The sequence below is a fragment of the Microvirga mediterraneensis genome, assembly GCF_013520865.1.
Lineage (GTDB): Bacteria > Pseudomonadota > Alphaproteobacteria > Rhizobiales > Beijerinckiaceae > Microvirga > Microvirga mediterraneensis.
In genome coordinates this window covers 1-57,191 of the sequence record NZ_JACDXJ010000002.1, presented here as the reverse complement: position 1 = coordinate 57,191, position 57,191 = coordinate 1, and the positions used below count along the sequence as shown (strand labels likewise).

At 61.0% G+C, this 57,191-nt stretch carries 53 protein-coding genes and 1 pseudogene; 36 read left to right on the top strand and 18 right to left on the bottom strand.

The features are described from left to right. Positions 1-1,377 precede the first annotated feature (1,377 nt). Positions 1,378-2,784 (bottom strand): fused MFS/spermidine synthase, encoded by a 1,407-nt coding sequence (locus H0S73_RS22565; protein WP_181054486.1) that lies wholly within the window; start codon positions 2,782-2,784, stop codon positions 1,378-1,380. 1,437 nt (positions 2,785-4,221) lie between these two features. On the opposite strand from H0S73_RS22565, the gene lepB reads away from it, so the two are divergent. From lepB to H0S73_RS22525, 8 genes are all read left to right on the top strand, one after another. Then, positions 4,222-4,998: a signal peptidase I gene (gene lepB / locus H0S73_RS22560; protein ID WP_181054485.1), complete on the top strand. Its 777-nt coding sequence runs from the start codon at positions 4,222-4,224 to the stop codon at positions 4,996-4,998. 952 nt (positions 4,999-5,950) lie between these two features. Further along, positions 5,951-6,970, top strand: a complete 1,020-nt coding sequence (locus H0S73_RS22555) for a Na/Pi cotransporter family protein (protein WP_181054483.1) — start codon at positions 5,951-5,953, stop codon at positions 6,968-6,970. 26 nt (positions 6,971-6,996) lie between these two features. Then, positions 6,997-7,584, top strand: a complete 588-nt coding sequence (locus H0S73_RS22550) for a PhoU domain-containing protein (RefSeq protein WP_181054482.1) — start codon at positions 6,997-6,999, stop codon at positions 7,582-7,584. A 137-nt stretch (positions 7,585-7,721) separates the two neighbouring features. After that, complete coding sequence (locus H0S73_RS22545) at positions 7,722-8,777, top strand: acetyltransferase domain-containing protein (protein WP_181054481.1); 1,056 nt, start codon at positions 7,722-7,724, stop codon at positions 8,775-8,777. 1,192 nt (positions 8,778-9,969) lie between these two features. After that, on the top strand, positions 9,970-10,593 hold the full coding sequence (locus tag H0S73_RS22540; protein ID WP_181054480.1) for a DsbA family protein: 624 nt from the start codon (positions 9,970-9,972) through the stop codon (positions 10,591-10,593). A 359-nt stretch (positions 10,594-10,952) separates the two neighbouring features. Next, the gene (locus H0S73_RS22535; RefSeq protein ID WP_181054479.1) at positions 10,953-12,278 is read left to right on the top strand and encodes an HlyD family type I secretion periplasmic adaptor subunit; all 1,326 of its coding nucleotides are present in this window, start codon (positions 10,953-10,955) and stop codon (positions 12,276-12,278) included. 803 nt (positions 12,279-13,081) lie between these two features. Beyond that, positions 13,082-14,101 (top strand): L,D-transpeptidase family protein, encoded by a 1,020-nt coding sequence (locus tag H0S73_RS22530; RefSeq protein WP_246389359.1) that lies wholly within the window; start codon positions 13,082-13,084, stop codon positions 14,099-14,101. A 75-nt stretch (positions 14,102-14,176) separates the two neighbouring features. Continuing rightward, on the top strand, positions 14,177-14,788 hold the full coding sequence (locus tag H0S73_RS22525; RefSeq protein WP_181054477.1) for a DsbE family thiol:disulfide interchange protein: 612 nt from the start codon (positions 14,177-14,179) through the stop codon (positions 14,786-14,788). A gap of 207 nt (positions 14,789-14,995) precedes the next feature. Here the strand turns inward: H0S73_RS22525 and H0S73_RS22520 are convergent, their stop codons facing one another. The 5 genes and pseudogenes from H0S73_RS22520 to H0S73_RS22500 all read right to left on the bottom strand — a co-directional run bounded on the left by H0S73_RS22520 (position 14,996) and on the right by H0S73_RS22500 (position 19,280). Further along, positions 14,996-15,460 carry a DUF305 domain-containing protein gene (locus H0S73_RS22520; protein WP_181054476.1) on the bottom strand — a complete coding sequence of 155 codons (465 nt, stop codon included), beginning with the start codon at positions 15,458-15,460 and terminating at the stop codon, positions 14,996-14,998. A gap of 431 nt (positions 15,461-15,891) precedes the next feature. Beyond that, a pseudogene (locus H0S73_RS22515) lies at positions 15,892-16,746 on the bottom strand (cytochrome c oxidase subunit 3). Between the two features lie 237 nt (positions 16,747-16,983). Then, positions 16,984-17,760: a L,D-transpeptidase gene (locus tag H0S73_RS22510; protein WP_181054475.1), complete on the bottom strand. Its 777-nt coding sequence runs from the start codon at positions 17,758-17,760 to the stop codon at positions 16,984-16,986. A gap of 10 nt (positions 17,761-17,770) precedes the next feature. After that, a complete protein-coding gene (locus tag H0S73_RS22505; protein ID WP_181054474.1) occupies positions 17,771-18,397 on the bottom strand; it encodes a methyltransferase family protein in 627 nt (208 codons plus the stop codon). Positions 18,398-18,644: 247 nt separating this feature from the next. Beyond that, on the bottom strand, positions 18,645-19,280 hold the full coding sequence (locus tag H0S73_RS22500; RefSeq protein ID WP_343058468.1) for a DsbA family protein: 636 nt from the start codon (positions 19,278-19,280) through the stop codon (positions 18,645-18,647). Positions 19,281-19,612: 332 nt separating this feature from the next. On the opposite strand from H0S73_RS22500, the gene H0S73_RS22495 reads away from it, so the two are divergent. From H0S73_RS22495 to H0S73_RS22465, 7 genes are all read left to right on the top strand, one after another. Continuing rightward, entirely contained in the window at positions 19,613-22,234 is a 2,622-nt protein-coding gene (locus H0S73_RS22495) for a heavy metal translocating P-type ATPase (RefSeq protein ID WP_181054473.1), read from the top strand. Positions 22,235-22,246: 12 nt separating this feature from the next. After that, positions 22,247-23,152: a cation diffusion facilitator family transporter gene (locus H0S73_RS22490; RefSeq protein WP_181054472.1), complete on the top strand. Its 906-nt coding sequence runs from the start codon at positions 22,247-22,249 to the stop codon at positions 23,150-23,152. A 13-nt stretch (positions 23,153-23,165) separates the two neighbouring features. After that, a complete protein-coding gene (gene lspA / locus H0S73_RS22485) occupies positions 23,166-23,702 on the top strand; it encodes a signal peptidase II (protein ID WP_246389357.1) in 537 nt (178 codons plus the stop codon). Positions 23,703-23,937: 235 nt separating this feature from the next. Next, positions 23,938-24,711 (top strand): DsbA family protein, encoded by a 774-nt coding sequence (locus H0S73_RS22480; RefSeq protein WP_181054471.1) that lies wholly within the window; start codon positions 23,938-23,940, stop codon positions 24,709-24,711. Positions 24,712-25,700: 989 nt separating this feature from the next. Beyond that, complete coding sequence (locus tag H0S73_RS22475) at positions 25,701-27,650, top strand: M23 family metallopeptidase (protein WP_181054470.1); 1,950 nt, start codon at positions 25,701-25,703, stop codon at positions 27,648-27,650. A 519-nt stretch (positions 27,651-28,169) separates the two neighbouring features. After that, a complete protein-coding gene (locus tag H0S73_RS22470; RefSeq protein ID WP_181054469.1) occupies positions 28,170-28,682 on the top strand; it encodes a YHS domain-containing (seleno)protein in 513 nt (170 codons plus the stop codon). Positions 28,683-29,353: 671 nt separating this feature from the next. Further along, positions 29,354-30,013, top strand: a complete 660-nt coding sequence (locus H0S73_RS22465; RefSeq protein ID WP_181054468.1) for a transglutaminase-like cysteine peptidase — start codon at positions 29,354-29,356, stop codon at positions 30,011-30,013. Positions 30,014-30,047: 34 nt separating this feature from the next. Here H0S73_RS22465 and H0S73_RS22460 read toward each other — a convergent pair whose 3' ends face one another. Next, a complete protein-coding gene (locus tag H0S73_RS22460) occupies positions 30,048-30,602 on the bottom strand; it encodes a TlpA family protein disulfide reductase (RefSeq protein WP_246389355.1) in 555 nt (184 codons plus the stop codon). 704 nt (positions 30,603-31,306) lie between these two features. On the opposite strand from H0S73_RS22460, the gene H0S73_RS22455 reads away from it, so the two are divergent. Both H0S73_RS22455 and H0S73_RS22450 read left to right on the top strand, forming a co-directional pair. Beyond that, complete coding sequence (locus H0S73_RS22455; RefSeq protein ID WP_181054467.1) at positions 31,307-31,726, top strand: MerR family transcriptional regulator; 420 nt, start codon at positions 31,307-31,309, stop codon at positions 31,724-31,726. Between the two features lie 336 nt (positions 31,727-32,062). Beyond that, positions 32,063-32,749: a L,D-transpeptidase gene (locus H0S73_RS22450; protein ID WP_181054466.1), complete on the top strand. Its 687-nt coding sequence runs from the start codon at positions 32,063-32,065 to the stop codon at positions 32,747-32,749. 150 nt (positions 32,750-32,899) lie between these two features. Here H0S73_RS22450 and H0S73_RS22445 read toward each other — a convergent pair whose 3' ends face one another. Then, positions 32,900-33,634 carry a DUF1223 domain-containing protein gene (locus H0S73_RS22445; RefSeq protein WP_181054465.1) on the bottom strand — a complete coding sequence of 245 codons (735 nt, stop codon included), beginning with the start codon at positions 33,632-33,634 and terminating at the stop codon, positions 32,900-32,902. 387 nt (positions 33,635-34,021) lie between these two features. Here H0S73_RS22445 and H0S73_RS22440 point away from each other — a divergent pair, with 387 nt between their 5' ends. Then, positions 34,022-35,143, top strand: a complete 1,122-nt coding sequence (locus tag H0S73_RS22440) for a L,D-transpeptidase family protein (protein WP_181054464.1) — start codon at positions 34,022-34,024, stop codon at positions 35,141-35,143. Between the two features lie 462 nt (positions 35,144-35,605). Here the strand turns inward: H0S73_RS22440 and H0S73_RS22435 are convergent, their stop codons facing one another. Continuing rightward, positions 35,606-36,577 carry a cytochrome c oxidase assembly protein gene (locus H0S73_RS22435; RefSeq protein WP_181054463.1) on the bottom strand — a complete coding sequence of 324 codons (972 nt, stop codon included), beginning with the start codon at positions 36,575-36,577 and terminating at the stop codon, positions 35,606-35,608. A 201-nt stretch (positions 36,578-36,778) separates the two neighbouring features. Here H0S73_RS22435 and H0S73_RS22430 point away from each other — a divergent pair, with 201 nt between their 5' ends. Both H0S73_RS22430 and H0S73_RS22425 read left to right on the top strand, forming a co-directional pair. Beyond that, positions 36,779-37,714 (top strand): cation diffusion facilitator family transporter, encoded by a 936-nt coding sequence (locus H0S73_RS22430; protein ID WP_181054462.1) that lies wholly within the window; start codon positions 36,779-36,781, stop codon positions 37,712-37,714. Positions 37,715-37,720: 6 nt separating this feature from the next. Further along, entirely contained in the window at positions 37,721-38,443 is a 723-nt protein-coding gene (locus H0S73_RS22425) for a ZIP family metal transporter (RefSeq protein ID WP_181054461.1), read from the top strand. Between the two features lie 49 nt (positions 38,444-38,492). Here the strand turns inward: H0S73_RS22425 and H0S73_RS22420 are convergent, their stop codons facing one another. Together H0S73_RS22420 and H0S73_RS22415 are read right to left on the bottom strand one after the other, a co-directional pair. Beyond that, positions 38,493-39,161 carry a transglutaminase-like cysteine peptidase gene (locus H0S73_RS22420; RefSeq protein WP_181054460.1) on the bottom strand — a complete coding sequence of 223 codons (669 nt, stop codon included), beginning with the start codon at positions 39,159-39,161 and terminating at the stop codon, positions 38,493-38,495. A gap of 121 nt (positions 39,162-39,282) precedes the next feature. Beyond that, entirely contained in the window at positions 39,283-39,798 is a 516-nt protein-coding gene (locus H0S73_RS22415; RefSeq protein ID WP_181054459.1) for a hypothetical protein, read from the bottom strand. A gap of 205 nt (positions 39,799-40,003) precedes the next feature. Here H0S73_RS22415 and H0S73_RS22410 point away from each other — a divergent pair, with 205 nt between their 5' ends. The 6 genes from H0S73_RS22410 to H0S73_RS22385 all read left to right on the top strand — a co-directional run bounded on the left by H0S73_RS22410 (position 40,004) and on the right by H0S73_RS22385 (position 43,710). Beyond that, on the top strand, positions 40,004-40,387 hold the full coding sequence (locus tag H0S73_RS22410) for a hypothetical protein (RefSeq protein WP_181054458.1): 384 nt from the start codon (positions 40,004-40,006) through the stop codon (positions 40,385-40,387). 215 nt (positions 40,388-40,602) lie between these two features. Beyond that, positions 40,603-41,106, top strand: coding sequence for a copper chaperone PCu(A)C (locus tag H0S73_RS22405; RefSeq protein WP_181054457.1), 504 nt, complete (start codon positions 40,603-40,605; stop codon positions 41,104-41,106). Between the two features lie 9 nt (positions 41,107-41,115). Beyond that, on the top strand, positions 41,116-41,751 hold the full coding sequence (locus H0S73_RS22400; RefSeq protein ID WP_181054456.1) for an SCO family protein: 636 nt from the start codon (positions 41,116-41,118) through the stop codon (positions 41,749-41,751). Continuing rightward, complete coding sequence (locus H0S73_RS22395) at positions 41,748-42,248, top strand: disulfide bond formation protein B (protein WP_246389353.1); 501 nt, start codon at positions 41,748-41,750, stop codon at positions 42,246-42,248. Before H0S73_RS22400 ends, H0S73_RS22395 begins: the two co-directional genes overlap by 4 nt. Further along, complete coding sequence (locus tag H0S73_RS22390; RefSeq protein ID WP_181054455.1) at positions 42,241-42,897, top strand: DsbA family protein; 657 nt, start codon at positions 42,241-42,243, stop codon at positions 42,895-42,897. Before H0S73_RS22395 ends, H0S73_RS22390 begins: the two co-directional genes overlap by 8 nt. A gap of 87 nt (positions 42,898-42,984) precedes the next feature. Beyond that, on the top strand, positions 42,985-43,710 hold the full coding sequence (locus H0S73_RS22385) for a cytochrome c biogenesis CcdA family protein (RefSeq protein ID WP_181054454.1): 726 nt from the start codon (positions 42,985-42,987) through the stop codon (positions 43,708-43,710). An 82-nt stretch (positions 43,711-43,792) separates the two neighbouring features. Here H0S73_RS22385 and H0S73_RS22380 read toward each other — a convergent pair whose 3' ends face one another. The 3 genes from H0S73_RS22380 to H0S73_RS22370 form a co-directional block, all read right to left on the bottom strand. Then, positions 43,793-44,215: a Fur family transcriptional regulator gene (locus tag H0S73_RS22380; RefSeq protein ID WP_181054453.1), complete on the bottom strand. Its 423-nt coding sequence runs from the start codon at positions 44,213-44,215 to the stop codon at positions 43,793-43,795. Between the two features lie 26 nt (positions 44,216-44,241). After that, positions 44,242-45,591 (bottom strand): Nramp family divalent metal transporter, encoded by a 1,350-nt coding sequence (locus tag H0S73_RS22375; protein ID WP_181054452.1) that lies wholly within the window; start codon positions 45,589-45,591, stop codon positions 44,242-44,244. A 226-nt stretch (positions 45,592-45,817) separates the two neighbouring features. Then, entirely contained in the window at positions 45,818-46,252 is a 435-nt protein-coding gene (locus H0S73_RS22370) for a copper chaperone PCu(A)C domain-containing protein (RefSeq protein ID WP_181054451.1), read from the bottom strand. A gap of 298 nt (positions 46,253-46,550) precedes the next feature. Between H0S73_RS22370 and H0S73_RS26395 the strand changes: the two genes are divergently transcribed. From H0S73_RS26395 to H0S73_RS22355, 3 genes are all read left to right on the top strand, one after another. Continuing rightward, positions 46,551-46,733, top strand: coding sequence for a thioredoxin domain-containing protein (locus tag H0S73_RS26395; protein WP_181054450.1), 183 nt, complete (start codon positions 46,551-46,553; stop codon positions 46,731-46,733). Next, positions 46,714-47,568 carry a GGDEF domain-containing protein gene (locus H0S73_RS22360; protein ID WP_246389352.1) on the top strand — a complete coding sequence of 285 codons (855 nt, stop codon included), beginning with the start codon at positions 46,714-46,716 and terminating at the stop codon, positions 47,566-47,568. The genes H0S73_RS26395 and H0S73_RS22360 overlap by 20 nt, the downstream gene beginning before the upstream one ends. A 372-nt stretch (positions 47,569-47,940) precedes the next feature. Then, complete coding sequence (locus tag H0S73_RS22355; RefSeq protein ID WP_425488239.1) at positions 47,941-48,483, top strand: L,D-transpeptidase; 543 nt, start codon at positions 47,941-47,943, stop codon at positions 48,481-48,483. A 75-nt stretch (positions 48,484-48,558) separates the two neighbouring features. Here H0S73_RS22355 and H0S73_RS22350 read toward each other — a convergent pair whose 3' ends face one another. The 3 genes from H0S73_RS22350 to H0S73_RS22340 are packed head-to-tail and all read right to left on the bottom strand — an operon-like array spanning position 48,559 to position 49,838. Further along, positions 48,559-49,110: a Spy/CpxP family protein refolding chaperone gene (locus H0S73_RS22350; RefSeq protein ID WP_181054448.1), complete on the bottom strand. Its 552-nt coding sequence runs from the start codon at positions 49,108-49,110 to the stop codon at positions 48,559-48,561. A 27-nt stretch (positions 49,111-49,137) separates the two neighbouring features. After that, on the bottom strand, positions 49,138-49,611 hold the full coding sequence (locus H0S73_RS22345; RefSeq protein ID WP_181054447.1) for a DUF411 domain-containing protein: 474 nt from the start codon (positions 49,609-49,611) through the stop codon (positions 49,138-49,140). Between the two features lie 11 nt (positions 49,612-49,622). Beyond that, positions 49,623-49,838: a heavy-metal-associated domain-containing protein gene (locus H0S73_RS22340; protein WP_343058466.1), complete on the bottom strand. Its 216-nt coding sequence runs from the start codon at positions 49,836-49,838 to the stop codon at positions 49,623-49,625. A 191-nt stretch (positions 49,839-50,029) separates the two neighbouring features. Here H0S73_RS22340 and H0S73_RS22335 point away from each other — a divergent pair, with 191 nt between their 5' ends. From H0S73_RS22335 to H0S73_RS26390, 6 genes are all read left to right on the top strand, one after another. Next, positions 50,030-50,392: a hypothetical protein gene (locus tag H0S73_RS22335; RefSeq protein WP_181054445.1), complete on the top strand. Its 363-nt coding sequence runs from the start codon at positions 50,030-50,032 to the stop codon at positions 50,390-50,392. Positions 50,393-50,504: 112 nt separating this feature from the next. Next, entirely contained in the window at positions 50,505-50,837 is a 333-nt protein-coding gene (locus H0S73_RS22330; RefSeq protein ID WP_181054444.1) for a four-helix bundle copper-binding protein, read from the top strand. A gap of 28 nt (positions 50,838-50,865) precedes the next feature. Further along, positions 50,866-51,378, top strand: a complete 513-nt coding sequence (copM, locus tag H0S73_RS22325) for a CopM family metallochaperone (protein ID WP_181054443.1) — start codon at positions 50,866-50,868, stop codon at positions 51,376-51,378. Positions 51,379-51,531: 153 nt separating this feature from the next. Continuing rightward, a complete protein-coding gene (locus tag H0S73_RS22320) occupies positions 51,532-53,955 on the top strand; it encodes a heavy metal translocating P-type ATPase (RefSeq protein WP_181054442.1) in 2,424 nt (807 codons plus the stop codon). Positions 53,956-54,071: 116 nt separating this feature from the next. Continuing rightward, positions 54,072-55,130, top strand: coding sequence for an adenylate/guanylate cyclase domain-containing protein (locus tag H0S73_RS22315; RefSeq protein ID WP_181054441.1), 1,059 nt, complete (start codon positions 54,072-54,074; stop codon positions 55,128-55,130). After that, entirely contained in the window at positions 55,127-55,393 is a 267-nt protein-coding gene (locus tag H0S73_RS26390) for an adenylate/guanylate cyclase domain-containing protein (protein ID WP_181054440.1), read from the top strand. The genes H0S73_RS22315 and H0S73_RS26390 overlap by 4 nt, the downstream gene beginning before the upstream one ends. Before the next feature lie 201 nt (positions 55,394-55,594). On the opposite strand, the gene H0S73_RS22305 is transcribed toward H0S73_RS26390, so the two are convergent. Next, entirely contained in the window at positions 55,595-56,272 is a 678-nt protein-coding gene (locus H0S73_RS22305) for a sensor histidine kinase (RefSeq protein ID WP_181054439.1), read from the bottom strand. Between the two features lie 168 nt (positions 56,273-56,440). Here H0S73_RS22305 and H0S73_RS22300 point away from each other — a divergent pair. After that, a partial coding sequence (locus tag H0S73_RS22300; protein WP_281369208.1) for a DNA-binding domain-containing protein occupies positions 56,441-57,191 on the top strand: 751 nt, incomplete at its 3' end.

Here is a 57,191-nt window from a genome sequence, read left to right as displayed (position 1 = left end):
GCTCAGGCTGGGCCTGAGAGGCGTTCAGGATGGTAGACCGAAAGCTGTTGAGGCAAGCCTTGAGTGAACTCGTGATCCTGAAGAACCGAGGGCATGATCCCTCACGCTTCCTTGGGCAACTCGACGCGTCAGCCCTAGAGGAGTGGGCAGAGCGCCTCAGTGTCGATCCATTCAGACTTAATAAACTCGTTCTCGCCAAGGTCATGATCGCAAGCTACCACTTGCGCGAGGTCCCGCATCAGCCGCCAGCGGATTGATGATTCGCCTGGGGCCAATAGACAGATGTACTGCTTCCGGGCTCCTCGTCGAACACCTCTCAGGTTCACGACTTCCGTTTCGATGAAGTCAGAGCCGTGTTCCGATCAATTGCGAGCAGGGCAAGCAATTCACTGGGAACAGGAATAAGAAGCTCCCCTCGGGTGCGATTTCGCAGAACCTGTCCAATATGCTCGATGACATACTGGGGTAGGTGTGGCGTGCCTTGACTCTCCGTCCGGCTCTGCCGTCGGCTTTCATCTGCCCCCATAAGCAATTCTCCGTCGCCGTTGCTCGGCTGTTATGTCAGTGGCCGCAGACCGAACTCATAGCGATGGGATCGGGTTTCAGAGGTGCCGTGCGGCAAATAACTGCTCTCAGAAGGCGTCACTTTCCCGCCGCCTAGTCTTGACCTGAGGCTTTCCAAGTCCGATGGACAGTTGTCCCAAAATCAGGAAGTCTTGTTCGATCTCCTTTAACAAAACGGGCCTCTGGCTCCCCAGCAGTGCCCTGTCCAGGGATAGAGTGGCCGTGAGCCGTTCCTCACGACGCCCCGCATGATCTCACCAAGGCGGATGAAATCATGGACGCCAAATGCAAGCTCGACAGGTGGATCCAATAGTCGCAGCGCTCCGGGAGCTCGGCCTCTTGGAGAGAAGCGTCAGTCGTCGGACTTGCCCGCTGCTTTTCGAAGAGCCGGATTGATGGGGCAGTGCCAGACTGCGCCATCCACCTGAATATAGCTGAGAACGTCGTGGCCGATCCACAAGGTGACAGTCTCCTTTATCCTAGGACGGGGGTGTCCTCGGCGGCTCCTCGAGAGGCTGGGTCGTCGTTTTTTGAAGACAGCCTCGCGGCTATCACCAGATTGCACAGGCGCTCATGGTGATCTTTATATTGATTTCTCTCCTATACGGACCGCTTTGTTCCCGGTAACCGGATCCTCAGGCCTACCCGATTTGCTGCCGAATGACGCTGAGGGCTACCCCAGACAACTCTCATACGGCTGCCGCCACATAAGCAAGCGAAGTCTGTTTTGGTCATGCCGACCAACAATTCAAGTTGTTGAAGATGAGCTATCCGAAGAATACCAGGATTGCTCACGATCCATGTCCCTGTAGATCAATAGTCCAGAAATGATCGGTTCTGGTTGTCCGTATAGATGTCGTGCGGCTGGTCCTCGGGCTGGCCCGCGAGATAGAGCACGCTGGCCACATTGCCGGTGCGGGTCTCCGGCAGGATCTGGCGGGAAACGAAGGGGAACACGCTGCGGATCGTGACATCGATGCTGCGGCTGAAACGGTCCTCGAAGCTTGGCGAGGTGATGATGTTCATGACCACCTGACCGCCCGGCGCCACCGCCTTCCTGACGGCCGCGAAGGCCTCGCGGGTAATCAGGTCCGGCGGCAGGCTGATCCGGTTCGTGAAGGCATCGAGCACCACGACGTCATAGGTTTGGGTATTGCGACGCAGGAAGGCGCGGGCGGATTCCGGCACGAAGGTCTTGTTGGACGACAGGGGCTGGCGCAGGAAGTGCTCCTCGCTCACCTCCCGCAGCGCAGGGTCGATGTCCACGTAGGTGTAGGCATGGAAGCGATCCTCCAGGCCGATGGTGAATCCTCCCGCCCCGATCACCAGGATGCGGCGGGGACGATCGGTATCGAGCCCTCTGACGACCTCCTTCTCGATGAATTTCAGGTAGGCGAAGCGGGGCTCGGGGTGGGCCGCGATCTTGGAGGACGGGCTGTTGTTGATGACCAGGAGGGGGCTGTTCTCGGTCGGGTTCTCGACAATCCGCACCTCGCTATAGAGATTGTTGCTGACGATGCCATAGGCCTCCACCGCGGCGGGGCTGTTGACGGCAACGATGAAGAGCCCAAGGGCACTGGCTGTGAGCGCCAGCCTGCTGCGGCCCTCCATGTGCCAGCCGATGAGGGCGGCGAGCGCCACCAGGAGGCCGAGGGTCAACGCCACCGTGATGTGGACGCCGAAGAAGGTCATGAACACGAGGGTCGACACCACCGAGCCCAGGAAAGACCCCAGCGTGGACAGGAAGAGCATCAGCCCCGTGGAGCGGGGAAGGCTGCCACCGGTCGAGCAATAGGCGACCAGCGGGATGGTCTGACCGAGCAGATAGACCGGATAGACCAGGAACAGAGAGGTGTGAACCGCCGCCTGGACCAGACGATGAGTGAGGCCAAGGCCGTCGAGGATCTGGAAGAATGCGGACAGGAAGGGATGGGACAGCCCGAAGCTGAGGATGAGCGCGGCGATCAGCAGGTTCCGGATGAGCTGCCGGCGCACGCCGGCCTCATCGCCGGGGGCGAAACTCGCCCGGCCGCCAGCCTCGTATCCCAGCGCCAGGGGGAGCAGAACCGCAGCGATGACGATGGCCACCGTGTCGGTGGCGTTGCCCACATAAGGGGTGAGCTGTCGAATCGCGAGGAGTTCCACCGCGAGAACGGCATAACCCTCGATGGCAATGGCACTGAGAAGCAACGGGGAGGAGAACATGACGGGAAGAGCCATAGGAGAACAGAGTCCTCGGGTTTGAAACCACACAGAGGACGATTGGCAAACTAGGATCCTTGTACCGAGTGCGCAATATTAGTCACGACCCCGCATCCAAAGGCATGGCGCGACGAACGTGCTCACCCATCTGGATGGATACACTGGCAGCCCCGTTAGCTGGTGTAAAACCACATCGTGGCGACGAGGTCCGCACATTCTCGGTGACGCGAGGCAGCGGTCCCAGCCAAGTTTGATCGTTGTTTGGAGCTGGACCCCGGCTTGAGCCGTGAAATGCACCGCGCGCATGCCAAATTCGCGATGCGGCCGCAAGAGCGTCTGCTCTTTCCCCTCAAAATACTCTCACAACTCTATAGCGTTGCATCTCGGGTTCTAGTTCTCCGTTCGGGTCGGTCTTGATTTTACGACGGGTTGTTGCAAGCACCAACCAAGTGAAATCCACGACCCGATCTTCAGCGAGCAGACCAACTTGGATCCAAAGCAGTTGGTCGGGCTCAGATGCGCTGACGAGACCCTCGCTAGGGGACAGGCGGGTGTCGGCGCAACTCGATCTTCTACAATCTAGGCTGTGACGGAGATTGAATTATCGTTCTCCTGAACTAGAACCCTGACTGGACGTCAGCGCACAATGGCCCATAGCAACCCAGCGTTCTGACGTATTTGAGCAAGCAGACTTTGGTAAATCATCACCACCAAACTGAATCACCATCTCGGAACGGCACCGGACCGTCGGAGGAGTTCCTGCGCGCACGGCGACGCAAGAACCTTATAATTTTGGGTGTTTTGCTCGCTTTCGTCGCAGGCGTTACGACACTGACCTTCTTTCATGTTCCCAAGGAAGGTAGCCGTCAGACGCGCACAATTCCCTAGCCGAACCTACGGGTAGTAAAGCCAGCAAGTAGACAATACCCTCGGACTGCCTTCAACTCTGCCCGACGCCTGTGTCGATTTTACCCAGAATATGCTCTTGAACCTAAAGTAGCTAGAGCTTCTATCCTCGGACTATTCGCCGCTAACGCTCAGAGGATAGAGCTCGACGATGACTGACAGCTCAGGACAACCACGTGTTGACATGCTCTGCCCAGCATGCCGCATCGGCCGCATGATGAGCTGGCGTTTAGACCGTAAAACCGACTGCCACCTCGAATGTCGCAGTCTTCAAAGTCGGACCATTCGCTCGCAAGCAGATCTGGGCACTCCACCTTTCAAAGGGGCGCATATCTTAGCGGCAACCACGAGCCGCCTCTTCGAACAAACTGCCGTTTGAATCTCAGATGCACAGCTTGATCACTCTTCCGGAGCCCTCTCGGTTTGAACTGGTGCACGTTTCCAGTTCCAGTTTTGCGTGCCGTGGACCTCTACCCTCGTTTCGAGGAGACCGGAATTGTTGCATTTGCATTCAACGAGGAAGCGATGCCCCGACAGAGATCCACGAACATGAACAACAAAACCGGCAAATACGTGGGTAGCACCGTGAAAAATGATGAAGGCGGCCTCTGGGAAACGATCAAGGTCATCGTCCAGGCCCTGCTGATCGCGGTGGTGGTCCGCACCGTGCTGTTCCAGCCCTTCAACATCCCGTCGGGCTCCCTGATCCCGACCCTGCTGATCGGCGACTACCTGTTCGTCTCGAAGTATTCCTACGGCTATTCCAAGCACTCGATTCCCTTCAGCCCGGGCATCTTCTCCGGCCGCATCTTCGGCTCCGAGCCGAAGCGGGGCGAGATTGTCGTGTTCAAGCTGCCGAGAGATAATTCGACAGACTTCATCAAGCGCGTGGTCGGCCTGCCCGGCGACCGGATCCAGGTGATCAGCGGCGTCCTGCACATCAACGGTCAGCCGGTCCAGCGCGAGCGGGTGGAGGACTACAAGACCACTGACCTGTACGGCCGCACCATCAGCGTTCCGCAGTATCGGGAGACGCTGCCGGGCGGCGTGTCCCACTTCGTCATCGAGCGCGACGGCGACCGCGGCTACTGGGACAACACGAACGTCTACATCGTGCAGCCCGGCCATTTCTTCATGATGGGCGACAACCGGGACAACTCCACCGATTCCCGTGACGAGGCCAGCGTCGGTCAGGTGCCTTTCGAGAACCTGGTCGGACGCGCCGAAATCATCTTCTTCTCGATCGACGAGAGCGCATCCCTGTGGCGTCCGTGGGAATGGCCGCAGAAGATCCGCTGGAACCGTCTCTTCGAGGGGATCCGCTGACCCGTGGCTCAGGGTAAGATGGGACGCGCATACTCAGCCTTTGATCATAATGGGAGTGGTGGTAGGCTATAGCTCGTGCGGACTGGGCGTCGGTGGTCAAAAGCGCCCTTGGAGCTGCCATAGGCAGCGCTGTCGCTGGAGGATTGCTGCTGTATTACCGCCATCGGCGCCGCCGGCTTGCTCTGGCAACCTATATGGGCCTTCACTTGCGGCACTTCTCGAGGCTTACGCTGCCAAATGTGCGTAAGCCATCAGCGACGGAGCACGGGCGGCAGATGCAGAGGAGATGACAACCCAACCTCACATAATGCCTGAGCTGGCTCCCCCGTCAGCTCTACATCGAGACCACTCTTTAGTCGAGCAACGGCATCCTTAGAGGCTACGAATGCCTTCGAGGTATCGCTGCGTGGCGACAGCTGGGACAACTCGTTGTCGAGTGGAGGCTTATGCCCTGGGCTTGGAGTGCGCCGCTATCCATCTGAGCGCTCGGAGCTGGCAATGTTCGGCCCTGACTAAACGATGGCCTGCCAGATACCTGAGCATGAGCAAGACCAGCGTCAATTGACAAAGCCGCAAGAATCCCCGCCAACAAAAAAGTTGTGGCTCCCATAGCTATCTCCAGATGTTGCTAGCGTCCTTAGTGAGGCTGAATATTCGGAATTTGGGTTGAAGATCTGCGATCCGGCCGAGACCAGTCTCTTATCCAAATAGCCAAATGCGGCAGAACCATAGGGGCTGTGAGCCGCGCATTGATGAGGCGAAAGGTTGGCGCGCTTCTGATCACTTGCGCCCTCTACTTGAAGCCCAAAAGCGTATCCAGACCGCCTTCGAGCTTATCGCTGGCTCGACAAAGCGCTCGCTGATCACTACACAAGCCTTTTGTTAGCCGGCGACGTTTCTTGACGAGCCTTGATCGGGCTCTGCTTGAGCCTCTCTGACATCGGACGCTCGAATGCCCACCATTGCCACTGTAATCCGGATTTTCGGTGAAGTTGCTCTTCTCTTCTGGGGGATCGACATGGCTAAGGTCGGGATGCAGCGTGCATTCGGCAGTGATGTGCGCTGGATGATCACCAGTGGACTCAAGAACCGGCTCTGGGCGTTTACCTCTGGCGCTGCTGTGGGAGTTCTCCTTCCAAGCAGCACCGCTATTGCCCTCATGTTAGCGTCAGTCACGACGACCGGCCTGGCCGATCTTGTATTGGCCCTTGCCGTGATGCTCGGTGCCAACTTTGGTGCAACACTGATCCTGCAGATCGTGTCACTAGATGTTCTCTCAGCTTTTCCGTTCCTGATTTTCGGCGGCTTCATTGCCGTTCGACGAGGACCGTCGAGCCGCGTGCGGGACCTTGGCCAAGCAAGCATCGGCCTTGGTCTTATGTTATTGGCTCTAAAACTATTAGCCGGGACGATGGCACCTTCTGAGCTAACTTTGCTCCTGAAGAACGTGTTTGCCTCGTCGAACCGGGCACTGCTTGTCGTCTTGACTGGGGTATTTGCGTGGCTGGTTCATTCCAGCGTGGCGACTCTGTACCTGATCATGTCACTCACCACTGCAGGGGTGATCACCGGTGGCTCAGCTTTGGCGATGGTGCTGGGCGCGAACATTGGGGCAGCCTCGAATGTCCTTCGTCTCGGAACCGATCGCGACCCTTCTAGGCGTCGGCTCTCGATAGGGAACTTGGGCCTCTGCCTTTTCGGCAGCGCCGTCGCTCTTCCATTAATCGACCCCGTCACTCTGGCGTTGAGTGGACTGGAAGCACAACCAGCTCGGCTCATTGCGAACTTTCACACCTTCTTCAACATCTTCGTCGCAGTGGCTTCTATTCTGCTGCTTCCGTGGCTTGCCGTGTCTATTCAAAAGCTCTTTCCGGATCGCGTCAGGAAGCCAGCGGCAGGGGGCCGCAGTACCTTGATACGGAAGTTCTCAATACGCCGGCGTTGGCCCTGGCTAATACGGTTCGCGAAGTAGTACATCTAGCGGATGTAGTCGGGACCATGATAAAGTCGTCACAACACCTTTTCAAGGAAGGTGACCTCGCCTGTGTCTCGTCGGTCAAGAACACAGAGGAAGTGGTCGACAGCCTCCACGGTGCAATTGACCGCTACTTAAGCGCGATCAATCCTACGGCTCTCAGCGAGGACGAAACCAGGCGACTGTCCGACATCCTGATATTCGCGATTAATCTTGAACATATTGGCGATATTATCAACAAAAACCTGGCGGAGCTGGCTGCGAAGAGGATCAAGAACCAGCTATGGCTTCCGGAAGGGGCTTTGATCGAGATCACCCAAATGCATGAGAAACTGCTTGATCATCTTCATTTGGCGGTCTCTGTTCTGACGATCCAAGACGTTGGGGCCGCTCGACGGCTTGTGGCCGAAAAGGATCAGCTTCGGGAGCTTGAGCGGACGCTCACTCTACGACACTTTGAACAGCTACGGGCGGGCCAAATATCAGGTGACGTCAGTACCTTCCAGCTCGATGTTGTGCGCGACTTGAAGCGCATTGATGGTCATATCAGCGCCTTGGCGCGATCGCTCCTTGAACGGAGCGGTGGTCTCCGTCCAAGCCGTCTGGCATGACAGCACCCTGGCGCAGAAGCTCCTTGTAGGTTCGCTCGCCTCAATGAAGATCTTCCAGAGGCCGCCTGCCGCACACGTTTGTCGCCGACGAATTCGCCAGCCGGCATAGATCCGAGTAAGGCCACTCGGAGCACACCTTGCTGACCTTCAGGATGGAGGAATCGTCACGAAACCGGGAGAAGTGGATGCGTGTGATTGGGGATCATCAAATCTCGGGCAAGACCGCCGGTCGCCTCGTGCTCGTCGATTTGATCCGTGGCCTCGCGATTATCGGCGTCGTTGTCTACCACCTTGCGTGGGATCTTAGTTTTCTCGGCTTCGTCGGGCTAGACGTCGGCCGAGATCCCGCTTGGTCCATGTTTGCCCGCGTGCTGGCCGGGACTTTCGTAGGCCTTGTCGGCATCAACCTTGTCCTCGGCCACCATCAGGGCATCCGGTGGCAGCCATTCTGGAAGCGCATCGGCATTCTCACCATCGCTGCGGCAGCAATCACGGCCACGACCGTCCTGATCTTCCCTCAGGCCTTCATCTACTTCGGCATCCTCCATGCCATAGCGTTGTTCAGCATCGTGGCATTGCCTTTCCTTCGCGCTCCGACTTGGCTGCTCCTCGCTGCGGCCGCCGCGGTTTTCATTCTTCCAGATCTTGTCCAGTCCCCTGCGTTCAACAAGCGCTGGCTGGCCTGGATCGGTCTTGGCACATCGGTGCCGCCGTCCAACGATTTCGAGCCCTTGTTCCCCTGGTTTGGGCTGGTGCTCCTGGGGATGGGCGTCGGACGTGCCCTGCTTTGTCCTGCCATAGCCGCGAAACTTAGCTGGCAGCCGCAGGGTGGAATGGCCCGGGTGCTCGTAACGGCTGGGCGGTGGAGCCTAGTCATCTACCTTGTTCATCAGCCGATTCTGCTGGGAGCCCTTTACCCGGTGGCATGGCTGTGGCCCTCGCGGGTTGCCAATCAAGATGCACGCTTCCTTCAGGCATGCCGCGCCAGTTGCACCCGCACCGGAGAGAGGGAGGTAGTTTGTCAATCGGCCTGTGACTGCTCGGCGCGGGAGCTCAGGAGGGCTGGGCTCTGGCAAATTGCCGAGAGCCCTCAACTCACACCGGATCAGCAGGGCCAGATTAATCATGTTGCCCGGGCGTGCTTCGGAGCCGTGCCGCGCTCCGATCGCGACAGCAGCTCGGAGACCAAGTAGCTCTGCCCCAGGCTGGAGCGGAGCCTATGGCTCCGTAGGAGGTTAGTAGGGAGGATGCGCATCCTCCGGGTCGAGCCCTGACGTGATGATTGAGCAAAGAAAGAGGCTCCTGCCACCAGCCACCTCAAAGTTGAGGAAAGGGAACATCCGCCAATCCAGGAAATCTGCCTGCTGCCTAGAAGGAACAGGCTTCGCAAGATCATCATACACCTAACATTTTATGGAGTTTTGGACGCCGAGGGAATCAACACATCTATGCCAATAGCATTGCCCCCGTGCTGTTCAAGATGCGGATACCACTCCGTAAATCAGACACTCTGCCGGAGTCCAGAAATGGAAAGCTGCGAGTATTTGCTCCTTGGTTCCTGGAAAAACGCTTCGGCTGGCGGCTGGGGCGCTTCTCCTACTGGAAGGAAGATGATGGTCGCTAAAACAAGAGTGGATTTGAGCGAGGCTGTGGTCGCTTGGCACAGGGTGACACTGTGAAACTCTCTGGGTTTGGCGCCTTCATCGTGCGCCAAAGCACTGTCGAGGGCTTTAGCCCTTGGCAGACGATCATCATGGCAAGCCACAGGCTCGAGATTGCGGCCTGCCTTCGGAAGATCTGCTACGAGGCCTTAAACGAAAGAACCTCATCACTTTGCTGGCTCTGCTAACCTTTGTGGCTGGCGCTAGGCGAGCAAGCTGGCGCAATCGACCGGGCCGCCGCGGCTCCAAACACGAGGGTTCCCAGAAGATTTCAGTAGTCTGGCTGGCACTTGCCATCCTTCTCCCATACCTGACAGGCACCCTTCTTGGCGTCATTTCAACCGGAATGGCAATTCCATGAGTTAGCAAGTCCCTACGGCTGGATCTCTGCAAAGCAGCCGCAAAAGGCGCCGGCCAATCGCTTGAGCAGCGCCTTCCATGGTCCCGGTCATGGTACTGTTTCAGCGGTGCAGGGCTCGATTATTCCTGAACAGAGGGGGTCTCTCAGCTCAAGTCCCGTCGGTGGCTAGTGGGGATCCGTTGGACATCTGTGTCAATTTTTCCTCGTCACCCCCTTGAACCTCTAGCCACCTGAGCGTCTATCTTTGATTCGTCTAGCCCTGGCCTAGAGCAATGCGGATCCTGAGAACATGGTGATGATCAACCACCCGCAATCGAGGTCTGAGGGCCTGCTGTGCCCGATAGTCTAAATGGAGTCACTAAAATGATCACGCGGCGCAAGGCGCTTCAGCTCGCGGCAGTAGGAATGCTTGTTGCGCCGCCGAGCTGGGCTCAGAACGTGAATGCCCAGGACTTGGCTGAAGCAGGTCCGCTCGGTGACGTGGTACTGGGTTCGCCGGAAGCCAAGGTCACCATTATCGAATACGCGTCCCTGACATGCTCCCATTGTGGAGCCTTCCACAAAGAAACCTACCCACAACTCAAGAAGCGCTATATCGATACAGGGAAGGTGCGCTTCATTCTGCGTGAGTTCCCCCTCGACCCACTGGCCACAGCCGGGTTCATGCTGGCCCGCTGTGATGGCAACAGCAAGTACTATCCCATCACAGAGTTTCTGTTTGAGCAGCAACGCGCCTGGGCATATGTCGATAAACCTCTTGACGCACTCCAGCAAATGATGCGCCAAGCTGGCTTCTCAAAGGAGCGATTTGAGTCCTGCCTTCGCGACCAGAAGCTGCTGAGCGCTGTGAATGCTGTGAAACAGCTAGCTTCGGATACCTTCAAGGTCGACTCGACACCGACGTTCTTCATCAACGGACAGCGGCACCCGGGCAACCTGTCGATCCAAAAGCTTGAAACAATCATTGAGCCGATGCTGGGATCGTAATGGCGACAACGTCAGCAATCCCTGCTCCTTGTGGCATAGGCAACCGCTGCACTACGAGAACACCAGAAGCCCATGCTCGGTCCGCGTCTGAGCTCCCGCCAAGATTGCTCGGTCGTAGATCTGCATACGCCCGGTGGCGCTGCTATCCTTCAAGAAGGGCTTGGTGGCCGCGAGGAACTCATCCGCAACGTCCCAACGCTGGCGGAAGAAATCAAAGCCGCAGGGGGACCGACGCACGGGACAAATGTTGGCGCGACGAGGTCCTGCAATCCGTCATGAAACGCAATGCGGCGCCGGCACCGGTGCGCCCGCAGCAGGCGCCGGCCGCTCAGGCGGCTAACCTGCGAGAGGTTGGTTAAATGTTGATCGTTCAAGCTCCCGAGAAGAAACCCTCCGTCCATCAGCGGATCCTGCGTCAGTCGGCCATTGCGGGGGCGAGCATGATCGCCCTGTTCGGCGGCACCATCGGCCTGTGGGCGGCGACATCGACCCTGTCCGGCGCCGTCGTGGCCGGCGGACAGTTCGTGGTCGACACCAGCGTCAAGAAGGTGCAGCACTCCACCGGCGGCATCGTCGGTGAGCTGAAGGTCAAGGAGGGTGACCGCGTTTCCCAGGGCGATCTTCTGGTCCGCCTCGACGAGACGGTGACCCGCGCCAACATGCAGGTCGTGTCGAAGCAGCTCGATGAATATATCGGTCGCCAGGCCCGCCTGGAGGCAGAGCGCGACGGGGCTGCTGAGGTGCAGATGCCTCCGGAATTCGCCAGCCGTCTCAACGACCCGGCGGTTCAGAAGATCATGTCCTCCGAGCACACGCTGTTCACCGCCCGCCGCGCCTCCCGCGACGCGCAGAAGGATCAGCTCAAGAAGCGCATCACCCAGTCCCAGGACGAAATCCGGGGCCTGAGGGCGCAGCAGGCGGCGAAGGCCCGCGAGGCCGAGCTGATCGTGGACGAGCTGAAGGGCGTGCGTGACCTCTACCAGAAGAACCTGGTGCAGCTTCCGCGTTTGAATGCCCTCGAGCGCGATGCTGCCAGCATCGAAGGTCAGCGTGGCCAGCTCATCGCGGCGGTCGCCCAGGCTGAGAGCCGCATCGCCGAAACCGAGTTCCAGATCATCCAGATCGACGAGCAGATGCTGGCCGAAGCCGTTCAGGAACTGCGCGAGATTCAGGGCAAGGTCGCGGAATACACCGAGCGCCGCGTGGCCGCCGAGGACCAGCTCAAGCGCATCGACATCCGCGCTCCCAGCGACGGTTACGTCCATCAGCTCAACGTCCACACCATTGGCGGCGTGATCTCGCCGGCCGAGCCGGTGATGAACATCGTTCCGGTCAACGACAAGCTCGAGCTCGAAGCCAAGGTGCTCCCGAACGAGATCGATCAGGTGAAGATCGGTCAGAAGGCGACGGTGAAGGTCAACGCTTCCAATGCGCGCACGACCCCGGATCTGATAGGCTCCGTGAGCCGGGTTTCAGCCGACGTGTCGCGGGATCAGCAGACCGGCGCGACCTTCTACACGATCCGCATCGAGCTGCCGCAGCAAGAACTCAAGAAGCTGGAAAACCTGAAATTAATTGCAGGCATGCAGGCCGAGGTCTTCGTCGAAGTCAATGAGCGCACGCCGTTTGAATACTTCTTCAAGCCCATGCAGGAGCAGATCGCCCGCGCCTTCCGCGAGCACTGACAAACTCCAGCCGGGGGAATCGTAGGAAACCTAAGTGTCCAGACACGCTGTCAAACGAACGGAGCTGTGCCTCAGCCGATGCATCGGGTTGCCCATCTGAACATCCTCTGAAGCAGGTGGCCAGGAAACGAGCATGGCAGATTCAGAACAACTCCTAGTCGGGCTAGGCTACGCATCCTCGGACTAGGCATCACCAGCCGCGATCTACCCTGATGCTGCCGGGGGAAAGTTCCCTGGAAGACGGTGCGGCGTAGAATCGATGTTACAAACACCACATTCGGGAATGCCTGACCAACCTATCCGCCGCTTCCACCGACACGGCTCATCGTGAGGTCAAGATCAGCAATTTGTAAACCATACTCCCGCATACTTGGTCTATGAATGGTGACCTTATGCGTACTTACTTCAACATTGGACTTGCGCTTGCCCTTTGCTTTGCTTCTGACCAAGCGATTGCAGACCCAATTGCCCGGGGAAAGGCTGAACCTGCCATAAAAGCCTCAGCGGTACAGCAGCCCTCAATACAAGTCATCGGGCCAATCTCCCGACAGACGGATGCCTCTAGGATTGATCCTGCGAATGAGGCTGGTAGTTCCGCGATTCCCGTGCCTGCTCCGACTGCGCCCGTGTCCCAGGCTCCATCGAAGCCCCAGCCGCCTCTGCTCACAGCAACTGTCTCTCAGGACCCCCGTCCCACCTTTGCTCCGGATACCTTCATCAACACAATGCGGGCCGCTGGGCTTTACAAGCGTCTCGCCGACGAGGGGGGGTGGCCGACCTTGCCATCTGGCACCGAGTTGAAGATGGGAGACAAAGGGCCCATCGTTGTGACCCTGCGGCAACGCCTTGCGCGCGAAGGTGATCTTCCAGCGGATCAGGGCATAGGCAGTACCTTTGACGCTGAGGTGATGAAGGCCGTCAAACGCTTCCAGATGCGCCACGGCCTTCCGGAGTCCGGCGCCGTTCGCCGCAGGACCCTGGAAGCCTTAAACGTGCCAGCTCTCACGCGTCACCGACAGTTGGTTGCGTCGACCCAGCGGCTGATGGGATCACGCTTCCCATTCGGAGAACGCCATGTCGTCGTTAACATTCCCTCTGCAACGGTCGAGGCAGTCGAGAGCGGCCAGGTCGCGCGTCGCTACGTGGCCGTGGTCGGCAAGCCTGATCGCCCGTCTCCCGTCGTGGAAACCCGCATCACAGCCATCAATCTCAACCCAACATGGACCGTTCCGGTGTCCTTGATCAAGAAGGACATCATCCCGCAAGTGCGCAAGGACCCGGACTATCTCGCAAAGATGAAAATCCGGATCCTGGATGCAAAGGGACAGGAAGTTGATCCACGGACGCTGGATTGGACGACCAACAATGCCGTCAACTACACCTTACGGCAGGATCCTGGAGTCATGAATTCGCTCGGTCAAATTCGCATCGACATGCCAAACAAGGAGGCGGTGTTCCTGCATGACACGCCCTCAAAGCGGCTGTTCGCGCAAGACGCTCGCTTTTTTTCATCCGGATGCGTGCGTGTGGCCAACGTCCGTGATTTCGTTGAGTGGTTGCTGCGGGGTACGGCTGCACCAAACGGGGCGTGGACCCAGACCAGCATCGATGCCGCCATCGGCACAACAGCACGTCAGGACATCCGGCTTGAGAAGCCTGTTCCGGTCGCCTGGGTCTATCTTACAGGTTATGCCATGCCGGACGGTACGGCCCACTTCCGTGACGACATCTATGGCTTGGATACGCCGGAGGCCGACCCGGACCCGGAAGGGCAGGGTTTTGATGTGCCGGCAACGTCCTCGATCGTGCCGAGGCGTCTGTAAGCGGTGCATCGGTGGCGGATCCGTTGGATGGTATGGAACGTGGAGAGCACTCAACCGGGACAAGGGGGAGTATCGATGACGGACCCACGTGGGCTCGGGAACGAGTCACCTCAGGCTCTTGCCGCCAGTTCCGGCAAGCCGCGGGGGCGCCTTCTCTTGCTGTTGCCTATCCTCATCTTCTCGGTTCTGGCACTGGTTTTTCTGCTGAGGCTCGCATCCGGCGATCCTTCGAAGCTGCCCTCGGCGCTCATCGGCCGCCCTGTTCCGGAATTCAGTCTTGCCCCGTTATCTGGCCTGGTGGTTGAGGGAACACCGGTTCCAGGCTTATCCACGGCAGATCTGAAGGGGCAGGTGACGGTTGTGAACGTCTGGGCGTCGTGGTGTGTCCCTTGTCGTCAAGAGCATCCGGTGTTGATGGAATTGGCAAAGGAGTCGGGTCTCAGGGTGGTCGGTATCAATTACAAGGACAACTCGGATAACGCCCGTCGCTTTCTTGGGATGCTCGGCAACCCGTACGCTGCTGTCGGGGTCGACCAGGACGGGCGCACAGCCATCAATTGGGGAGTTTACGGTGTGCCGGAGACGTTCGTGGTCGACCCGGACGGAGTCGTCCGGTACAGGCATGTAGGACCAATCCTGCCCGAGCTGACCGAGGAGTTCAGGCAAAAGGTCAAGACGATCCGCTAGCAGTGTCCACTCTATTCCAGCGGTGTCCAGGGACGGGCAACGTGCGATGGGCGTTGTGCTCCAGCCTTATGGAACATCGGTGTGCCTGATCTAACCGACCGTAGGCAGCAGGACTCAAAGTCCAACAACCTCACACTGAACAAGGTGACGCTCGAGCGAACGGCCTGCGCCAGGACGGGTTCAGGATGGCGTACGGCAGGGCTCACGCTAAGGCTTCGGCTGTTGCTCTCGTATGGTTTCTAGTTCTTGCGTGGCGATATCGACCGCATATTCTGCCGCTTCCCGCATTTTGGGGTCGGTGCCGTAATCCAAGGCCACCGAAGCAAGAGCGATCATTCCCTCGTATTGGGCTATCAGCAGGCGCTTGAAATCAGCGTCCGGATCACCGCTGAGATCGGAATCAAGGCTCCTCTTGAGCTGTTCAGCAGCCGCTTTGTAGGCGTCGACTGCTCTCGCGACATCGCTACGCGGTAGTAACTTCGGCATGTCGTTGTCTGGGGCCGACTGGTGCAGGGTGCTGGGTGGCGCACGGTCATCTCCCGGAAGCTTAGGCGCCGGTTGGTCACCCCTCTCCCTCACTGGAGGATCATTGACGGGCTGGGCGAACGCAATCCCAGCCCCTTCTGACACCATGATGGCTCCGGCCGCAATAAGGGTAACCATAACCTTCATCTGCATCTCCATTTACCGCACGACACCGATGGAACGCGAAAAGAGACCGTATGGAACTTTGTCGAAATATGTTCTCCGGCCGGGGCTCGAAGCCTTCAGAACACACATGTCACGCCATTGGTCCCACTATCGGCCACACATTATCTGGGCGAAAGGGCGGCCCGACTCTGGTTGGCCGCGCTGCCTCCCCTTAGAGGATCTGTATGGCTCGAAGGGGCCCCTGACCCTGGCTCCTCCCAACCATGCTGTGCTCTGCGAAGCCAGTTGGTAACAGGACCGCTTTGAACCCGCGCCACATCAACCGCCGGCAGACGTTGACGGGGCAAGGATAAAGTCCAGGTGCCATTCCATCGGTATCCCTCAGGCGACCCCGTCAAACTGGTACACCTACCGTCCGACCAAAAAGGCAGCCTCCTCGAAAGTGGGCGTCCTCAACCAACCCCATGTCCGCCGTAGCCCCACACGTAGATGGCGGCGAAGAGGAAGAGCCACACCACGTCGACGAAGTGCCAGTACCAGGCCGCAAACTCGAAACCGAGGTGCTGCTTGGGCGTGAAGTCGCCGCGATAGGCGCGCAGCAGGCAGACGGCCAGAAAGATCGTGCCGATGATCACGTGAGCGCCGTGGAAGCCCGTCGCCATGAAGAAGGTGGCGCCGTAGATGTTGCCCTTGAAGCCGAAGGCGGCGTGGCTGTACTCGTAGGCCTGCACGAAGCTGAACACGATGCCGAGGATCACCGTGAGCCACAGGCCCGCCTTGAGGCCCTGACGGTCATTGTGCAGGAGCGCGTGGTGCGCCCAGGTGACCGTAGTGCCGGAGGTGAGCAGGATCAGGGTGTTGAGGAGCGGCAGGGGCCAGGGATCGAAGGTCTCGATGCCCTTGGGCGGCCACACGCCGCCGAGCGCCTCGACGCGCGAATAGAGCTGCGGGTCGCCGGCCTAGAGGGCGGCGTCGAAATAGGCCCAGAACCAGGCGGCGAAGAACATCACCTCGGAGGCGATGAACATAATCATGCCGTAGCGGTGGTGAAGCTGGACCACGCGGGTGTGGAAGCCGGTATTGGCCTCCTTCACCACGTCGGTCCACCAGCTCAGCATGGTGTAGAGCACGCCGATGATGCCCGCGCCGAAGATGAAGGGGCCGAGATGCATCCCGGCGATGGCGATGTCCTTCCCCCAGGTCACGAATCCCGCCGCCAGCAGGAAGGCGCTGACCGCGCCGATGAGCGGCCACGGGCTCGGTTCAAGAATGTGGTAGTCGTGGTTCTTGGCGTGGGCCTCAGCCATTTCGTGTCGTCTCCGTACCTCGAATGTGAACTCGCTTTAAGACGGCTCGTCAGAACGGAGCCTCAGCTGCCGTGTGGTCAACGCGAGAGCCAGCATCCGTATCCCGCGGCGGCCCCGTCCCCTGGAGTGGCAGGAAGCCAAGGTACCGTTGCTGCCTGAGGATCGGCTGGTTCGAGCACACCAATCGATAACCCTCCTTTGCAGATCATTGCCTCCTCATCAGCCGCTTTGCTCGGCTCATGGCATCAAAATCTCGCCGTCTGTCTCAAGAGGAACAGGAAGTGGGCTAGGCTGGGCTTTGTCGTTCCCTAATTTGGGTAGCAGAGGGGCCGGTGGGCTCAAGGTTGGTTTCCGGATCGGCGAAGCCGCTGTTTGGGTCAGCCTATCAAACACCACCACTCGCGTGCCGACTGGGGTCCGGCGGGCAAGGTCAATGATATCCTCGTTGAACATGCGAAAGCACCCCGATGAGACCGCACGACCGATGGATCCCGGTTCATTCGTGCCATGAATTCGGTAGAGCGTCTCACCCAGGTAAATGGCACGAGCCCCAAGAGGGTTTTTAGGCCCCCCCTGCATGAAGGCGGGCAGCCGCGGATCGCGCTGACGCATTTCTTTTGGGGGGCGCCAATCCGGCCAGGAGGCCTTTCGGCTGACGGGCAGTTCCCCCGTCCAAGTAAAGCCCTGCCGTCCGACACCGATCGGGTACTGAACGGCGCGTGTCGGAGACAACACCCGAAGAAGCCGACGCCCCCGAGTGTCCACCAGGATAGTGCCGGCTTCGTAGGAGGATGCAAATGGCACCACGACTCGCGACAAATGGGAGGGCCGACGCCGGATCTCAGAAGGTGGCGCGGGATCAGGAGCCGGTGCACCGATACTTGCGTCTGGAGGGTGCTGGGTTGCAAGCGCGGGCGCGCACAGCACAAAGACCGCAGTGATCAGACTTGTGCACGCGATAGCAATCTCGGAACGCCAGCCGTACGGGTGCCAATTTCTCTTTGAGATGGTCATGCTTGGAAGCTCAAACTTGTGGTGTGACGACGTGTGAGGAGACTCCGCCGATCCAGCGCGGCACCCGGCGGGCATAATCTTCGTAGGCAGCACCGAAGGTGGCTCGGAGCACACGTTCCTCAATGCGAACCTGTGACCGGATCGCCAGCAGCGCGACGGCTGTAACGGCGAATTGAACCGGATCAGGAAACACGAGCAGCAGTCCGAGAAACACGGCGCCTTGGCCGACAAACACAGGATTCCGCGACCAATTGAACGGTCCCGTCACAACGAGCTGTCCTTGCTGGCCTTCAGCAGCACCGATCCGCCACGCCGATCCCATGTGGTACTGCGATGCAAGGGCGAAGCTAGCTCCCGCAGCGATCAGCACCACGCCCAGGATTGAGACACCGCCGCTGTGGAATCGAAGGCCGCCCAAGGGCAGTCCACTCACTCCTCCTAGCCCCAGCCGATAGGCAGGCCAGAGGAGGGCGCTGAGGAACGCCGTCCGGAAGGCGAAACCGGTCCAGCGCTGCCGCCGATCGCCGGTTCCGAGGAGCCAGACAGAGCGTCTCAGGGTTCGCGCGGCGACAGCGGACAGGATCAGGAAGCCGGCTACGTAGAGACAGACCAGCAGATATGCACCAACTCCGATCATTGTCGCCCCTTGGCATGGGTACGGCCGGTGCCATTACGCAGCAGCTTGGCCGGAGAAGGAAGGCTGACAGCGCAACCTGGTCGCAGCTTCTGATCTATCACCCGCATTGTTTCCCCCAATCCATCGGCTCCTGTCGGTGGTGCCGGCTGACGCCGGGCGGCCCGCCAAGAGCTCGGCAATTCAATGTGACACTCACCTGTCGACGAGGTCGCCTTTATGCCAAGAGCCAAGCGTGAGCGACCTCGGGTTACGGCTTGGCGACAAGGAGTGGCTCAAGGATCTTTTCGAACCGATCCAGTGACAGTGCTCCAACCTCCTTGCGGCCGTTGATGAAGAAGGTCGGGGTCGAGTCCACCTTGAACGACTGGGTTGCCCGGTCGGCAATCTGCCGGATCCCGTTATAGATCTTCTCATCGCGCAGACAGGACTCGACAGTCTCTCGTCCCATTCCGGCCTGCCGCATCACCTGGACGAGAGCGTCATAGGGTTTGTCGGCATGGTTCCAGGCCTCACCAGTCTGATAGAGCATGTCAACGACGGGGTACCACTTGTCCTCGCCGGCGCAGCGAGCGAGCATGAACCCTGCCGTGGCCAGTGGATCGAGCGGGAACTCCCGGACAATAAAACGGACTTTACCGGTATCGACGTATTTTGCCTTGAAGCTCGGCCACGTGGTTTTGTGAAAGTTCCGGCAATGATGGCAGGTCAGCGAAGCGTATTCGATCACCGTCACGGGGGCATCCGGGTTGCCTATAACCTTGTCAGGCAAAGGACCGGGTTGGAGCAACTCAGCCTGATCGACCGTCTCCTGGGCCGACAAACTGCCTCGGACGAACACAAGGCTCGTTGCGAGACTGCCCACCATGAAATGACGGCGATGCACCACAGACCCTCCTACTCCGACTCAAAGGCCTGCAGCCTAGGACCTCAAGCCACTAGAGGGTCAAGAGGCAGCTATGGTTTTTTGGTTTTGCGGAAAAGGTGCCCCCTATAAGCAAGGCTTCAAAGGGATGCTCAGAACCTGAACGGAGGGGAGGAGCTATCGATCATGGGCCTGCCGTGACGATAGGGAACCTGTGCGAGTGGCTGCGGCTGGCTTGGCTGTTGGCTGCCGATGGGCTGGCCTGAGAGGGAGCAAATTTTTTAGATTTTTCCTCTTGAACCTCAAGTGGCTCGAGGTTGTACACAGGCTCAAACTGTCGAGAGGACTACGGAATGACCCAACCGACATCGCAGACGCCGGCAAGCGCACAAGCCTTTACCTGGAAGGTGGAGGGCATGGATTGCGCGAGCTGTGTGGCCAAGATTGAGACCGCTGTCGGCAAGCTGCCGGGGGTTTCGGACATCAGGGCCTCGACCATGACTGAAACCTTGTCGGCGCGGCTGGACGAGGCCCTCACACCTGCGCATGAGGTCGAAAAGCGCGTCAGTGCGCTGGGCTATGGGGTCACCCGTCAGCAGGCTCCCTCGACGGCGGGAGCATCCCAGTCCTATAGCTGGACCGTTGGCGGCATGGATTGTGCCAGTTGCGCCGCCAAGATCGAAACCGCTGTGGGCAAGCTCCCTGGCGTGTCCGATATCCGTATTTCGACCATGACCGAGACACTCACGGCAACGCTCGATGAGACCCGCACCACTACCGAACAGGTCGAGAAGCGTGTCACCGGCTTAGGCTATACAGCAACCCGAAAGCCAGTTCCGTCACAAGCGGCGAGCCAGGCTGCCCCGGCAAGCTGCTGCAGCGGCGACAGCTGTTCCGGCGGGCACAACCATGCTCATGACCATGGCGACCATCACAACCGTCACGACCATCATCATGGACGCGGTCATGCCCATCCCCCGGGCGCGGGCGCAGCTCCGACTGCCTTGAGCTCGCATGGCCATGACCATGCGCACGAGGGTATGGGAGACAAGCACTGGTGGCAGACGGCAAAAGGCCGTCTCGTGATCCTGACCGGCGTTCTGCTTGCCTTGGCCTTCTTGTCGCAATTCGTGGTGCCTGCGGCAAGTCACTGGATTTATATTGGCGCGACCGCCGTCGGCGTTCTTCCGGTGGCGCGGCGGGCTTTCGCCGCGGCCAGCGCCGGCATGCCGTTCACGATCGAAATGCTGATGACGATTGCGGCGGCCGGTGCATTGGTCATTGGTGCCGCGGAAGAGGCAGCTCTCGTCGTGTTCCTGTTTGCGGTCGGGGAGGTGCTCGAAGGGGTTGCGGCCAACCGGGCGCGCGCCAGCATTCGTGCGCTCAGTGAACTGGTTCCCAAAACGGCCATGCTAGAGGAGAACGGAACGGCTTGGGAGGTTGCAGCCTCGACGCTCGTGATCGGGCAGACGGTGCTCGTGAGGCCTGGAGACCGTATTCCGGCTGATGGGGAAATTCTTTCGGGGGTCTCCGGGATCGACGAGTCGCCGGTCACGGGCGAATCTGTCCCAAAGACCAAAGGTGTCGGTGAGAGCGTTTTCGCGGGTTCCATCAATACAGAGGCAGCCATTCGCGTGCGGGTGGAGAAAGCGGCTCAGGACAACACCATTGCCCGGATCATTCGTCTCGTTGAGGAAGCTCAGGAAGCGCGAGCACCCACAGAGCGGTTCATCGATCGCTTCTCGCGCTACTACATGCCGGCTGTGGTCGGCTTGGCTCTCCTTGTGGCCCTCATCCCGCCGCTCGCCTTTGGCGGCGACTGGTGGACCTGGACCTATCGGGCTCTGGCGCTGCTCCTGATTGGCTGCCCGTGCGCTTTGGTGATTTCGGTTCCCGCCTCTATCGCGTCGGCACTTTCCGCCGGCGCTCGGCATGGCCTGCTGATGAAGGGCGGCATTGTCATCGAAGAGGCTGCGAAGACCGGCCTTGTGGCGTTTGACAAGACCGGCACTCTCACCGAGGGCCGCCCGTTCGTGACGGATATAATCGCCTACGAAGGCAGTGAACTCGACGCCACAATGCTCGCCGCCGCAGTGGAGACGGGCTCAAACCATCCCCTTGCTCTTGCTATTCTGGAGCGGGCTAAGGCGGGCGGGCTTCAGGTGAACGCGGCGCGTGACGTCAAAGCCATTCCCGGACAAGGGGTCGTCGGCACCTTGGATGACCGACACATCTTTCTGGGAGCCCCACGGTTTGCTCAACAGCGAGCCTCGCAGGTGACTGCGCGCATGGTAGAGGACATGGAGCGTCTGGAGGGTGAAGGAAAAACCGTCACCGCTCTCGTTGTTAATGACCAGCTGATCGGTGTGCTTGCCCTGCGCGATGAGCCGCGGGAGGATGCGGTTACAGCCGTTGCAGAACTGAAGAAGCTCGGCATCCGTTCCATGATGCTCACAGGCGACAACGCCCGAACCGGCGCTGCGATCGCCGGCACACTCGGCATGGAGTATCGGGCTGAGCTCATGCCGGAAGACAAGGTGACGACGCTCAAGGCACTTTCGAACGAACAGCCTGTGATGATGGTTGGAGATGGCATCAACGACGCGCCTGCACTTGCCGCGGCAACAGTTGGTGTGGCCATGGGATCAGGCACAGATGTTGCCCTTGAAACCGCGGATGGCGCACTCCTGCGGAACAGGGTGAATGATGTAGTGGCGTTGATCCGCCTCTCCCGCGGAACCATGGCGAACATCCGCCAGAACATCGCGATCGCGTTGGGTCTCAAGGCGGTGTTTCTGATAACGAGCATCTTGGGCATCACAGGCCTTTGGATTGCCATCCTGGCGGATACCGGAGCCACCGTAATTGTTACGGCCAATGCGTTACGGCTTTTGGGCTTTTTCCGTCGAGATTCCGGCGGCTCGTCGTCCGGTGGCTTGAGGTCGACCGGCGAGCTCAAGCCGGTCACCACCTGATTAGGCTGGCCTATGTCCGCCCATCATAGCCACGGTTCAGCTTCGGAGCGCCATGAGCGGGCGCTCTGGGTCGCCCTGATCCCGACAGCAGGGTTCATGGTGGCCGAGATTGTGGGCGGTGTCCTGACCGGAAGTCTCGCGCTCATCTCTGACGCCAGTCACATGGCCACAGACGTGTTCGGGATTGCCATTGCCATTGCGGCGATTCGCATTGGCCGACGCCCCGCGGACCTCAGGCGCACCTTCGGCTACGAGCGCTTTGAGATCCTGGCCGCAGCCTTAAACGCGATCCTGCTCTTTGGTGTCGCGGCTTATATCCTTGTCGAAGCCTATCGACGGCTGAGCGCACCTCCAGAGATCCAGTCAACATCGATGCTCGTCATTGCTGTGATCGGGCTGGTCGTAAACTTTCTAGCCATGCGCATCCTCTCGGAAGCGCAAGGAGAGAGCCTCAATCTCAAGGGGGCCTATCTGGAAGTGTGGAGTGATCTTCTCGGATCGATCGGTGTCATCGCGGCCGCGTTGATGATCCGCTTCACGGGACTGACATGGATTGACTCTCTTGTCGCAATTGGGATCGGCCTGTGGGTTCTCCCACGCACCTGGTCGCTGTTCAGCAATGCTCTGAATGTGCTGCTTGAGGGGGTCCCTCAAGGGCTCGACGTCGAAGAAATCCGAGTTGCTATGACCGAAGTGTCCGGAGTGACGGATATTCATGACCTTCATGTCTGGTCCCTCACCGGCGGCCGTGTCTGTTTGACAGCGCATATGGTTGCCCCCTCACGGGCAGCGGACCAGGACATCCTTCTCGAGGAGATGAACAGGATGTTGCGAGATCGCTTCAAAATCGGCCATGTGACGTTGCAGTACGAGCGGGTCCCTTGCCCGGACGCGATGGCCGGACACCGCTTCCTGTAGGAGACCTGCTGATATGTCCATTCTCGCATCGGATGACGAACCGCTCATGGCCTCACCTGGTCCTGCTCACCTAACATCAGCTCTTCTGGCCGTCGCAGCTGCAGCCTTCGTCGATCAGATCACGAAGTGGTTGATCCTTGAGGTGGTGATGCAGCCGCCCAGGGTGATACCGATTGTGCCCTTCTTTAACCTGACGCTTGGATACAACACCGGGATCAGCTTCGGCCTCATGAAAACTGTTTTCGAGGACTACCCCTTAGCGTTGACCGGCGTAACGCTGCTGATCGTCGGCTTCCTACTGCTCTGGGCACGACGCGCTAGCTCACATCTTGAGGCGGTTGCATTTGGGCTGGTCTCTGGCGGCGCACTTGGCAATGCCCTTGATCGCATCCGCCAAGGCGCCGTGACAGACTTCCTCGACGTCTATGTTGGAACCTGGCATTGGCCCACCTTCAACATAGCTGATGTTGCCATCGTCCTTGGCGCGATTGTGCTTGTGATCGGGGACCTGTTTGGGCGTAAGCGTCCGGCGGCACCCGTTTCCTCCTGATCAGCTGCGCAGGAGACTGGGTATGGGAAGAGCAAGCCAACTTCGGAAGTCGGCGCGACGCTCGCCACCTGCACTGCGCCAAGAGTGGGGCAGCCAAGAGCGGAGTGCTTCTGCTCTCAAGCGTCGACGGCGCTGCCCGGGTCCAGGGCCGATTTGTTATCGATCAGGCTGCCGGTTCATTCCCTGTGCAGCGTGATCCCGTGCAACATCTCCAGAGAACTGAAGGCAACCTTCAATGATAAAATTCCGCATCCCAATTCTGACCGCGGCATTCTACAGCGCTGTTATCCTAACCTACCCCGCTGCAGCCCAAACCGCTGGGTTCACCGACGAGCAGCGCAAAGCCATCGGTGAGATCGCACGGGAGTACCTTCTGAAGAATCCCGAAGTGCTGCAAGAAATGATGACCGAGCTTGAACGCCGCAATGCAGAGGCGCAGACACGATCGCAGGCAGAGGTCCTCCGCACGGAGAAGAACACGATCTTCAACTCACCGTCCGATTACGTGATCGGAAACCCGCAAGGCGACGTCACCCTGGTTGAGTTCCTCGATTACAACTGCCCTTATTGCAAAAAGGCTGCGGCAGACGTGAAGGCGCTGATCACGGCTGATCCAAAACTTCGGGTCGTGCTTAAGGAATTTCCGGTCCTTGGACCACAGTCGCTTGAAGCAAGCCGGGTCGCACTTGCGGCCCGGCAACAACTTAAGGGTGATAGGCTTCTTGAGTATCACACGCGCCTCATGCAGATGCGCGGGCAGGTCGACGGCGCAAAAGCCAAAGCAGTGGCAAAGGACATGGGCCTCGACATAGCGCAACTTGACAAGGACATTGAAAGCCCGAGCGGACGCAGTGTTATCGAAGCTAATGCTCTGCTCGCTGACAAACTTGGACTCAGCGGCACCCCCGCTTTTGTGATTGGTGATCAAGTGATCGCCGGGGCTGTCGGACCGGAGCCTCTTCGGCAGGCGATCGCCAATGTGCGGAGTTGCGGCAAAGCGCAATGTTAAACACCCCTCGCCACTGTACGGACGGCCCCATGCGTCCCGTGGCCGCCATTCTGCCCTATGAGCGAGGCAGCGGCAGGCGCGCGCCTCTACGACAGGACAGACGTTCCATGCTCTTTCCCAAAAAGTTTGAGCAAAGGAATGTCACCAGCCCGAGCGGGACGAGGGGAGGGGATTCGTGACCGGCGGTCGAGGGTGCGTCTGGCACAATCGAATGACGGGAGCGAGGCCCTGCCAGCCGAATGGAGCGCACCCGGGATCTGTGGCTCGAACGCTCGCCTTCCGCGAATCGACGAAAGGCCCTGGTGGGACCCTGCTGCAAAAGATCAGCAGGGCAATCACTTCGCAACAATTTGCTCGCGATCAATGAGTTTCCAATCACGGTTTTACCCTTATTGGCTGGGATACGATCTCGTCGACCTGATGTCTTGAGAGCAGAGAGGCTAAAGCCGAGTGAGCAACCGCTAGAACGGATTATACAACAGCTTCGAAGGCGTGATTGCGCAGCGAAATTCCATGCCGGCCTGAGCGGAACCAAGGGCCACAAAGGGGCAGGTTCGAAACGGCACCTGGACGTTCTCCCGACGGGGAGCGGCGACACGATGATTGGCGTTGAGTGATGGAATCCTAATCAACTCAAGACATGCAGACGGATCACAAACGCTGAACTCACCACTTGATTGGAGAACGCATCGCGCCCTCGCAGCGATCAAACCAAAATAGGAGCTCTCTCGAAGCGCGTTTGCGCGCGGTCGCGCCACACTTCCGACATGTTGCGTCAGCACCTGCGCTGCACCGATTCATCCTCCAGCCTTCGCGTTTTTTCCTCGCACGCGTCTGCATCGTTCAGCGCATTGGGAGAGTTCCTGCCGATGCGAATTGTTCCCCTTGATTGACCCGTCCCGCACATGCCCCTTCAGGATCCGAAGCGAACTCGATTGAACCAGGCGGCTTACCTCCCGCGCTCCGGGTTAGGGACTGATGCCCAGTGGATGAACGACGACCCCTTCCTTCCTACCGGCGAGGGCTACCTCTGGAGCACGTCCCAGAAGGGCACCATTTTGCGATGGTTGGGCGCAAGTTTCCTTCTCGCGATGATGGGAGGTGGCCTGATTGGCAGTTCCATCTATATCGCCTTGGACGGCAGAACCAACACGCCAGAAGCAGCCAAGCCGGCAAACATGGCGGCGGCTCGCGTCGATCGCATGGGCGATAAAACCACGACAGTGGCTCAGAAGGGTGACAAGCTGAACCGGTCCGAAGCCGTTATGTCAGCCAAGCAGACGTTTCGGGCTCCGATGACGTCGCGCATCGGCAACCGCGAGGTCATCAAGACTCGCCAATTCACTCGGGTGGCCAGCAATCTGTCACTGACGGCCGGAACATACGCTTCCGACATCCCGCCCTTCAATCCTCTCCGTCTCTATGCCGAGCAGGGTGATTTGCGCTCGGTGGAACTTGCTCCGGAGATAGCAGACGCGGACGTCTCGGTCGTCTGGCGTGATCTCGCCTCGATTGCCGTCGAGGCAAGCGCTCCTTCGCTGAGTGACAGCGACGTGCTTGCGCTGATCGAGGAAGAGCGCCGGGTCTTTAACGGGTCGGGGAGCCGGACCTCAGTGCCCATTCCCTCGCAGCAGATGCTGTCGCGGACCCTGCGGCAGCCGGAAGGCCTCGGAGATGCGCTTGGCTATGCCCATGTCCCTGACGATCCGTTCAGCACAATCGAGGTTCGGGTTGTTCCGGAGAACGTCACCGAATTGCCGAAGCTCGATCAGAATGCCATGCCTCCTCTCGTCGAGGAGAGGGATGTGGTGCTCAGCACAGGGGAAACGCTCGAGACAGTTTTACGCAGCTATGGTGCCACTCCGGAGCAGATTGCCGGGATCACCTCCGCCCTGGCGAGCCGCGTCAAGATCGAGAATATGACCGAAGGCCATCAGCTGAGAATCCTTATCGCCCCGGGCCCCCGGCTGGGCGATCCTCGGCAGATCGTGCGCGTGATCGCCCTTCGGGAATGGGGGATTGAGGGCATTGCGGCCACCACCGATCGCGGCGTCTTCGTGTCAGTCACCCCTCCGGGAGAAGACGCCAATCGGCAGAATGCCGGAGCCTCGAGAGAGGAGGGGGGCGGGGATGAAGGGCGCGGCGGGGCGCGCCTTTATGAAAGCCTGTATGAGACAGGCGCCAAGAATGATCTGCCGCGCGAACTTATCGAGCATCTCATCCAGATCTTTGGAGACGATGTCGACCTTCTGCACCGCGTCTCATCCGAAGACGCGCTGGAGGTTCTCTATGGCACGGAAGAGGAGGGCGATCAGAAGCGTCCGGAGATTCTGTACGCCAGCCTGACCATTGGAGGCGAGGTCAAAAAGGTGTATCATTTTGCCTCTTCGGACGGCTCGGTGCGCTATTTGGATGAGCAAGGTCGTTCATTACGAAAGTTCCTGCTGCGCAAGCCGGTCGTTGACGGGGAACTCCGCTCGGGTTTTGGCGCCCGCCGCCACCCGATCTTAGGCTACACGAAGATGCACACTGGCGTTGACTGGGCAAACCGAACGGGAACTCCAATCCTGGCGGCAGGGGATGGTACCGTCATCAAGGCAGAATGGGATGGCGGTTATGGGCGCCGCATCGAAATCGAGCACGCCAATGGTTATGTAACGGCATACTCCCATCAATCGCGGTTTAACACCGGAATCAGAGCCGGCGTGAAGGTTCGCCAGGGGCAAGTGATCGGGTACGTTGGCAACACGGGTCTTTCGACAGGGCCGCACCTTCACTATGAGGTGCTCGTCAACGGCCGCTTTATCGATGCACTTAAAATCCGCGTCCCTCGTGAAAGCGAACTGACTGGGGACGCGCTGACGCAGTTCGAGCGCGAGCGGGAGCAAATCGATACCCTTGTCAGCAGATCAACGGGGTTCAGGGCGGCAATGCCATAGGACGATGATATACTCCGCACCTCCAACACAGATCTACACTCCTGGACAGAGGATAGACGGGCGCCGCAAGGATGGCTGTTTCTGCCCCCATGATCATCAAACATGGTTCCGTACGTGACACCTCATTCAATACATTCATCCGGGCGCCGTGATCTGCAAAAGATTAGAATAGGATGGGCGCGGATCGTATCCTGGGCAGTCGGGCTTGGCGTCGGCGCTCTGATCCTGTCCTCATCATCCATAGCGTGGGAGCAAGCATCCAACGCGGGCCTAGGCGAAATGCTTGAGTTTGGTCTTGCAATCACCCTTTCGGCCATCGGCGGAGCCGTCTTGTGCGGCAGTGCGACTTTCTTTCTCTTGAAAGCCACCTGTACCGCGCGCTGCAGTATTAGAGCCTCCAACAGACGACCTACATCGCTTGTCAGGCGGGCCGATTAAGAGGTCTTTGAAGTCGGGCCGAACATGGTGGGTGGCCCACCGCACTTTTTGTGGTCCTGCGGTTCAATGAGGGGGAATCACATGGGTTCGTCGGCGGCCCACCAATGGGCCATGATCGGATTTGCACTTTTCTGTGGATCGGCAGCGGCCCGGTCCAGTGAGGCCCCAGTTAATGTGCTGGGGAACCAAGGCATCGCAGTTTATGGACATGACCCGGTCGCTTACTTCACTGATGGTGAGGCACGAAAGGGGCAGGACCAACTCTGGACCGAACACGATGGTGTACGGTGGCTGTTCTCAAGCGATGCGAGCAAGCGTCTGTTTGAGCAGGATCCTGAACGCTACACTCCTGCGTATGGGGGCTTCTGTGCCAACGGAGTAGCGAAGGGGCTTCTTCTCGATGCAGATCCTCAGTCGTGGATGATTGTATACGGACGCCTCTATCTCAATTGCCCGAAGCTTTTCAACGGCTTTTGGTTCAACGACACGATCAGTGATATCAAGCAAGCTGATGATAACTGGCTGCACCTCACAGGCCACCTTCCAATCCAAGTGATGTTGCCCCGGAAGCGGCCGCTGCACTCAGATCCGTAACCAGCGCCCCATGCAATGCGCTACCTGAGACAGAAACGTTCGCGCATGCCGACCAAGGCAACGAGAGTCGTGCCAACGCAGGTGGATGCTGTCTGATATAGACGGGATTCGGACATAGGTGCGGTTCTGGCGAACTTCATCAGGCCTCGAGCCAGACGAACGGCGCGACGTCGTCCCTTTACACCGAACAGCGGCGAGCAGTGCATGGCACCGATACCTTTACAGGGCTCATCCGGGCCTGAAGCAGCCGTTTATTACAGAAGCCATTTTCTCAACCGACCTACCCGTTTGGCAAAAATCTCATTCTCGCAGGCATTCGACGACGGCCCTTTAGCGACAATTGTTCTTACGGGGAGGTGCTGGGCCTCGAAGGCCTCAAAGCATGTGCTTGGGGATCCTTTTGATGTCGCTGCTCTTCCAGCTCGCGCGTTTTAATAAACGAGATCGCATAGACGATCACGGCAGTCACGAACAAGGTGAGGCCCAAGGCGACGCTCCGCCGCTTTTGTAACCTGAGGAGATTGTCCGGCGGGCTCTGATGTTGCTTCTTTCGCATTGCACTCTCCGGAACCAAGATAGGTGCGGCGCGTTAACTCATGTTTAACTATCATCTTGCGCCGACCTCGGCCCCTTGTCATTGATTGATTCAACAATCAAAGGGCGGCGGGGCAATGGTTCAGGCTTTCTATCAGCGTCACACGGTGTGCGGGGTCACCCGCAATCGACTCTATTCTGTGGTTATCGGCGGGCTGATTGCAATTGGCTCGGGAACAGCAGAAGCTCAGACCTTCACTCCAGTGCAGACAAGCTCGCTGCAAGCGCAGGGAGCAGCTAATCCAACGGTCGCTTGGACGGAGTTCTGCGATCGTATGCCAAGCGAATGCACCGTCGACATGAAGGAGCCACGCACCGTCACTCTTACTCCGCAGCTCTGGAGTACCCTGACCTCCACCAACAGGCGTGTGAACCAAACCATCAAGGCCAAAACGGACGACGATCATTGGGGGAAAGCAGACCGTTGGGACTTCGCAGAGGATGGATACGGCGACTGCGAGGATTACCAACTCGTCAAACGTAAGGAATTGGTGCTGCAGGGTTGGCCTCGGCGTGCAATGCGTATGGCCGTTGTCATTGACGAGACCGGGGCAGGACATGCTGTCATGCTCGTCCGGACGGATCGTGGCGACTTCGTACTCGACAACAAGAAAAATGCCGTGCTGCCGTGGTCGCAGACCGGCTATACTTATATCAAGATTGAAAGCGCGGACGCCGCAGCCTGGGCCTCTCTTGGAGGCATCGCGACTTCGCCAACGACCACGGCCAACCGCTGACGACAGGTACCGCCCTTGGGGAAAATTCAGGTTCCTAAGGCTGCGTAGCAGCACCAGCTTTGGCCTTGATGAACTCTACCATCGTTTGACTACTCCAATCCGCCTCACCAAGGAGGCGGCCAATCTCCTGGCCATTTCGATCGATGAGAAGGGTGCCCGGCAATCCGACAAGTCCGAGCTCACGCAATGCCCGGCCACTCGGGTCCAGGTAAGGCACAAGGTGCTCGACGCCAATCTCGCGAAAGAACTTATCGACCACCTCGCTGCCCTTGCGGTCTAGGGAGAGCGCAACGACCACAACGTCTTTTTTGTCAAAGCGGCTCTGTAGACGGTCCAAAGTTGGCATTTCTTTACGACACGGCACGCACCAGGTAGCCCAGATATTCAGCACAACGAACCTGCCGCGGAAGCTGGCCAGGGTCAGGTCTTCGTCGCGCTGTCCCTTGAACGCGACGGCTGGCACGGGTCGCGGTGCTTCATGAGCTTGGAGGCGTTCAGGAAGTTCATTTGCAGACACCGGAGTGCAGCCGAGGGTAGGGGCAATCGCCAATAACATGGCGAACGTCATGGCCTGCTTCCAAAAGCTCATGACACCTCTCCACCAGCAAACTGCAACAGACGCGGCGATGTTCGCCTGAGCCCACTGGTCGGAAGCGGACCCGCTTGGCGTAGTCTTTCTGATGTTGGAATGCTCATCGTCACGATACGTAACTCTGATAACCACTCATGAGGGCAATACTGATCAAACGGAAGCAGCCCCGCCTGCGCAGTGTCTTGGGCATCATCCTGCGGCGCCCATTCCTGATGCGTTGCCTTACGCTTGTCTCGACGGGCCTGCACTGTCCCGAAAGCGCTGGGGATGAAGTGTGTTATTTGACCGCCCGGATTGTTCGTACCGGGTGCAGTCCCAAGCTTCAGGAGAGCGGTTTCCGCCGGCCATCGCCCCTCTGCGAATGAATTCACAGCAGGCTCAACAGAACCATAGGCAAGAGCTGGCAGGCTTTGGCAATTTGCAAACATGGCGCGGCTCGTTCAACCAGTAAGCTTCTGTCTCACTCCTTCGCCTTAGCACCTCAAGCTGCTAGAGGTTCAAGCCCGATTCTCACTTTGATGATCGAGATCTTTGGACATGCTGTCGCAGTTGGCTGCGCCGACAGCATGCCTTGCGCCTCAAGACCAGCTTGACCTGGCACTTCATCCAGGCCCTCCTGGTGAGTTGTACAAGTCGGGATGTGGCTTTATCTAGCGACCGTGAGAGCTCTGCAAGAGCTATAAGATTCAAGAGGCGTTTCGATGGATCTGACGATCGGTGAATTGTCTCGGCGCACTCAAGTGAAGGTGCCCACCATCCGGTACTACGAGCAGATCGGGCTACTGCCAGAGCCTGTGCGGACGGAGGGGCAGCAAAGGCGATACCCGGAGAATGAGGTCAAAAGGCTCAACTTCATCCGTCATGCGCGTGAACTCGGCTTTGGCGTAGAGGATATCCGCGAACTTCTCGACTTGGCTGCTCGGCCAAACCAGCCGTGTCACGAGGCAGATTCGATCGCACGCCGGAATTTGGAAGCAGTTGATCGGCGGTTGGCACAGCTTGGCGCCCTGCGCCACGAACTCGCCCGAATGGTCGAGGAATGTCAGCACGGTCGGATCTGTGAATGCAGGGTCATCGAGGTTTTGGCGGATCACACTCATTGTAGCCATGACCATCATTGAGATGGCACCAGGGGCGAGGTCGAGCGTTCGTCGGCTCTCGGCAACGGCACGCCGGAAGGGCTCTTTGATCACAAGTCTGTTACCTGCGGACTCTGCTGCCGTGCATGCAGGCCGCTCATTTCTTCTGCATTTTGAAGCAGGTTGAGCTCCGTGTGCCAAAACCAGGTACGCTTCATCTTGCCAACTCACGAGGCGGTCTGGCGCAATATCGGCCCCTGAACCTTTGCTGTTTATCGAGCGTTAGGAATAAATCGATAGCTCAGCTTTAACAAAGCGAACCAAGGTCTTCCGATGCCTGTGCTCCGTTCCGCGCTTGATTGTGCGAAGCGCTTTATTATGCGCCCTACGATTCTTGTCTTTTCCATTTCGCTGGCTGGCTGTGTTTCCGTCGAGCAAACATCTGTGCAACCTACACGCCCGCTTCCTGACGCCGAATACATAAAGATGTATGGACCGCGACCTGACGAGCGGTTCCCGCTTCCTGCAACAGATATTTCGGAAGTCGATCCGAGGTTTCTTCGACGCGAGGTCGCCTACAATGGCCCTGAGCAGCCGGGAACAATCGTGGTCGATACGTCAAGCCGCTACCTCTATCTTGTGAGAGAGAATGGACGCGCGATCCGTTACGGCATCGGTGTTGGGAAGGAAGGACTCGCTTGGAGCGGTCGAGCCAGAATCGGCCGGAAGGCCGCGTGGCCAAGCTGGACACCCACCCCAGATATGATCCGCCGGGAGCCGGAGCGGAATGCCCGTTGGGCGGGAGGAATGCCAGGGGGGCTGCAAAATCCCCTCGGGGCCCGAGCGCTTTACCTCTATGAAGACGGTAAGGACACGCTGTACCGGCTTCATGGAACGACCGAGCCGTGGTCGATCGGACAGGCGGTTTCCAGCGGATGTATCCGTCTGTTCAATCAAGATATCATCGATCTGTTCAATCGTGTTCCGGTGGGAACACCTGTTGTTGTGCTGAACAGGAACCCGCTCGTGGCCGAGCAAGGGAGAGATGCGAAGCCGCCAACGTGATCAGGCGGAATGAGGCTTGTTGTGTCAGCGCGGGCCGCTGATCTGCAGACCTGAGCGCCCAATGCATGATCCAGACTTAGTCTTCCCTTAGATCAGCCAGTTCGATGAGGCGAGGTTGGCAGAACAGATCGCTCGTCGCCTGTCTGTCCGCTATCGGTCGGGTCCTTTGGCTGCACCGAGGATGTGTCGTGGCCTCCCGTCTTCCTTTTGAAGCAAGACAACATAGGAGTCGGCATCTTGCGTCTGAACGGCTTCGAGCGGCACCTGAAAACGGGCGGGTTGGCCAGACCAGGAACCGAGAAAATACAAGCCGCGCGCAATGTTCGTATAAGCTTCCGTGTACCCGGCGTTCTCACCGCGTTGAATTGCCACCTGGCTGCGTCTGCGCACAGGCAACAACCACACGCCAGCCTCCCCGAAACCCGATGCGACATCGATGATGATCAGGCCATTCTCCTCTGCCACACGAATAGGAATAGGGAGCGTGGCGTGGATGGCGGTCGCTTCATCAAGTGAACGTAAGATTTCCTTGCGTTCCGAACCAATACCAGACTGGACGCCGTTGATCACCATCTGGGGTGTATAGACTTTGCGGTCCCTTCGAGCGGCAGCATACCCTTTCTGTCGTGCCGTAAAGATTGGATCCGCGAATGTATCTTTCCATCCGAGATAATCCCAATAGGTGACGGGAAGACTCAGCACGATAAGGCTCTCGTCCCGAACCCATTCACTCATCAGTTGGTTTGCTGGGCGGCATGCGGAGCACCCTTGGCTCACGAAGAGCTCGAGGACAGCGCGCGGCTCTGGTGTCGCGACAGCCCGACCCGTCGAGAGAGTGGCGATCAGTGACAGGACACCGGCCCATGTTTTCAAACGACGGTTCATTCCTCTACTCAGCACACCGTCCGCTGCCTCGAGAAATCACATTTGCTCGACCAGTCGATCCTAGACGCGAGGCTCGCAGCCGGTCATTTTCATAATCGTTCTTGATGCCCCTTCGCCAAGGCTACCGACATTATTGCGAGGATACGGCAATCGTCGATCTGCCCCATCAAATGCCTTGGAATCACGCGTTTTCGTTCGGCATCGGGCAGATCAGACTTGTGCCGTCGAAGCACCTCGTGGCGACTTAGGGCCACATTTACCTCCAATGTGCCGTGCCGGCGGCAAGCCGGGGTTCTTGCGGTAAGACAGAGTTAAAGCTATCGAATTAAAGAAATCGGGGAACTGTTCGGCACATCGTCGAACCAGATCAGAAACGCGGGGTCCCCCATGATGAAGCGTATCGCAATGGTTGCGGGCCTCGTGCTCGCGCTCGCCGCCTGCCAGGGCGACGGCTCCACGAGTTCGACGAAGCACCTCGCGCCGATCCCATCGGCCACCATGGCGCTGATGGCCAGCAAGGGGATGTCGCAGAACGATCCGATCCTCATGCGGTCTTTCAAGAAGGAATCCGAGATCGAGGTTTGGAAACGTGGCCGTGACGGCAAGTACGCGCTCCTCAAGACCTACCCGATGTGCCGCTGGTCGGGCCAACTCGGGCCGAAGATCCGCGAAGGCGACCGCCAGGCGCCGGAGGGCTTCTACACCGTCACGCCGGGTCAGATGAACCCGAACTCCAGCCTGTATCTCTCGTTCAACCTCGGCTATCCGAACGAATACGACCGTGCCCACGGCCGCACGGGCTCCCACCTGATGGTGCATGGCTCGTGCTCGTCGAGCGGCTGCTTTGCCATGACCGATGAGGCAATCTCGGAGGTCTCCGCCCTGGCGCGGGAGTCGTTTGCCAGCGGCCAGCGCGGCTTCCAGTTCCAGTCCTATCCGTCCCGCATGACGGCCGAAAACCTGGCCAAGCACCGCCTCGATCCCAACATCGCGTTCTGGAAGAACCTCAAGGAAGGCTCCGACTACTTCGAGGTTGCGAGGGAGGAGCCGAAGGTGTCCGTGGCCAATCGGCAGTACGCGTTCAGTGGCGATGCGTCCGTCCTGGCGGCGGTTGCGCAAAAACGCCAAAGAGACGAGCAGGCGATCGCCGAGCTGGTGGCCAAGGGCGTGCAGCCGATCCGGCTGGTCTACGACGATGGCGGGCAGCATCAGACCTTCCGGCAGGCCCTATCCGGAGAAGCCGGCCGCGAGGGTGGCTCGCTTGCGGTTAGCGCCAGCGCCCGCAACCGTCTTGGCGATGTCAGTCGGCCTGAGGCTTTGGCTGCGGGGCCGCAGGAGATCGTTCTCGCTGCGAACGGCAAGCCAAAGCAGGAGACGTCATCGACGCTCGCCTATGCCTCGCAGAAACCGATGGGGCCCAGCCGCTCCGAGCCCACCGGGCAGTCTGAGACGGCAGAAAATGATGGACGCTCGGTGTTCCAGCGGGTCCGCGGGCTGTTCGGCGGCTGAACTTTGTGTGCGCACCAGAGGCGGTCCACCGTGTTCGGTGGACCGCCTCTGCACGAGTGGGTTTTGCTCTTCTGACGGGCGGTTATCCTGATCGGCCTAGGGCACTGTCTTGGAGGGCCCGACGGGATGGGCTTGTGGGTCCTCCTGATGACGACGATCTTCAAGCTCGCGCGTCTTCACAAACGTGATCGTATAGAAGATGGCGGCCAGCGCTACGAGTGCGAGTGCTAATGCCAGGTTTCGACGGTTTCTCCGGTTCTTCCAATTATCCATTCCTGCCTCTTTGCCGGATCAATGTCGCTGGGCCTTAGCACCTCAAGCCGCTAGAGGTTCAAGTCATTTTTCAGGGTGAGATGGTTAGACCCGCCATATCCGCCAGCTGGCCGCATCGACATGCGCCGACGCAGTCCCGTTGGGTCGATGGCGAAAGGTTCGGTACAGCGGGGGCTTCCGGACGGATCGTCAGGTTCGGGCTGTTCCCTCGCCAGATGACCGGCTGGCCCCAGTGATGAGCCGGGCCACGATCGCAAGGGCCGCGACGAAGTAAACGCCGCCCATGGGAATCCACATGATCAACCCGGCGAGCCTCTGGTCGTCGAGAGGCAGCAGGCCCCAGGTGGCGCCACGAAGGGCCATCAGCGGGTACCAGACCTTGGGCGACAGGGCGAGCAGAAGACCGAGGACCGCTGTGTGCAGGAAGGTAAAGAAGAGTAGCATCGCGGCTAGTCCGCTGGCTCCTCCCGGGACCCGATACGTCTCAAGCATCGAGTGCCAGAACAGCAGGCTGACGAGCAGGAGCATCGCGTACATAACGAGGTGCAGGCTGATGTTGAGGAGCGCCCCTTGGTAGAGTGCGGGGATATGCCAGAACCAGATGTTCAGGCCGTAGAGCACGAAGCTGACGAGCAGATAGGCATATGGCTGCGACGCCGCCGCGGCTGCCCGCCTCCCCGCCCCGGCCATCACGCGGAGATTGGTCGGCAGACCCGCCAGAAGGACGTTGCCCGATCGGCTCAGGGCGAGGAACAACGGGGCCCCGGCGACGAGAAGGACGTGCTGGACCATGTGCGCCCAGGCAAGCGTCGACGCCATCCGGCACAGCGGCGACACCAACGCCACGAACAAGCATGCGACGCCGGCCGCAAAGAAGCATCTTTGGGCCAGGGTCGGCTGCGGATCCCCGTCCAAGGTCCGCAGCCCTCGAACGTAGACGAAGCCGACGAGGAGCAGTGGCAGGACAACCACGGGCGAGAGGCTCCAGGACGTCCATAGCCGCTCGGGCGTGGTCTCCGGCAGGGTCGCTAGGCACAGAGTCAGCAGCCCCATCGGCACGTCCGGTTCCGCAGCGACCGCAGAACCCGCTGAAAGGAGCAGCAGGGCACAAGCATACCAAGCGCGGGAGCGCATCGGTGCCGCAACCAGAACTCCCGACATGAGACCCTCCCGAACAAGCTCCGCAGTGACAACATCCGGTGAGCCGCTTTGTTCGCGGGTGGTTCGCCACCGTACCACGAACGACCAGGAACAAGACCGTGCCGGAACAGTCTCTCGACCCTCTCGTTTCGATCAGAGGAATTCAGTCAGTGCAGCCAACATTTCCGGAGCCCGCGAACCGGCCGGCAGGGGAAGGACGCCATGGGACACGCACACGGGCACGCCCATTCTCACGGCAGCGACGGCGCCGAGGATCGATCTCCCCGGCGCGGGCGCCGCCTGCTGATTGCATTGGCCCTCAACCTGGGCATCACGGTTGCCGAGGTCGCGGGCGGCATGATCTCCGGTTCGCTCGCTCTCCTGGCCGATGCCGCGCACAACTTCTCCGATGCAGCCTCCGTGCTGGTGTCGTACATCGCTTGGCGAATCTCGCGACGCGAGGCGGACCGCCGCCGCACCTTCGGCTACGCCCGCGCCGAGACGGTGGGCGCCCTGATCAATCTCACGACGCTGTTCGTGATCGGGCTCTATCTCGTCTATGAGGCTGCGAACCGCCTCCTCAATCCCGTGGAGGTCGCCGGCACCACGATGCTGGTTGTCGGCATCATCGCACTCGTCGAGGACATCGCGGCGGCATGGGTGCTGCGCAAGGAGCTCGGCAGCCTCAATGTCAAGAGCACCTACCTGCACATGATCGCAGACGCATTGGCGACGGTTGGCGTCATCGTGGGAGCCATCGCAATCATGACCTGGGGCATCACCTGGATCGACCCGGTGATCACAGCTCTGATCGCGGTCTACATCTTCTGGCACGCGTACAAGGAGATCAAGGAAGCCATTGCGGTCCTGATGGACAGCGCCCCGAGGGACTTCGATTACGACGGGCTCGTGGCCGATCTCAAGGCAAGGCCATCGGTTGAGGACGTCCACCACCTGCATGTGTGGCAGCCGGATGAGAACAGGACAGCGCTGGAGGCACATATCTCTGTGTCGGAGCAAGATCTTGCCGCCGTAACGGACCTTAAGGAGCGGATCAAGGCGCGCCTCAAGGAGCGGTTCGGCATCGACCACGCCACGCTGGAGTTTGAGCTGGCATCGCACGTCCATCACAGCCGCGACCTCCTTCAGGACAGGTGAGGCCCGTTGGATGTCCTCCGGGTCCTCGCTCTGGCCCTCCTGCCGGCCGCCGGCAACTTCGCGGGCGGTGTTCTGGCCGAACTCATCCCCACCTCACGGCGAACCCTGAGCCGGGCGCTGCACGTGGCGGCAGGGATCATCGTTGCCGTTGTTGGCGTCGAACTGATGCCGGAGGCCCTGGAGGGGGCCGCGCCCTGGCTGATGGTTCTCGGCTTCTGCCTGGGCGGAACCGCGTTCATTCTTCTCGATGCGGCGATGGAACGGTTCAGGGGCGGGGGGAAGGCTACTGGCCCGTGGCTAGTCTATGCTGCGGTATTCATAGACCTGTTCAGCGATGGTCTGATGATCGGGGTCGGCTCGGTGGTGTCCTTCAGCCTCGCCCTCGTGCTCGCCGTCGGCCAAGTGACCGCCGACGTCCCCGAGGGCTTCGCCGCCATTGCCAACTTCCGGGACAAGGGTGTGGCACGCTCCGAGCGCCTGGTGCTCTCGGCTTCCTTCGTTGCCGCCACGCTCCTGGGGGCAAGCGTCGGCTACTGGCTGCTGCGGGATCAGAGCCAGGCGACCCAAGTTACGGCTCTCGCGTTCACCGCCGGCCTTCTGATCCTGGCCGCTGTCGAGGAGATGTTGGGCGAGGCACACGAGGCGACAGAGGATTGCCGGATCACGGCAGCGTTCTTCGTGGGCGGCTTCGCCCTGTTCACGCTCGTGGCATCCTATTTCGAAGCGTAAGATCTGAAGCAGGCCAAGAGGCCTGCTCCCGGTCCGCGGCGGCTCCAGCTTACTGGTTCGCGGTCATGGTCGGCGAGGTGCGTCCGCCGAGCGAGGCCCAGGTCGAACCCTCGTCGCCTTCGCGCTTGATGTAGGTGTAGCCCGTCTTGTGCCAGGGCAGGATGGCGTTGCACTTGTTGTCGAGGATGAAGTCTCCGCGGGTGGTGCGCACCATCATCACAGCGTGACCGGCGCCTTCCTCGTCGATCACAACGGTCATGCGTAGCGCCCGGCGCGAGAAGCCCGCCTCGACGAGGCGCTTGCGCTTGACAAGTTGGTAGTCCTCGCAGTCGCCATAGCCGTCCTCCGCGAAGTCCCAGACATCGTCAATGCCCCAGTGGTCCTTGTCGGTCTTGGCCTTGATGTCGGCGTTCACCTGCTGGTTGATCCGATTGAGCGTCTGCCAATCCTTCGCCGACAGGTTCATCTTAGCCGGTTCGGAAGGGTCGACCGCGCACTCCGCTGGGTTCTGCTCACAGAAGCGAACCCAGCCCATGATCGGCTTGGCAACACCAACCGGCACCACGGGCTGGGTAGCGCCTGGCAGGATGCTTCCGGTCTGCGTCTGCGCCTGCAAACCGGTACCGCTTACGGCGAGCGCTATCGCGAGGGCTGCGAGACGAAGCGTATTCCGGAGAAAAGGCCGAGTGTTCAGATGCCCGAAGAGAGGTTCCCGCATTGCCCCACCGCTGTGCTGTTAAGGTTTTGTTCATCAAACCTGACACAGCGGATTGGGCGATCTCAAGGCGAAAGTTAAACAAGGGTTAACAAGTCGCACCCGGGTTCGTTCCGAGGGTTCGTCAACCATGGCCTGCGCGCAATGTCGCAGCGATGATCTCCAGTCGGCCGCTGACATCATCGAAGGAGAGGGCGTAGTGCACCTCCGCGCTGTCCCGATGCGCCTCGCCGATGGTGAGCGCCGCGTCCCCCAGTTCGAGGAGCAGATTGCTTCGGCTGTCCGCTGCCATCTTTGGGTCATAGGCCACCATAGTCGCCCCGAGCACGGTCAGGGTATCCTCCATGAGTTCAACCGCCGCCGCATCGTCGCTCTGGCGAAAGGTGACCGCGATCAAGATCCGCTCGGTGCCGGGACGATCCGCCTGACCTTTGACCTCGACTTCGACCCGACGCGCGGCGAAGCGGCAGCGGGTGCTCGCCACACAGGAGATCTGCCGGATGCGAAGGTCCGTGCCGACCTGTTGCAGTGCTGCGTTGACCGATTCCGCGTACTTCAGCGGCAAGGTATCGAACGGTTCGGCTGTTGCCTGGGAGGCAAGGGCGACCGTGGAGATGAAAAAGGCAAAGGCTGACCGCATGACCCCTCCGATGGTAGTCGATCCCCAGCCCGGACATCATGGCAGGCGAATGGTTCACCATTCATGTCCGACGCCATCTTTCGCGAAGATGGAGCAGGGGCGCCAACATCCTGGCGAGAATGCGTCGCTTTACCTCCCCCAGGAATCACAGCCTCGTGATGGTGCCGAGCTTCCCAATTCCAGGAGCCTGTGAGAGGTTCGCGCCATGAAGCCGTGGCTCGCCATCACACGCCTGCTTGGGATCCTTGCGATCCTCGGGCTCGTGTTTGCCTCGTTCACCGTTCCCGCGGTGGCCGGCGGGCTTGTCGCGCCCATGGCGACGGCTGACACTGAAGTGGCTCGGGCCTCCTCCGCCTATGACATGGCAAGGACCGAGGTGCCATGCTGCGCGCCGACACGGCCATCCAAATCTGATGGCCCCAAGGCCTGCCCGCTCGCGGCTCTATGCCATGCGAAGATCCTCCAGGGCATCTCGACCGCCGGTGCGGTGGTGCGCTGGTTCAGCCCGGCACACGCTTTGATTCCCAGGGACGATGCCACCCTGCACACGTTGGCCCAGACTCCGCCTTCCCGCCCTCCACAGGCCTAACGGCGCCTCCGGCTCGTGCGCCGGAAGCCGTGCGGCCGTCGCGCGCTGAGGCTAGCCACTTGCCTGATGGCCGCCACCAACATCCGGACAGTCCAATAAAACCGTCTCTTTCTGCCGTGCCCCTTTGGGGCACTCCTTTGCTCAAGACCGTGACGGTCACGACACCTGATCACACATCTGAGGATGCACCCTATCGAGGGGCGAAAGACACCCAAATGAAGAAGCGATTTCTCGTTGCCCTGCTATCCACCCTGGCTGTCGGCGACATGCCGGATGCAAAGGCACAGGCCCCTGAAACCTACCGCGCCGGCCCCATCGTGGTGGAGGCGCCCTGGTCCCGCGCCACGCCCGGCGGCGCCAAGGTGGGCGGCGGCTACATGCGGATAACGAACACAGGTTCTGAGCCAGACCGCCTGGTCGGCGGCTCCACCGTCGTCGCCGAACGCTTCGAGGTGCACCGTTCCACGGTGGCCGATGGCATCGCCCGTATGGAGCCGGTCACTGGAGGGCTGGAGATCGCCCCAGGCCAGACGGTGGAGCTGAAGCCGGGCGCCATGCATGCCATGTTCGTCAACCTGCGGCAGGGGCTGAAGCCAGGCGAGACGGTGGACGGCATGCTCGTGTTCGAGAAGGCCGGCGTGCTCAAGATCAAATACCATGTCGGCGGGATCGGCGCCCAGGCGGCCCCGGCCGCGGCCAACGCCCACCAGAACCATTGAGGTAACGGGATGTCGGCTCTGAGGATCATTCGCTGGACCGCTTGGGCCTTGGTGGCCGTGGCGATCTTCGTCGTGACTGGCGTTGCGGTTGGTTGGTTCAGGACGGAGTGGCTCGGCCAGAGCCCGCCCGCGACGGGGACGAGCACGGGCACGCCGGCTATCGGCGGCCCGGTCTCTCTCGGGAACCATCGCGGCGAGCGCGTCACGCAAGACCCCTTCAAGGGCAAGCCGACGGCCTATTTCTTCGGCTTCACTCACTGCCCTGAGGTGTGCCCGACGACGCTGTTCGAGATGAGCCAGCATCTCAAGGAGCTCGGGCCCGACGCCGACCGCCTCAACGTCGTGTTCGTGACGGTCGATCCGGAGCGGGACACCCCGGAGTTGCTCAGGACGTACCTGGAAAGCTTCGATCCCCGGATTGTCGCGCTCACCGGCACGCCGGAGGAGATGGCAGTGGCCGCCAAGGCCTTCCGCATCGCCTACCACAAGGTGCCAACCGAAGGCGGCGGCTACACGATGGATCACACCTCGTCGGTGATCGTGACCGATGCCAAGGGCGAGCTCGTCACCCTGATCGACTACCACGAGGAGGCGGAGTCGGCACTCGCGAAACTCAAACGGGCGATCCGGGAGGACAAGGCATGACCGGGTCACATCGCATGCTCGGGCATACCCCTTCCGCGAAGGCGTCATCGGCCCCATCGCATCGGGAGACCCTTCCCGGCCACCTTGCGTGGGGACGGCTGTTCGCCGCCTGGATCGTCGCGCTCACCGCGACCGCCGGGGCCCTGTTCATCGGGGAGGTGATGGGGCAGGCGCCATGCAATCTGTGCTGGTACCAGCGCGCCTTCATGTTCCCGCTCGCCGTCATCCTGGCTGTGGCGACCTTCCGTGAGGACACCGGCGTCTGGCGTTACGCCCTGCCTATCGCCGTGCTCGGCGGCCTCATCGCGGCCTTCCACTCGCTGCTCTACGCCGGAATCCTCCCCGAGGCGATCAAGCCGTGCGCCGCGTCGGGTCCGTCCTGCTCCAGCGCCGACATGACCATTCTCGGGCTGCCGCTGCCGTTCCTGTCGCTCGCGGCCTTCACCGCCGTCGCCGTCCTTCTCGTCCCCACCCGCAGAAAGCTCTCCGATGTCTAAGCGTAACCTTGTCGTCCTGACCACCCTCATTGCGATTGCGGCCTTCGTCGGCGGCATCTTCCTCTACGACCGCCAGGGCAAGGAGGCCGTGCCTGCCGCAGTCGCCAATGCCAGCACCCTCGTGCGGCCGCACTCGCCGGTCATCGGCCCACCGGAGGCCCCGGTCACCATCGTCGAGTTCTTCGATCCGATGTGCGAGGCCTGCCGGGCCTTCTATCCCATCGTCAAGAGAATCCTTGCGGACCACCCAAAGGACGTGCGCTTGGTCCTGAGATACACACCCTTCCATGAGGGCGCCGACACTGCGGTCCGGATCCTGGAGACGGCCCGCGCGCAGGGACGGTTCGAGCCGGTGCTCGAAGTCTTGATGGAGCAGCAGCCAATCTGGGCGGCTCATGGCGCCCCTGATCTGGACAAGGCCTGGGGCTTCGCCAAGATCGCCGGTCTCCAGGTGCAACGCGCCCAGGCCGAGGCTTCCTCGCCCGAGATCACCCGCGTCCTGGAGCAGGACATCGCCGACGTGAACGCCAATAACGTGCAGCAGACGCCGACCTTCTTCGTCAACGGCAAGCCGCTGACCAATTTCGGGCCGCAGCAGCTCCGCGACTTGGTTCAACGCGAGGTCGAGCAGGCGCGGAAGGGGTCATAACCCGCCGCATGCTCATCGCCTTGTAAAAGCCCAATGGGCCGCCGCCGAGGTCTGGTGCGGCGGCCTCCGCAATATGTTGAAAGCTCAATGCTCAGCGTCTCCCTTCCGGCCGCCATGCTCGGCGGCCTCATCAGCTTCCTGAGTCCCTGCGTCCTGCCGCTGGTGCCGCCCTATCTGTCGTTTCTGGCCGGCACTACCTTCGACCGGCTGAACGCGGGCGACAGCGCGGTTCGCTGGCGGGCCCTCTTGGCCGCACTTCTGTTCGTGGCAGGCTTCTCGACGGTGTTCGTGCTCCTGGGCGCCACCGCGTCCGCGCTCGGACAGGCGATCCGGCAATATCTCGACGTGCTGAGCACAGTCGCGGGCATCGCCATCATCGTCATGGGTTTGCACTTTCTCGGCGTGTTCCGGATCGGGCTGTTCTACCGCGAGGCGCGGTTCAGCGTGCCGAAGCCCGTGGGGCTCTGGGGAGCCTATGTGATGGGCCTCGCCTTCGCCTTCGGCTGGACGCCCTGCATCGGCCCCGTGCTGGCGGCGATCCTCACGGTGGCGGGGTCCGAGCAGAGCGTTGCGCAGGGGGCTCTGCTGCTGGCCGCCTACTCAGCAGGCTTGGGCATTCCCTTCCTGCTCGCGGCTTTCGCCATGAAGCCCTTCGTGGCGCTCCTCAAGCGCATGCGCTCGCGCTTCGTGCTGATCGAGAAGGCCATGGGCGTGCTCCTCGTCCTGACGGGCATTGCCTTCCTGACCGGCTGGATCACCAACATGGCGTTCTGGCTCCTGGAGACGTTCCCGGCCCTCGCGACGCTGGGCTGAGGCCCGGTGGCAAATGTCAGATGTTTGGCGGCCTGAAAGCCCGTTCAAGGTGGGCGAGCCGTTGCCGGCTGCTTCCCACCGCTCAGGAGTCCTTTCGAGGGCCCCGCTTTCGCCCATAGAGTTCCAGGCGATGGCCAACGAGGTCATAGCCCAGTTCCCGCGCGACTACAGCTTGGAGCCGCTCGATCTCCTCAGAACGGAACTCGATTACTGTGCCCGTATCCACGTCAATCAGGTGGTCGTGGTGCCGCTTTGCAGCCGGCTCGTACCGCGCCCGCCCGTCTAGAAACTCATGCCGCTCAATAATGCCGAGTTCTTCGAAGCGCTTCATGGTCCGATAGACGGTCGCGAGGGAGATGCGATCATCTTCCTCGGCAACGCGTCGGTGCAGTTCGGGAACATCAGGATGATCGTGGGCGCTTGCAATCACCTGCGCGATGAGCTTGCGCTGGCCCGTGAGCCGGAGGCCCTTGGCCCGAACTTGGGCTTCGATCCTGTTCGTCATGGACGCGTCCTCCCGAAAACCCCGGGCTAGCCGATCACGAAGTCCAGCAGGAGCTTGACGTTCAAGCTCACGATTACGGCGGCGATGAGGCCCGCGAAGCCCACGAGCCAGGCCGGCGCGACGAGGGCCCCCATCTTCGCCTTGCTCGCCGTGAACATGACGAGCGGGATCACCGCGAAGGACAGTTGCAGGCTCAGGATGACCTGGCTGAGGATCAGCAATCGGGCGGTCCCGCTCTCGCCGTACCAGATCGTCACGACGGCGGCCGGAACGATAGCCACCATGCGGGTGACGAGCCGGCGTAGCCAAGCGGGCAGGCGGATGTTGAGGAAGCCCTCCATGACGGCTTGACCGGCAAGGGTCGCCGTGACTGTCGAATTGAGGCCGCAGCAGAGGAGAGCGATACCAAACAGTGTCGGCGCGATGGCGGCGCCCAGCAGCGGCGAGAGAAGGCTGTGCGCTTCCCCGAGCTCCGCCACCTCCGAGCGTCCGGTCGTATGGAATGCCGCCGCGGCGAGGATCAGGATGGAGGCATTGATCAGCAGCGCGAACATCAGCGCCACGGTCGAGTCAATGGTGGCGAACTTCAGGGCCTCCCGCTTCTCAGGCAGGGAGTGTCCATAGGACCGGGTCTGCACGATGGCCGAGTGCAGGTAAAGGTTATGGGGCATGACAGTGGCACCAAGGATGCCAAGCGCGAGATAGAGCATCTCCGGGTTCGTCACGATCTGGGTTGTGGGCGCAAACCCGCGGATCACCCCGGCCCAGTCCGGGTCCGCCAGCGCGATCTGCACGGCGAAGCAGACGGCGATCACGCCGAGCAAGGCAATCACAAAGGCCTCTAGGTACCGGAACCCGATCCGTTGCAGGTAAAGAATCAGGAACACGTCGAGCGCGGTGATCAGGACGCCGATCTCCAGCGGGATCCCGAACAGAAGGTTGAGGCCGATGGCCGTGCCGATCACCTCCGCCAAATCGGTCGCCACGATGGCCAGTTCGGCAAGGAGCCAGAGTGGCACGGCAACTGGCTTGGGAAAGGCATCGCGGCAAGCCTGGGCTAGGTCGCGCCCTGACGCAATGGCAAGGCGGGCGCAGAGCGACTGCAGCACGATGGCCATGATGTTTGAGACCAGCGCAACGACGAGGAGCGTGTAGCCGAACTTCGAGCCGCCGGCGATGGAGGTCGCCCAGTTGCCTGGGTCCATGTAACCCACCGAGACGAGATAGCCCGGGCCGAAGAACGCAGCGAACTTGCGAAGGTTGCCCCCGAGCCGGGGCACCGCCACCGTGCGGTAGACCTCCGAGAGGGGCGCGCTCCGCCTCGGCTGCCGCCAGCCTGTCAGATTGTCGGCGAGATCGGCAGCACGGGTGTCCATGGTCACCTCCGGCACAGTTGCAGTTGCAAGTGATTTGCAAGAGCATGACACAGTCCATCCCGGTTGTGAAGTGCGATCTCGGCGGCGGCAAAGCCACGGCTGTCACGAGACATCCAGTGTCACGGGGGAGGGCGAGGCACTCGGCGGTCCATCAAGCTGATCCAACGGCCGGCACCAGCATTAGAGCCATCCGACCATGGAGACGGCACCGCAGGAATCAAAGCGCTCAATCCGTTGTGAGCTGCGCCTGCTGCCCGTCGGCGGGAACCGGCAAACCAATCGTAATGTGACCGGAGTTCCGGAACCGGAGCGTCAGGGTCAACCGGTTTCCGGAGCGAAGCGGCCGGACCGGATCGATCAGCAGCACCTTAAAACCATAGGAGCCAACCGTAAGCGAACTGTAGGACGGGATCCGGGCCGTTGCCGCTGCAATCGGATCTTGTCCGGAGAGGATCAGGCCACGGGGTGCATGGAGCACAACCCTTTCGAAATCCGGGGAAGAGGCCTCGATCAGCTCATCCGCCTCCGAGCCAAGATTGACGATGCTGAACCGGGCTGAGGTCATCGAGTCCTCGAGGGACGTCTTCTCGGCCCAGGCCTCCATGAACGCGAGCGAGTGCACCGGGTTGTGGTTCTGCCGGGCCGCAGCAGGATCCGCCATGATAAGATAGAAGGCCGCAAGAACAGGCCCCCATGTTAGAGCGGGAGATTTCCAAATAGGGAGGGGCATCGAGGTCCCGGCAGGAGAGGTGGGGAATAGCGCAGGACCGTCTGTTCAGGCGGTCCCAGGCGACGCAACGCCGAAGCTGCGGAGAGTACTCCCTTGAACGCGCTCAAGCTTCGACAACTCTCGCAGAGCATGCCCATCTAGAGACGAACAAGGTTAATGAAGCCTTTCAAAGCCTAGCTTGGCACTTTCGCGCTTCAGCGGCGCCACCAAGCCTCCGAGCAGGCGGGCCGTGGCCGACGTGAAGGCTCTCATCAAGGCCGCCCCCAAGCCGCAGGTGGTAATCAAGGACTTCCCGGTGCTGAGCCCGGATTCGGTTGAGGCCAGCCGCGTCGCGCTGGCGGCCAAGGCCTACGAATTCCACACCAGATTGATAGGGGGCATTGATAGGGGGCATGTTCCTGGTCGGCTATGACGGCCCTTACACCTTCCCCGACATCCTCCGGCACGGCGCCGCAACCGGGCTCGGCGTGAGGATCGACGATGGTGACGTCGAGGCGCTGATCGGCCGGACACTGCCCCGACGCAGAACGTCCCGCCGGAAATCTTTCGTGACCGACCTTCTCGACGGCGGCTGGTTCTGGTTCGAGCACACGGTGCTGCCGAACGGATGGGTCATGGCGGCGGGGACGGACATCTCGGCCCTGAAGCACAACGAGAAGTCCCTGCACCAGGCGCACGAAGCGGCGCTCCTTGCGGCGCGCACGGATCTCCTCACCGGGTTGCCGACCCGCCGCCACATCATGGAGCTGCTCGACGAGGCGCTCGCGACGAGCCGGCAGTCCGGCTCCGGGTTGTGCGCCGCCATCATCGACATCGACCACTTCAAGGGCATCAACGACACCTATGGGCACGATGCCGGCGACGTGGTTCTCCAGCACTTCGCCCGAGCCTGCCGCGAGAGGGTGCCACCGGGAAGCCATCTCGGCCGGATCGGGGGCGAGGAGTTCCTGCTGCTTCTGACCGATGTTCGGCTCAACGACGCGGACCGCCGGCTGGACGCGGTGCGGGCTGGTCTCCCGGCCGCCGTATTGCCTGACCGTGCAACCCGCCGGCCGGTCGCCTTCAGCGCGGGGCTGACCGAGGCGCTGTCGCACGATGATCGCAGCTCGATCCTCTCTCGGGCTGATCGTGCCCTGTACGCAGCCAAATCAGAGGGGCGCAACCGCACCAGGATTGGCTTCGGGATGGAAAAGCCTGCCACCCAAGCCGCGCACGTTCCAGCCAGCAACGCTGGTCGCGGCAACTGATCCGTAGGTTCCGTAGTCCGGGCAGGATCCCCGCCACGCGCCAAGCGGACCCAGCCCCAAAGGGATCCCAACGTTCGGCTGGCGGACCTCGTCCAGCCACAACCAAGTCAGCGACGCCGATATGACATGGAGCCTATCAGCCCTGGGACGGCATAAACGCTTACAATCCCCTCTCGTCCTCTGCCTTGAAGCAGGTCCACACAGTTCCGTGAGATCGAACCCACCTGCGGAACCGTGGTCCTGACCGGGCGTCTGTAGGGATATCGCCTTGTATTCCTACCGAGAGGACTTTTCTCTATGCGGCTTGTCTGTCTGCTTGCAGCGTCCTTGTTTGGCACTCTCACCTTCGGAACTGGTTGGGCGAAAGCAGATGTGCTGATCACCGTCGACAAGACCACCCAGCACATGTCGGTCTCTGTGGATGCCCAGCCGCGCTACGCCTGGTCAGTGTCGACGGGCAAGGCGGGGCATGAGACGCCAGTCGGCGCCTTCACTCCGTCCCGTCTGGTGAAGGACCATGCCTCCAAGGAGTGGGACAACTCACCCATGCCGCACTCGATCTTCTTCACGCACCGGGGCCATGCGATCCATGGTAGCAACGCCACCCGCAGCCTGGGCCGGCCGGCTTCGCACGGCTGCGTCCGCCTCGCGCCTGCGAACGCGGCGAAGCTGTTTGCTCTGGTCCGCAGTGAGGGAATGCGGAACACGAGGATCGTGATCCAGGGAGACGAGCCGAGGAAACCCTCCGCACGGACGGCCAAGCGGGATCGGCCCAAGGCCCGGTATGCTGAACCGTCATCGGCCGGAGCAGGTTATCCCGGCCTTCAGCCGCAGCGTCCTCAGGCGCCAGGCCCTGCACCGGCCTATGGGTACGAAAGTCCGTTGAACACACAGGCCATTTTTGATTGGCAATGAAGCATGTTTGCTCCTTCATCTCAGGACGGGATCCCGCGATCTCGGCGAGGGCTGCCGTGATGGCTGCGCCGGTGGTCAGTGGTGCCCGGTGCGGCCGTGCCCATGACTTCCCGAGATCCCATAGCCGCGAAGTTCATTGTACCGGCTGACCTGCTCGGGCGTGAGGACCTCTAAGGTGGAGAGGTGATAATGCAGATGAGCTCTGCGAAGAGCGCCCTGAGTGGCGCCGATTTCGGCCGTGGCAGTCTGCAAGCTGGCTGGGGTGACTGACTTAGTGGCGAACTGCCGGTTCAGGGCCGTCTCCTGCTCGATCAGGCGCTCGCCGAGCGGCACCGTCTCCGCCTTCATGGCGGCAAGGAGTTCCTGCATGCGAGTGCGCTGATCCAAGGTCAGCCCGAGCTTCTCGCCAAGTTCCAGAACGTGCACTGGGCCCGGATATCCATTGAGCTCCGCCGACAGCGCCAACCCCATGCCGCGCCCCGCGCGGAGGTCGGCAATCTGCTCTTCGGACAAGGCCTTTACCGGACGGTGCTGCAGATCGGAGTAGGACGAAGCAGGAGCATGTTGGGCCTGGGCGCTACTCAAGGCGGCGAGCACTGTGGCGATCACGATCCAAACGCGGGACATTGATGGCCTCCTGGCGAGAGACTCAGGTCAGAGCAGACGTGAACCCTCATAGCGGGCGAAGGTCTTCTGACCGGACGATCCGAAGAGGACCACATCGTAGGTATCGTTCGCCACCCCCGTGACCTCCATTCCCGGAGATCCGACGGGCATGCCCGGTACGGCCAAGCCTTTCGCCTGCGGCTTCTCAGCCAGCAGGCGCTTGATTGCGTCCGCCGGCACATGGCCCTCGATGACATAGCCGCCGACCTCCGCCGTATGGCAGGAGGCGAGGTCGTCCGGGACGCCGAGGCGTACCTTCACGCGGTTGACCTGGGGCGTGGTGACGACCTCCACCGGAAACCCAGCGGCCTTCAGGTGATCGACCCAACCACCGCAGCAGCCACAGTTCGGGTCCTTGGTGACGACGACCTTTGGCAGGCCTGCCTGGGCGAAGGCACGGCCCGCCGCGAGGGCGGCGCCGGAGGCACCGAGGACGGTTAGGAAGCGGCGGCGGTCGAGCATGGGGATCTCCTTCAGGCGTTCGTCGGGGTGTAGCCGGCCTCGGTCACCAGCGCCTTGATCAAGGTCAGATCGGTGCTGCCGCGGATCGATACAAGCTTGGAGGCCGGGTCGGCTTCCACGGTCGTTCCGGGCAGGCCTGCCTCAATGGCTTTCTTGATCGTGCCGGCGCAGTGGCCGCAGGTCATGTCATCGACCCGCAGGGTCAGGGCATCGGTGTGGCGGTCCACGGCTTGGCTCGCCTGAGATTGGTGGGGGCTGCATCCGCCCATGGCATGTTCTCCGATTCGAGAGGACGATCCACGAACCCTGCACCTTCCCATGATGGCAAGGTCAAGAGAGACACTCCCGGGCAGCCTCATCAGGCTCGGGAACAGATGGCACGGGCCATCGTTGGGACCATGACCCTAGGGACGATGACGTGCATGACCTGATCCGCTCCGTGCTAAGCCGCCTGACGGTCGCGCTGTTGGCCATCGGCCTCGCCAGCGCGCCGCTCTATGCGGCTGTCCAAGCCAAGGTCCCTGAACACGGCTCATCCGCCCACGCGGGGCAGGCCACGCACGCATCCCAAGCCCAATCCGATCACCACTATAGCGGTGCCTCCAAATCCTATGCGGCCGGGCAGTTCTGCTGCCATCCCGGCTGCATTATGGCCGTCGTTCCAGTTCCCGCGAACTTGGCTCAGGGCGTGCCACTGTCCGAAGCGGTCCCGATCCCGCCGGACCTGACGCCCGTGCCGGCCATGCTGTCTGGCATCGACCGCCCGCCGAAACGCACCTGATCCAGAGAGAAGCGGCCATGCCGCTTGCCAGGTAAGCCGGCCCATCGGCGCGTCAGGCGCCGCGTCTGCATGGGCTGAAGACTTCACTGCGCCTGGAATTCAGGAGACCAGCATGCACCAGATGTCAAAAGAGATGCAGTCCTGCATCGACGAGTGCCTGCGCTGCTACCAGACCTGCCTTGGCATGGCGATGACCCATTGCCTGGAGCAGGGCGGCAAGCATGTCGAGCCCGGCCATTTCCGTCTCATGATGGCCTGCGCCGAAATCTGCCGGACCTCGGCCCACTTCATGCTGATCGGCACGCCCCACCACAAGCACACCTGCCGTGAGTGCGCCGAGATCTGTGAGGAGTGCGCCAAGTCCTGCGAGCAGGTCGGCGACATGCAGGAGTGCGTCGACGAATGCCGCCGCTGCGCCGAGAGCTGCCGCAAGATGGCGGCCTGACCCTCACCCACAACTGAAAGGAAATGCGATGACTATCCGAACGATTGCTCTTTCGACCCTGATTGCCTCTGTCGCGGCTTGGGGCGTCATGGCCCAACAACCTCAGGCCCAGCAGAACCAAATGCAGCATCCATCGGGCGGCCAGATGGCCATGTCGGCCGAGGGCCTGCCGGAGGAGTGCCGGACCGCGGTCCAGGCCGGCGGGCAGATGCAGAACATGCAGGGCATGGATATGTCCGGCATGCAGCAGGGCATGATGGCCAACATGAACGAGGCGCAGAAAGGCTATATGGAAACCATGATGAAGATGCACGGTCCCATGGTGGCCGCCCACATGATCAAGGACCCCGACGTCGCCTTCGTCTGCGGGATGATCCCTCACCACCAGGGCGCCATCGACATGGCCCGCGTCGTCCTCAAGACCGGCGACAATGCCGAGGCCAAGAAGATGGCGGAGACGGTGATCAAGGCGCAGGAGCAGGAGATCGCCGAAATGAAGGACTGGCTGAAGAAGAACGCCAAGAAGGAAGGCGCCAACTGACGCAGCAACACTTCTGACCCTGCCATCAGTGGGGCGTCCGCCGGTCAGCGAGGCCGGCGGGCGCGTTGAATCCGCCTGCACTTGACCTTCCCATGATGGGAGGGTCTAGACATCGTGTCGAACATCGAAACCGCCGTCTCAGGGAGACAAGCGATGGCCGACGACAAGCACCACGATCACCATGCTTCGCATCATGGACACCAGGATCACGATCATGGGCACGGTGCGCCTTCCGCATCGGGCCATCACCACCACGGCCATCAGGGTCAGGAGGCGACCGGCGATCACAAGGTGAAGGATCCCGTCTGCGGGATGATGGTCGACCCGCACACGACCCAACACCGGGCCCAGTACGAGGGCACGCCGTATTACTTCTGCTCCTCCGGCTGCCAGGCCAAGTTCACTGCCGATCCCGCAAAGTACGTTGAACCGGCGGCAGTCCGGAAGGCCGAACCCGTTCCCGAGGGCACGATCTACACCTGCCCCATGCACCCCGAGATCCGCCAGGTCGGCCCCGGCTCGTGCCCGATCTGCGGCATGGCGCTCGAACCGGTTCTCGTCAGCGCCGAGGCGACCCCGAACGCCGAACTCATCGACATGACCCGCCGCTTCTGGATCGGACTGGTCCTGACCGTGCCGGTGTTCGCACTGGAGATGGGGGCCCACCTCACGGGCCTCGACCACCTCATTCCACGCGGCACATCCAACTGGATCCAGCTCGCCTTCGCCACGCCGGTCGTGCTCTGGGCCGGATGGCCCTTCTTCGTGCGGGGCTGGCAGTCGCTCGTGAACCGCAGCCTCAACATGTTCACCCTGATCGCCATGGGCACCGGGGTGGCGTGGGTCTACAGCGTGATCGCAACGCTGATGCCGGACATCTTCCCAGCCGCCTTCCGCGGCCATGATGGCTCGGTCGCCGTGTACTTCGAGGCTGCGGCGGTGATCACGGTCCTCGTCCTGTTGGGGCAGGTGCTGGGGCTCCGGGCCCGCGAGAGCACAGGCGGCGCGATCCGGGCACTCCTCGATCTGGCACCCAAGACAGCCCGCGTGATCCGGGGCGACGGCACGGAGGAGGAGGTCCAACTCGACGCCGTCCATGTCGGCGATCGCCTGCGGGTCCGTCCGGGCGAGAAGGTTCCGGTCGACGGTGCGGTCCTCGACGGGCGCAGCGCCGTCGACGAGTCGATGGTCACGGGCGAATCCATGCCTGTCACCAAATCGGTCGGCGACACGGTCATCGGCGGAACCATGAACCAGTCCGGTGGCCTGGTCATCGAGGCGCGCAAGGTCGGCCGCGATACGATGCTGGCCCAAATCGTCCAGCTCGTCGCCGAGGCCCAGCGCAGCCGGGCCCCGATCCAGCGCCTGGCTGACCAGGTCTCTGGCTACTTCGTGCCGGCGGTGATCGTGGTCGCGGTTCTCGCCTTCGCCGCCTGGGCGATCTGGGGGCCCGATCCCCGCCTTGCGTTCGGGCTGGTGGCCGCCGTCTCGGTGCTCATCATCGCCTGCCCCTGTGCGCTTGGCCTAGCGACGCCGATGTCGATCATGGTCGGGGTTGGCCGTGGCGCGCAGGCTGGCGTGCTGATCAAGAACGCCGAGGCCCTTGAACACATGGAGAAGGTCGACACGCTCGTGGTCGACAAGACCGGCACGCTCACCGAGGGCAAGCCCGCCGTGACGGCTATCGTCCCGGCGGAAGGCTTCAGTGAGACCGAGGTCCTGCGCCTGGCCGCCAGCGTCGAGCGGGCCAGCGAGCACCCGCTCGCTGTCGCGATCGTAGCAGCGGCGGACGCCAGGAACGTGGCCACCGCTCCAGTGAGCGAGTTTGACTCCCCGACCGGCAAGGGCGCACTTGGCACAGTTGAAGGCCGCCATGTCGTGCTCGGAAACGCCAAGTTCCTGACAGAGCACGGGATCGATGTCTCGCCGCTCGCCAAGGTCGCCGACGATCTCAGGCGTGACGGTGCGACGGCGATCTTTGCCGGGGTTCATGGCCGGCCCGCCGGCATCCTGGCCATCGCCGACCCGGTGAAGGCCTCGACGCCGGAGGCCCTGGCGGCCCTAAGGAAGGAAGGCATCAGGGTCGTGATGCTCACGGGCGACAACCGCACGACCGCCGAGGCGGTGGCCCGACGGCTCGGGATCCCCGAGGTCGAGGCGGAGGTCCTGCCGGAGCAGAAGAGCGCCGTGGTGGAGAAGTTCAAGCGCGAGGGCCGGGTTGTGGCCATGGCCGGGGATGGGGTCAACGATGCTCCAGCGCTGGCTGCGGCGGACGTCGGCATCGCCATGGGCTCGGGCACGGACGTTGCCATCGAAAGCGCCGGCGTGACCCTGCTCAAGGGCGACCTGACCGGGATCGTGCGGGCGCGGCGGCTGTCGCAGGCCGTGATGGGCAACATCCGCCAGAACCTGTTCTTCGCGTTCATCTACAACGCGTTGGGAGTGCCGGTCGCCGCCGGCGTGCTCTACCCGGTGTTCGGCATCCTGTTATCGCCGGTGATCGCGGCTGCCGCCATGGCCCTGTCCTCTGTCAGTGTCATTGCAAATGCGCTGCGCCTGCGTGCAACGAGGCTGTGACGGAGCATCACGAATGATGTCGAGCGGCACATCACCCTCTGATTGATGACCCTACTGGGCAAAGGGGGGTCGCCGGTGTAGGTGCCAATCGCGGATCAACTCGTGGGAGTGGTCTCTTGAAGGCACCGCATCGGCGGCTCAACGAAGGGTCGCGGGAAGACGATAGCCCGGCGCAACGCCTGCTCCACCAGGCGGAGGTCGCAGCGGAGCGGCAGACCGGCATCCTGCGTGTTGCGATTGGTGCGGGACTGCTCGTGGCATTGGAGCTGGTTGCCCTCCATGTCCCTCAGGGGGCGATTGACACCCTCCGCGAGATCGACGCGGCGCGGATCACCGTGATCGGCTTGGCCCTGGTCGGCGTCCTTAGCCTGGTGGGTCTTCGTCGCGGGTATCCGGTCCAGCGTTTGTCCTACATGACGGCAACGGCCGATGCCGTTTTGATCCTGGGAAATCTCAGCTTCAGCCTGTTTGCATTCGGGATCCCGGGAAACTTCTTCTCGCTCTTCCCGGGTGTTTGGATTGTTCCCATCGCCTTAGCCGCCACCGCGCTTCGTTACCGGCCGGCACTGCAGATCTATGTCGCGATCCTGTATGTCGTCGGACTGACCGCGCTCATGCTGCTGGCCGGCATTATCCCTGTCGAGCGACGTGCAGCATTCCTGGCGCAATTCTCAATGGGGTTCGGCCTTCCACCCAACGCCGTCCGGTTGGTCATGATCGCAATCGCAGCTGTCGTTCTGATTGTCGTGGCGAGCCGCGGACGCCGGTTGCTCCAGGAAGCGGTCCGGGAAACGACGGTGCGCCTCGATCTCACGCGGTTCCTGCCACAGGAACTCGCCCCGGTCCTCACTGACCCGGCGTTCTCGGAGTTGCGGACCGGGCGGCGTCAGACGGTCGCGCTCCTCTTTGTGGATGTGCGGGGCTCGACTGCCATGGCTGAGCATCTGGATTCGGCCCGCTTCGCCATCTTCATGAGCGCCTTTCGCCGACGCGTCATGGACGCCGCCGACCGCCATGACGGTGTCGTCGACAAGTTCATTGGCGACGGGGCGCTGATTGTCTTTGGCCTACCTTACCCATCACCCGATGACGCAGCCCGAGGTTGGCGTGTGCCCGAACACTCGATGCCCTCGTTGCCCGTTGGAATGCGAAGCGACAATTCGATCCGCCTGTGACGGTCGGGATTGGGGTGCATGTCGGCGAAGTCTTTTGTGGCGTGGTCGGCGACGCCCGGCGCCTTGAGTTCACCGTCATGGGTGATCCGGTCAATGTGGCAGCACGCCTGCAGGAGGCCACTAAGGAACACGGCATTCCAATCCTTGCCTCTGATGCAATCGTCCGTGCCGCAGGCGAGGAGGGACTCTGGCGTGAAGTGGCACGAGCTCCGCTGCGAGGTCGACGCGGGGTGTTGGGATTGATGGTTCCCTTAGCATCATAAGCGCTCGGAATCGGAGAACCGACCCATCCTGCAGGCACGCCGCCTGTCCAAGGCCGTGATGGACAATACAGTCTTCGTCACCCTGCTGTCGCCAGCCAGTCATTGCCGTGGCGGGCATGGCCCAACCGTCGGTGAGCCTGATCGCGGATATCTTGGCTCGACGCTACGCGTTCACCGCGGCCATCCTCATACAAACAGCGCTCATGGCCCTTTGTGAGCCGAGCCAGTTTGCATCTTGGGTAAAGCTATCAGTGCGCGGAGCCCGCCTTGCGGCCGGTTCGACAGGGTGAGCCGGCCCCCATGAGCACGAATGATCGACAGGGCGATCGCGAGCCCCAGTCCCATTCCCCCGGTTTCCCGGCTGCGTGAGCTTTCCAGGCGGTAGAGCGGCTCGAAGACGTGCGTGAGTTCCTCCTCGGGGATTCCAGGACCCGTGTCATCGATCGTGATCTCGATCGCCTGCAACGTCTCGCGGATGGCAACCGTCGCGCTGCCACCGTATTTCACCGCATTGTCGATCAGGTTGGTCAGTGCCCGTTTGAGCGTCGCCGGATCACATTCGTGGATGACGGGTCGAGCCGCCTCCATGCTCACCGGGAGGCCGCCGTCGGCAAGATCGTCCGTGATACTGGCAACCAGGGCGGTGAGATCTGTCGGTCGACGTGGTGCCTGTTTCGCGCCCCCGCTTGCGAATTCGAGCGTTGCCGCGACCATGGCGTCCAGGTCCGCTATGGTCGACAGCATCTTCTCGCGTTCAACCGGGTCGTCGACGTTCTCCACCCGTAGCCTCAGGAGCGTCAACGGTGTGCGGAAATCATGGGAGATGGCAGCCAGCATCTTCGTGCGGTCATCGATCATCCCGCGCAGGCGCGCCTGCATGGCGTTGAAGGCCAGCTGTCGCTTTGCCCCTAAAGGCGAGATGAAGAACTCAACAAAATCAATGGTGGTCCTTTGCCGCTAAATGTGAGATTTTGCCTTTAAAAGGGAAATTTTCCCCCTTAAAAGTGAGACAGAGCTTACAGGGGCGTGCAGCTGGCTGCGATGGAGATGGAACAGGACCTGACAGAGACGGCTGGCGTCGAAGCGTTGCGGAGGGCTGCCGTCCTGCGTCCGCTTGTTCAGGCATATCTTGCGAGCACAGGAAGTCTGGAAGCCGGCATTCGCGATGCGGTTTGGGAGCTCGGTGTCAGTAGGGCGACGGTCTGGCGTTGGATACGGCGCCTTGCCGAGGAAGGCGGGCGGACCAGTGCGTTGGTGCCGCAGAAGCGCGGCCGCCGCGCCGGCACCACAGTGATATCCAGCGCGGTCGAAGAGCTTATCGAAGAGCATCTTCGCCGCTATTTCCTGAGGCGGGAGCGTCCGAGCTTGTCGCGGGTTGTGTTGGAGATCCGCATTGCCTGTGGTGAACGTAGTTGGCAAGCGCCGACACGGCGAACCATTCAGCGACGGCTTGATGCGATGGATGAGCGCGAGGTCATGAAGGCGCGAGAGGGCGCAAAGGCGGCACGTCAAAAGTTTGGACCCGTGCCGGGCACGAATCGGGCTGACCTTCCGCTCGATGTCATGCAGATCGACCATACGCCCGCGGACATTATCCTTGTCGACAGTTTCGAGCGCAAACCCATTGGCCGACCTTGGGTGACCCTTGCAATCGATATCGCGACGCGGATAGTGGCCGGTTACTACGTCAGCTTCGAGGCGCCCTCTCGCCTGTCAATCGCTCTCTGTCTTACGAGGGCGGTCGCACCAAAGGCAGAACTGCTACCTGAGTTAGACAGCAATGTCCCTTGGCCAGCAC

Excerpts from the sequence above, each read along its gene's own strand:
- H0S73_RS22565 (WP_181054486.1), bottom strand. The coding sequence starts at position 2,784 with ATGGCTCTTCCCGTCATGTTCTCCTCCCCGTTGCTTCTCAGTGCCATT.
- lepB (WP_181054485.1), top strand. The coding sequence starts at position 4,222 with ATGAACAACAAAACCGGCAAATACGTGGGTAGCACCGTGAAAAATGAT.
- H0S73_RS22555 (WP_181054483.1), top strand. The coding sequence starts at position 5,951 with ATGCCCACCATTGCCACTGTAATCCGGATTTTCGGTGAAGTTGCTCTT.
- H0S73_RS22550 (WP_181054482.1), top strand. The coding sequence starts at position 6,997 with ATGATAAAGTCGTCACAACACCTTTTCAAGGAAGGTGACCTCGCCTGT.
- H0S73_RS22540 (WP_181054480.1), top strand. The coding sequence starts at position 9,970 with ATGATCACGCGGCGCAAGGCGCTTCAGCTCGCGGCAGTAGGAATGCTT.
- H0S73_RS22535 (WP_181054479.1), top strand. The coding sequence starts at position 10,953 with ATGTTGATCGTTCAAGCTCCCGAGAAGAAACCCTCCGTCCATCAGCGG.
- H0S73_RS22530 (WP_246389359.1), top strand. The coding sequence starts at position 13,082 with ATGGGAGACAAAGGGCCCATCGTTGTGACCCTGCGGCAACGCCTTGCG.
- H0S73_RS22525 (WP_181054477.1), top strand. The coding sequence starts at position 14,177 with ATGACGGACCCACGTGGGCTCGGGAACGAGTCACCTCAGGCTCTTGCC.
- H0S73_RS22520 (WP_181054476.1), bottom strand. The coding sequence starts at position 15,460 with ATGAAGGTTATGGTTACCCTTATTGCGGCCGGAGCCATCATGGTGTCA.
- H0S73_RS22510 (WP_181054475.1), bottom strand. The coding sequence starts at position 17,760 with ATGACCATCTCAAAGAGAAATTGGCACCCGTACGGCTGGCGTTCCGAG.
- H0S73_RS22505 (WP_181054474.1), bottom strand. The coding sequence starts at position 18,397 with ATGATCGGAGTTGGTGCATATCTGCTGGTCTGTCTCTACGTAGCCGGC.
- H0S73_RS22495 (WP_181054473.1), top strand. The coding sequence starts at position 19,613 with ATGACCCAACCGACATCGCAGACGCCGGCAAGCGCACAAGCCTTTACC.
- H0S73_RS22490 (WP_181054472.1), top strand. The coding sequence starts at position 22,247 with ATGTCCGCCCATCATAGCCACGGTTCAGCTTCGGAGCGCCATGAGCGG.
- lspA (WP_246389357.1), top strand. The coding sequence starts at position 23,166 with ATGTCCATTCTCGCATCGGATGACGAACCGCTCATGGCCTCACCTGGT.
- H0S73_RS22480 (WP_181054471.1), top strand. The coding sequence starts at position 23,938 with ATGATAAAATTCCGCATCCCAATTCTGACCGCGGCATTCTACAGCGCT.
- H0S73_RS22475 (WP_181054470.1), top strand. The coding sequence starts at position 25,701 with ATGAACGACGACCCCTTCCTTCCTACCGGCGAGGGCTACCTCTGGAGC.
- H0S73_RS22470 (WP_181054469.1), top strand. The coding sequence starts at position 28,170 with ATGGGTTCGTCGGCGGCCCACCAATGGGCCATGATCGGATTTGCACTT.
- H0S73_RS22465 (WP_181054468.1), top strand. The coding sequence starts at position 29,354 with ATGGTTCAGGCTTTCTATCAGCGTCACACGGTGTGCGGGGTCACCCGC.
- H0S73_RS22460 (WP_246389355.1), bottom strand. The coding sequence starts at position 30,602 with ATGAGCTTTTGGAAGCAGGCCATGACGTTCGCCATGTTATTGGCGATT.
- H0S73_RS22455 (WP_181054467.1), top strand. The coding sequence starts at position 31,307 with ATGGATCTGACGATCGGTGAATTGTCTCGGCGCACTCAAGTGAAGGTG.
- H0S73_RS22450 (WP_181054466.1), top strand. The coding sequence starts at position 32,063 with ATGCGCCCTACGATTCTTGTCTTTTCCATTTCGCTGGCTGGCTGTGTT.
- H0S73_RS22445 (WP_181054465.1), bottom strand. The coding sequence starts at position 33,634 with ATGAACCGTCGTTTGAAAACATGGGCCGGTGTCCTGTCACTGATCGCC.
- H0S73_RS22440 (WP_181054464.1), top strand. The coding sequence starts at position 34,022 with ATGATGAAGCGTATCGCAATGGTTGCGGGCCTCGTGCTCGCGCTCGCC.
- H0S73_RS22435 (WP_181054463.1), bottom strand. The coding sequence starts at position 36,577 with ATGTCGGGAGTTCTGGTTGCGGCACCGATGCGCTCCCGCGCTTGGTAT.
- H0S73_RS22430 (WP_181054462.1), top strand. The coding sequence starts at position 36,779 with ATGGGACACGCACACGGGCACGCCCATTCTCACGGCAGCGACGGCGCC.
- H0S73_RS22420 (WP_181054460.1), bottom strand. The coding sequence starts at position 39,161 with ATGCGGGAACCTCTCTTCGGGCATCTGAACACTCGGCCTTTTCTCCGG.
- H0S73_RS22415 (WP_181054459.1), bottom strand. The coding sequence starts at position 39,798 with ATGCGGTCAGCCTTTGCCTTTTTCATCTCCACGGTCGCCCTTGCCTCC.
- H0S73_RS22410 (WP_181054458.1), top strand. The coding sequence starts at position 40,004 with ATGAAGCCGTGGCTCGCCATCACACGCCTGCTTGGGATCCTTGCGATC.
- H0S73_RS22405 (WP_181054457.1), top strand. The coding sequence starts at position 40,603 with ATGAAGAAGCGATTTCTCGTTGCCCTGCTATCCACCCTGGCTGTCGGC.
- H0S73_RS22400 (WP_181054456.1), top strand. The coding sequence starts at position 41,116 with ATGTCGGCTCTGAGGATCATTCGCTGGACCGCTTGGGCCTTGGTGGCC.
- H0S73_RS22395 (WP_246389353.1), top strand. The coding sequence starts at position 41,748 with ATGACCGGGTCACATCGCATGCTCGGGCATACCCCTTCCGCGAAGGCG.
- H0S73_RS22390 (WP_181054455.1), top strand. The coding sequence starts at position 42,241 with ATGTCTAAGCGTAACCTTGTCGTCCTGACCACCCTCATTGCGATTGCG.
- H0S73_RS22385 (WP_181054454.1), top strand. The coding sequence starts at position 42,985 with ATGCTCAGCGTCTCCCTTCCGGCCGCCATGCTCGGCGGCCTCATCAGC.
- H0S73_RS22380 (WP_181054453.1), bottom strand. The coding sequence starts at position 44,215 with ATGACGAACAGGATCGAAGCCCAAGTTCGGGCCAAGGGCCTCCGGCTC.
- H0S73_RS22375 (WP_181054452.1), bottom strand. The coding sequence starts at position 45,591 with ATGGACACCCGTGCTGCCGATCTCGCCGACAATCTGACAGGCTGGCGG.
- H0S73_RS22370 (WP_181054451.1), bottom strand. The coding sequence starts at position 46,252 with ATGGCGGATCCTGCTGCGGCCCGGCAGAACCACAACCCGGTGCACTCG.
- H0S73_RS22360 (WP_246389352.1), top strand. The coding sequence starts at position 46,714 with ATGTTCCTGGTCGGCTATGACGGCCCTTACACCTTCCCCGACATCCTC.
- H0S73_RS22350 (WP_181054448.1), bottom strand. The coding sequence starts at position 49,110 with ATGTCCCGCGTTTGGATCGTGATCGCCACAGTGCTCGCCGCCTTGAGT.
- H0S73_RS22345 (WP_181054447.1), bottom strand. The coding sequence starts at position 49,611 with ATGCTCGACCGCCGCCGCTTCCTAACCGTCCTCGGTGCCTCCGGCGCC.
- H0S73_RS22330 (WP_181054444.1), top strand. The coding sequence starts at position 50,505 with ATGCACCAGATGTCAAAAGAGATGCAGTCCTGCATCGACGAGTGCCTG.
- copM (WP_181054443.1), top strand. The coding sequence starts at position 50,866 with ATGACTATCCGAACGATTGCTCTTTCGACCCTGATTGCCTCTGTCGCG.
- H0S73_RS22320 (WP_181054442.1), top strand. The coding sequence starts at position 51,532 with ATGGCCGACGACAAGCACCACGATCACCATGCTTCGCATCATGGACAC.
- H0S73_RS22305 (WP_181054439.1), bottom strand. The coding sequence starts at position 56,272 with ATGCAGGCGCGCCTGCGCGGGATGATCGATGACCGCACGAAGATGCTG.